Here is a 57,671-nt window from a genome sequence, read left to right on the forward strand (position 1 = left end):
GGATGGCGCCCTCGTCGATGAGGGAGCGGACGAAGTCGAAGTCGGTCTGCGACGCGCTCGGGAACCCGACCTCGATCTCCTTGTAGCCCATGCGGACGAGGAGGTCGAACATCGCGCGCTTGCGCTCGGAGTCCATCGGGTCGATGAGGGCCTGGTTGCCGTCACGCAGGTCGACGGCGCACCAGCGCGGTGCGCGCTCGATGCGCTTCGTCGGCCAGGTGCGGTCGGGCAGCTCGACGCTGATCTGATCGTGGAAGGGCACGTACTTGTGGATCGGCATCCCGGAGGGGCGCTGCGTGTTCTGCATGGTGTCGCACTTTCGTCGTGTGGTGGGGTGAGCGGCCACGACGGACTCCGCGACGAGGTGGGCCGGTGTGTCAGGCCTCGTCGCGGCAGCGAAGGAGGAGCAGCGCAGAGTACATGTTCCGACCACCGTAGCACTGGCCCGCGCTCGTGTGACAGGGGTCCTGGTCGTGACCCGGGGACGGACTGGAGGCGCGGGGCGGGCGGGCACCGTGCCTCCAGTCCGGCTGTGGTCGCGACCAGGGCACGACGTCAATCGACCGCGAGGGCCTCGGTTGGCGGCACGCGCATCGCGCGCCGCACCGGCGCGATCGTCGCGGCGACCGCCAGCACCAGTGCGCCGACCACCACGATCCCGATGGTCATCGGCGGCAGCACCGGTGTGACCGGGGTGCCGAGCGAGCCGAGCAGCGTCTGCCCGCCGATCCACCCGTACACGATGCCGAGCACGAGCCCGGTGACCACGGCGGCGACGACCATCTGCACGGCCTCGGTCACGATCATCCGGCGGACCTGCGCCCCGGTGAGCCCGAGGACGCGCAGGAGTCCGAGCTCGCGCCGACGCTGCAGGACCCCGAGGGCGAGGGCGTTGACGACCCCGACCGCGGCGATCACGGCGGAGAACCCGACGATGACGCTGACCACGGCGTTGACCTGCACGAAGAAGTCCCGCATGGCCTGCAGCTGCTCCGGGCTGCCGCCTTCGAGCTGCCCGCGCAGCTGCGCCTCGAGCACGTGCTGCATGATCCCGAGCGCCACCGCGAACGTGACGAGCAGGGTCACGCCGATGACGAGCCCGATCGTGGCGCGCGAGGACCGGCCCGGCGCGCGCATCGCGTTGCGGCCGGCGAGCAGCACGACCGGGTCCCGCGAACCGATCCGGCCGATCAGCTGGAGGACCGGCGGCATCACGATCGTGGCGCCGACGGCGACCCCGGCGAAGGACACGAACCCACCCAGCGCAGCCGGCAGGACCGCCATCGGCGAGGCCGCACTGGCGAGGAGTCCGACGAGCATGAGGAGCGCGCCACCGCCGATGAGCAGGATCGCCCAGACCTTCCGCGCCGTGCCGGAACGGATGTCCTCGTGGCTCGGTTCGACGCTCGACGACAGCGCCTGCAGGGGCGTGACGGTGAGGACCCGGCGGGACCCGACACCGAACGCACCCCACGTGGTGAGGACCACGGCGACGATCGGCAGCACGAGTTCCCAGGGCAGGAGCGTGTACGAGGTGTCGGGCAGGAAGCCGTCACGCCGCAGGATCATCACGAACAGTGCCGTCAGTGCGGTGCCGGCGACCGCTCCGATCAGGCCGCCGAGCACACCGACGGCCAGACCCGTCCGGGTGATCCGGGCGCGGAGCGTCGCGCCGGTGGCCCCGACGAGCCGCTGGAGCGCGATGATGCGTGTCTGCCCGGCGATGAGCGTCGCGCAGGTGTTGGCGGTGACGATCGAGCCGACGTACAACGCGATGCCGAGGAACAGCCACCCGACGACGGACAGGATCGCCTTGACCGGTCCGAGGTCGGCGAAGCCGGTGGCGGAGAGCGCGTCGGCCACGATGCCGGGCGCGATGACGAGCGCCGACCCGAACGTGGTGCCGAGGGCGGCGACGAGGATCGTCGGGGCGAAGGCACGGACGCCGTTCACGCTGCCGCCTCCATCCCGAGCATCGTGGTCGAGATCTCGGCGGCGTCCATCGCGGGACGGTCCCCCACGACCCGGCCGTCCGCCAGGAACAGGATGCGGTCGGCGTTCGCCGCGGCCACCGGATCGTGCGTCACCATCACGACGCTCTGCCCCCACTCCGTCACCGCGTTCCGGAGGATCTGGAGGACGTCGCGGCCCGTCCGGGAGTCGAGCGCGCCCGTCGGCTCGTCCGCCACGACGACGGCCGGGCGCGAGGCGAGCGCCCGGGCGATCGCGACCCGCTGCTGCTGCCCGCCGGACAGCTGGTGGGGTCGGTGCGTCAGGCGGTTCCCGAGCCCGAGCATGTCGACGAGGCGGTCGATCCACGCGGATTCCTCGCGCGAGGGCCTGTGGCCGCCGAGCAGGAACGGCAACCGGATGTTCTCGCTGACGTCGAGCGTCGGGACGAGGTTGAACGACTGGAAGACGAAGCCCAGTCGGCGGCGTCGCAGTTCGGTGAGGTCCTTGTCGCCGAGGCCGGTGATGTCGACCCCGTCGATGTGGATCCGCCCGGCGGACACCGCGTCGAGCCCGGCGGCGACGTGCATGAGCGTCGACTTGCCGGAGCCGGAGGGTCCCATCACGGCAGTGAACTCCCCCGCGCCGATGTCGACGCTGACGTCGTCCAGCGCCGTCACCCGCCGGGCGGCGTCGCCGTAGTGCTTGGACACGTGGTCGAGTCGGATGATCGGTGCGTGGCTGGTGGTCATGACACCACCATGACGGCCGGGAGGCACGTCCCGCGTCGGTCCGTCGGCTCCTGTGGATGGTCCGCTCGGTTGGGTTCCCTGTGGGGAAGTCATCCGAGCGGATGACCCTCACTCCGCGCGGGTGACGAGCCCGTGCTGGTGCGCGAACACGACGAGGCGCACGCGGTCGCGCAGTTCGAGCTTCGTGAGGACACGGGAGATGTGGGTCTTCACCGTCGCCTCGCTGACGTACTCGTGCTGGGCGATCTCGCTGTTGCTGAACCCCCGCGCGGCCAGGTCGAAGATCTCGCGCTCCCGCGGCGTGAGGTCGGCGAAGGCCGGCGGCACGGGGACGGCCTGGTCGTTCGTGTCGTCGTACCGTCGGAGGAGCTCGCGGGTGGCCGAGGCGGCGAACACCGCGGTGCCGGCGTGCACGGTGCGGATGGCGGCGAGGAGGAACTCCGGGTCGGCGTCCTTCAGCACGAAGCCGCTCGCGCCGGCACGGATCGCCTTCGCCGCGGCCTCGTCGAAGTCGAAGGTGGTGAGCACGAGCACCTTCGCGCCGTCGGTCCCGCTGTCCTCGACGATCCGGGCCGTGGCGGTGATGCCGTCCATCACCGGCATCCGGACGTCCATCAGCACGACGTCGGGCCGGCCGCGGCGGACGAGCTCGACGCCCTCGGCGCCGTCCCCGGCCTCGCCCACGAACTGCAGGTCGGACTGCGAGTCGATGAGCATCCGGATGCCGGTGCGGAAGAGTGCCTGGTCGTCGACGAGCGCGACGCGGATCGGGGTGTCGTTCATCGGCCGGTGCGCTCCTGACGGTTCGTGGCGGTGGTCGTGCTGGGCGTGGTGGCGGTCGTCGTGCCGCTCGGGACGAGCCCGCGCGGCATCTGCCCGCTCGCCGGGACGGACGGCATCCGGACGGCGACCGCGAAGTCGTCGCCGCGGGGTCCCGCCGTCATCGTGCCGCCCGTCATCGTGGCGCGTTCCCGCATCCCGACGAGGCCGTGGCCGGTGCCGGGACCGCGGGTGCCGTCGTCGGCGCGGCGGTTCACCACGCTGATCTCGACGGTGTCCGGGCGGTAGGTCAGTGCCGCGTGGACGGGCGTGCCGGGTTCGCCGTGCTTCCACGCGTTCGTCAGGCTCTCCTGGACGATCCGGTAGACCGCGAGCTGGGTCGTCGTCGGGAGCCCGTCCGGTTCGCCCTCGCGCTCGACCCGGACGTCGAGCCCGACCTCGCGCATCTCGCGGACGAGCCGGTCGATGTCGTCGATCTCCGGGGTGGGTGCGGTGCCCTGCTCGTGCCGGAGCGCACCGAGGAGTTCACGGACGTCGCCGAGCGCGCGGCGGGCGGTCGTCGAGATCGTGCCGAGCGCCTCGTCGGCGATCGCCGGGTCGGCCTTCAACGCGTACCGGGCACCGTCCGCCTGCGCGATGACGACGGCGAGCGAGTGGGCGACGATGTCGTGCATGTCCCGGGCGATCCGGACACGCTCCTGCTCGACGGCGACGGCACGGTCGGCACGCGCGGCGTCGCGCTCGGCGAGCAGCTGCGCCTCTCTGCTCATGCTCGCGGAGCGCCGGGTGCGGCCGATGAGCCCGGCGAGCCACGGCAGCAGCAGCAGGAGGAGGACCACCGCGAAGTACGCGATCGCGACCTTGAACGACTCCTGCGCGGGGGTGGTCGCAGTGACCTCGGCTTCACGCTGGCGGAGGTCGTCGAACCCGAGGTAGAGCGCAGCCGTCACCGGGCCGACGATCGCCGAGACCAGACCGGCCAGGCGGACGCGACGGCTGCCGTACCGGCTCGTGGTGTACACGATCCCGGCGATGAAGAGGTTCGAGAGGTCCGGGACCTGGCCGGTGACCATCTGGAAGACGGCGAACACCCAGGCGGTCGCGAGGGCGAGACCGGGCGAGAGTCGGCGGAGGGCGAGCGCCGCGGTCAGCCCCACGACGGTCACGTACGAGAGCGGGGAGTCGATGCCGCGACCGGTCGCGACGAGCACGAGCGCGCCGAGCACGACGGCGATCACGACGTCGGTGATGACCTGCGCGCGCAGCATGGGACGGAACACCACCCCACGGTACGGCCCGGAACCCGGAAGCGCGTCCGTCCCGCGGATGACCCGGGAGCCACACACATACGAAGTGTTTGGCACTCGGCATCGCCGACTGGTCCCATCGGCTCATGAGCGAGCGACTCCGGATCCGGTCAGACGTCCAAGGGCTCCGCGCGCTGGCGGTGCTCGCGGTGGTGTCGGACCACGTGCTCGGTGCCCCGCGCGGTGGGTTCCTCGGCGTCGACGTCTTCTTCGTCGTCTCCGGCTTCGTCATCACGGCGCAGCTGCTCCGCGAGCACGAGGAGCGCGGACGAGTGTCGCTGCCGCGGTTCTGGGGACGTCGCGTGACGCGTCTGCTGCCGTCGCTCCTGACGGTCGTCCTCGTCACCGTCGCCGTCGTCGCCGCGACCGTCCCGGGGCGACTCCGAGGAGTCCTCCTCGACTCGGCCGCAGCCGTCACCTCGCTCGCGAACTGGCGGTTCATGGCGAACGGGACGGACTACTTCGCCTCCTTCGAGTCCGCGTCGCCGCTGCAGCACACCTGGTCGCTCTCGGTCGAGGAGCAGTTCTACGTCGTCTGGCCGATGCTGCTGGCCGCCTGTCTCTGGTTCGGGGCACTGCGCCTCGGTCGCCGACGGCGGCCACTCGGTCCGGCGGTCACCCTCACGGCCGTGGCGATCGGCGTGATGGGCGTCTCGATCGCCGCCGCGGTCCTGGCGTCCCCGGTTCCCTCCACCGCGTACTTCTCGACGGTGACCCGCGTCTGGGAGCTCCTGGCCGGCGCCCTCGTCGCGGTCCTGCTCCAGCGACGGCCCGCGACCGATCGCTCGCGAGCAGCGGCGATCACCGCACCGGCCGGCCTCGCACTCATCGTGGTCTCGTTCGTCGTCGTGGACGGCACCGTGTCGGCCCCGCTCCCCGCCGCGCTCGGAGCGGTGCTCGGCACCTGTCTCGTGCTGTCCCACGGGGCTGCGTCGCCGCTCGGCCACGTCCTCGGCGTGCGTCCCCTGGTGACGATCGGCAACGCCAGCTACCCCCTCTACCTGTGGCACATGCCCGTCCTGGTGCTGCTGACCGCCGTCCTGCCGACGAGCCGCTGGCTGGTGATCCCGCTCACCGTGGTGCTGGCGGTCCTCACGCACCTGCTCGTCGAGGAGCCGATCCGCGTCTGGGGCAGGAGGGACCGGCGTTCCCCCCACCGGCAGCCCCGGGCGTCGCGGCGGCAGCGACTCGTCGTGTGCGCCACGGCTTCGGTCACCCTGTTCGCACTGACCGGGACGGCCATCGCGACGCACGAACCCGCGCGACCCGTTCCGGTGGCCGCGCCGACCGACGCGGCGGGCCCGGCCGCCGCGGCGCTGCAGGAGGACCTCGCAGTCGCGATCGGTTCGTCCGACTGGCCCGTCGGCGACCTCCGGTCGGGCGACGCCGTCCTCGACGGCGTCCGACGGTGCGGAGACTGGGAACGCCCCGCGCCGCCGTCGCACTGCACCTTCGGACCGTCGGACGCAGCCCGGACCGCAGTCCTCGTCGGGGACTCCATCGCCGGCGCATGGCTCGAGGCGCTCGTCCCACTGTTCGGACCGACGTCCGGATGGAGGCTCGTCGCGCTCCCCCGCAACGGCTGTCCCTTCGTCGACCTCGAACTGGCGGGCACCCCCGGCCGTGACTGCTCGACCGAACGGTCGCGGGTCCTCGATGCGATCCGCTCGATGCACCCCGACCTCGTGATCACCTCCTCGCGAGACGGAGCACAGTTCGCAGCCCCATCGGGGACGGGCACGGCCGATGACGACGAGGTCGCGCACGCCGCAGCGAGGATGCTCCTGCGCGTCGGGGATCTCGCCGACCGTGTCGTCGTCGTGACCGCGCCGCCGCCCGGAGCGGATCTCCGGGCGTGCCGGACCACGATCGGCGGACCCGCTGACTGCGTCGCGACCGTCCGCCGCGGACCGCGCGAGCGAGTCCTCGCCGGAGCGGCGCGCGGGGCTGGAGCGTCTGTGGTCGACGCCACACGACTCGTCGCAGTGGCCGAACGGACGCCGGCGTTCGTCGGCACCCTCGCCCTCCGCGACGACCGGGTCCACCTGTCGCCGGCCTTCAGCCGCTCGATCGGTCCGGCGCTCGCCGAGCTCCTCGCCGAGGTCGGGGTCCGCTTCGACTGATCGTGCGGGTCAGAACCCGAGGCGCCCGAGCTGCTTCGGGTCGCGCTGCCACTCCTTCGCGACCTTCACCCGGATGTCCAGGTAGACGTGGCGGCCGCCGAGCAGCGACTCGATCTCGACACGGGCGCGTGACCCGACGTCCTTCAGCCGCTCGCCCCGGTGGCCGATCACGATGGCCTTCTGGCTGTCGCGCTCGACGAACAGGTTGGCGAAGATGCGCAGCGGGCCGTTCGGGTCCTCGTCCGCGTCCGGCTCGACCATGTCCTCGATGACGACCGCGAGCGAGTGCGGGAGCTCGTCGCGGACGCCCTCGAGCGCGGCCTCGCGGATGAGCTCCCCGATGCGCTCCTCGTCGGTCTCCTCGGTGACGGTCGACGCGTCGTACAGCTGCGGCGACTCCGGCAGCAGCTTCGTGATCTCCTCGAGCAGGACCTCGAGCTGGATCCCCTTCGTGCCCGACGTCGGGATGATCGCGTCCCATTCGCGGAGCTTCGACACCGCCAGCAGCTGCTCGCCGACGGCGTCCTTCGACGTGCGGTCGAGCTTCGTCACGATCGCGACCTTCTTCGCCCGCGGGTACTGGTCGAGCGTGTCGTTGATGAACCGGTCGCCCGGGCCGATCGGTTCGTTCGCCGGGACGCAGAACCCGATGACGTCGACGTCCCCGAGCGTGGACTGCACGAGGTCGTTGAGCCGTTCGCCGAGCAGCGTGCGGGGGCGGTGCACACCGGGGGTGTCGACGATGATGACCTGCCCGTTCGGCCGGTGCACGACGCCACGGATCGCGCGGCGGGTGGTCTGCGGCTTCGAGGAGGTGATGGCGACCTTCTCGCCGACGAGCGCGTTCGTGAGGGTCGACTTGCCCACGTTCGGACGGCCGACGAAGGAGACGAAGCCGGCGCGGTAGGGCTCGCCGGAGGGGGTGGTGGTGTCGGTCATGCGTGCGTGGTTCCCGTCGTGGTGGGGGCGGTGTCGTCGAAGGCGTCCCGGGCGTCGGCCAGTTCCGGGGTGCGCTCGGCGAGCACGGTGATGAGGTGGCGGCGCTTGCCCTCGACCCGGTCGGCCGTCAGCACGACGCCGGAGACCGTGACGGTGTCGCCGCTGATCGCCAGGTGCCCGAGCTCCTTGGTGAGCAGGCCGCCGGCGGTGTCGACGTCGTCGTCCTCGAGCTCGATGCCGAACAGGTCGCCGAGCTCGTCGATGGGCAGTCGAGCCGAGATCCGCCAGCGGCCCGGCTCGACCTCGACCCGGTCGACGACGGCGCGGTCGTACTCGTCGGAGATGTCGCCGACGAGCTCCTCGATGAGGTCCTCCATCGTGACGAGTCCGGCGACCCCGCCGTACTCGTCGACGACGAGCACGAGGTGGTTCTTGGCGGCCTGCATGTGCCGGAGCGTCTCGTCGGCTGCCTTGGACTCCGGCACGAACTCGGCCGGACGCAGGAGCGTGGTGACGCGCTGCGAGCCGGAGCCCGGACGCTCGTACAGGGCACGGGCGACGTCGCGGAGGTACAGGACCCCGAGCACGTCGTCGCTGTCCTTGCCCGTGACCGGCATGCGCGAGACGCCGGCTGCGAGGAACTGCTCCATGCCGGCGGACAGCGTGTCCGAGCCGTCGACGGTGAGCATGTCGGTGCGCGGGACCATGACCTCGCGGATGAGCGTGTCGCTGAACTCGAACACCGAGTGGATGAGCTCCCGGTCGTCCTGCTCGAGGACGTTGCTCTCGGTGGCCTCGTCGACGAGCGAGAGCAGCTGCTCCTCGCTCGAGACCGTCGAGGCGCTGCGACCGCGGCCCGGGGTCACCCGATCGCCGATCGCGACGAGCAGCCCGGCCAGCGGACCGAGCACGATCCGGACCCCGCGGACGATGCCGCCCGTCCGTCCGATCAGCCGCTCCGCGTGGGCACGCCCGACGCTGCGGGGGCTCGAGCCGACGAGCACGAACGACACCGCGGTCATGATCGCCGCGGCGACGATGAGGGCGACCCACCAGGTGTCGAACACCATGACGAGCGCGATCGTCACGAGGACCGCCGCGGCGGTCTCGGCGAGGACCCGGAAGAAGTTGAGCGCGTTGACGTGCGCGCCGACGTCGTCCCCGATCGCCTCGATCGCACGGCGGTGCTTGCTGCCCCGGGCGATCTCGTCGAGGTCGGCGCGGGACACGACGGAGAGTGCGGCGTCGGAGGCGGCGAGCAGACCGCCCAGGACGACCAGCACGAACGCCACCGCGAGCATGCCGGCGACGAGCAGCATCAGGTCACCGTCCTCGGCGCTGGGCGGCGAACGCGGTGAGGATCTCGCCCTGCAGCCCGAACATCTCCGCCTTCTCGTCCGGCTCCGCGTGGTCGAACCCGAGCAGGTGCAGGATGCCGTGGCAGGTCAGCAGGAGCATCTCGTCGGTGCTCGAGTGCCCCGCGGTCTTCGCCTGTTCCTCGGCGACCTGCGGGCAGAGCACGATGTCGCCGAGGAGTCCGGCGGGCGTCGGCTCGTCCTCGGTGCCGGGGCGGAGCTCGTCCATCGGGAAGCTCAGGACGTCGGTCGGACCCGGCTCGTCCATCCACCGGACGTGCAGCTGCTCCATCGCCCCCTCGTCGACGAGCACGATGGCGAGCTCCGCGTCGGCGTGGACGTGCAGCGCGTCGAGCGCGAAGGCGGCGAGGCGCTGGATGGCGGCCTCGTCGACCTCGACGCCGGACTCGTTGTTGAGCTCGATGCTCACCGGTTCCCTCCTCGGGAGTCGTTCTGGGGGTACGTGGAGCGCTGGCGGTCCTCCGGCGGACGACCCCGTCGCTCGGCACGGTTGGCGCCGGCAGGGTTCGGCGCGGGGGCGGTGCCGCGGCCGCCCGGGCGGTACCCGGACTGCTCGGCGAGCCGCTCCTCGTCGTAGACGGTGTACGCGTCCACGATGCGACCGACGAGGGTGTGGCGCACCACGTCCTCGCTGCCCAGCCGCGAGAAGTGGATGTCCTCGACCCGGTCGAGGATCCGCGTCACGAGCCGGAGCCCGGACAGGTTGCCCGGCAGGTCGACCTGGGTGATGTCCCCCGTGACGACCATCTTCGAGCCGAAGCCGAGGCGCGTCAGGAACATCTTCATCTGCTCGGGCGTGGTGTTCTGCGCCTCGTCGAGGATGACGAACGAGTCGTTCAGCGTCCGGCCGCGCATGTACGCCAGAGGGGCCACCTCGACCGTGCCGGCGGCCAAGAGCTTCGGGACCAGCTCGGGGTCCATCATCTCGTTGAGCGCGTCGTAGAGCGGGCGGAGGTACGGGTCGATCTTGTCCGTCAGCGTGCCGGGCAGGAACCCGAGCCGCTCGCCGGCCTCGACCGCGGGGCGGGTCAGGATGATGCGGCTCACCTCGCGCCGCTGCAGCGCCTGCACGGCCTTCGCCATCGCGAGGTACGTCTTGCCGGTACCGGCGGGGCCGATGCCGAACGTGATGGTGTGCTCGTCGATGGCGTCGACGTAGGCGCGCTGCCCGTCGGTCTTCGGCCGCACGGACTTGCCGCGACTCGACACGATCGGGGTGCCGAACGTGTCGGAGGGCTTGCGGTCCTCGTCGAGCAGGCGTGCGGACACCGGGATGTCGGACTGGCCGATGTCCTGGCCGCGCTTCACCATGCCGACGAGCTCGTCGACGAGTGCGTGCGCGCGGGCGACGTCGCGCTCGGGTCCGGACAGCGAGACCTCGTTGCCGCGCACGAGCACGCGGACGCCGGGGTACTGCCGTTCGACGGTCTTGAGCAGGCGGTCCTGGGGGCCGAGCAACTGCACCATGGCGATGCCGTCGACCTGGATCTCGACGGAGACGTCCGTCGGCTCGGCTGGGGAGGGAGCTGGTTCGTTAACCGGCAAGGGTGCCTTCCTGCAGTTCACCTGCGAGTACGTGCGCGTGCACGTGGAACACGGTCTGACCGGCGGCTTCGCCGGTGTTGAAGACGAGACGGAACTGACCGTCGGAGCGCTCGTCGGCGATGCGCTGCGCGGTGGCGATCAGGTGGGCGAGGAGGTCCGGGTCGCCGGCGGCGAGCTCGGAGACGTTCGCGTACTCCTCGGTCTTGGGGATGACGAGCACGTGGACGGGGGCCTTGGGTGCGATGTCCTCGATCGCGATCACGCGGTCGTCCTCGGCGACGACGGTCGCCGGGATCTCGCGCGCGATGATCTTGGAGAAGACGCTGGGCGTGCTGGTGCTCATGACTCCATCGTAGAACGCGGCGCCTCGGCACCGTCTTCCCGATCGGCTACCAGCGGCCGAGTCGCGTCTGGAGGACTGCGAGGGCGGCCGGTCCGGCGGTGGAGGTACGGAGGACGGTGTCGCCGAGTCGGACCCGGACGGCACCCGCCGCGACGAGCCGGTCGAACTCCGAGCCGTCGATGCCGCCCTCGGGACCGACGACCAGCACGATCTCGTCGACGGGCGAGTCACCGGACGCGTCTCCGGACGGCGGCTCCCACGCGGACAGCCGCACGGCACCGACCGGGTCGAGCACGAGCACCACCCGCGAATCCCCGGGGAAGCCCGCCAGCTGCGCCGTGGTCACCGGCGCGTCGACGGCAGGGACCCGGGACCGGATCGCCTGCTTCGACGCCTCGTGCGCGATGGCCGCCCAGCGCGCACGGCCCTTCTCGACCTTCGCGCCGTCCCACCGCGAGACGCTGCGGGCGGCGGACCACGGCACGATGCGGTCGACGCCGATCTCCGTCGCCGCCTGCACCGCCATCTCGTCGCGGCCGCCCTTCGCGAGTGCCTGCACGAGCGTCAGGGACGGACGCTGCGGCGCGTCGAACGCCACCGTGTCCACCTCGAGCTCGAGCGAGTCCCGCGCGGTGGACAGGACCGCACCGGTCACCACGGCCCCGCGCCCGTCGGACAGGCGCAGGGTCTCGCCCGTCCGGACGCGTGCGACGGACACCGCGTGTCGGCCCTCGGCCCCGTCGAGCGTCACCGAGTCGCCGACCGCGACGCCGTCGAGCGTCTCGACGAGGTAGAGCGACGCCATCAGTGGCTGAAGAACCGGTCGCGGAGCTTGCCGAACATGCCCTGCTGGAACCGCGCGAGCTGCGGCTTGGCCGGCTTCTGCGACTTCGCGAGCTGCTCGACGAGCTGCCGCTCCTTGTGCGAGAGCTTCGTCGGCGTCACCACCTGCACGCCGACGCGGAGGTCACCGCGACCGTTGCCGCGGAGCTTGGTGATCCCGCGGTCCTTGATGACGAGGACGTCGGCGCTCTGCACGCCGGGACGGACCTCGAGCTCGACCGGCCCGTCCAGACCGTCGATCGTCGTCGTGGTGCCGAGGACCGCGTCGGTCATCGCCACCTCGAGCGTGGCGAGGAGGTCGTCGCCGTCGCGGCTGAAGACGTCGTGGTGGCGGACGCGGATCTCGAGGTACAGGTCGCCGGAGGGACCGCCGGCAGGACCGACCTCGCCCTGGCCGGGCATCTGCAGCCGCAGGCCGGAGTCGACGCCGGCGGGGACGTCGACCGGCACGGTGCGGCGGGCGCGCACGCGGCCCTGCCCCTGGCACGTCGGGCACGGGTTCGGGATGACGGTGCCGTAGCCGCGGCAGGTGCCGCACGGCGCGCTCGTCACCACGTTGCCGAGGAGCGAACGGACCTGGCGCTGGATGTGCCCGGTGCCGCCGCAGATGTCGCAGGTCTGCGGGTGCGTGCCCGGCGCCGCGCAGGAGCCGCCGCAGGTCTCGCACAGCACGGCCGTGTCGACCTCGACGTCCTTGTGGGTGCCGAAGACGACCTCGTCGAGGTCGACGTCGATGCGGAGCAGGGCGTCCTGCCCACGCTCGGCGCGGCTGCGTGGTCCGTTGCCACGGCCTCCGCCGCCACCGCCGCCGAAGAACGCGTCGAAGATGTCGCTGAAGCCGCCGGCGCCGCCGCCGAACGGGCTGTCGGCCTGCGGTCCGGCGTCGTACCGACGCCGCTGCTCCGGGTCGCTCAGCACGTCGTACGCGTGCGTCACGTCCTTGAAGCGCTCGGCGGCGTCCGGGCTCGGGTTCACGTCCGGGTGCAGCTCGCGCGCCAGGCGGCGGTACGCCTTCTTGATGTCGGCATCGGAGGCGTCCGGCTGGACGCCGAGGACGTCGTAGTGGTCTGCCACGTATCCCTCAGTCGGTTTCGGTCGGTTCGGTTCGGTGCGGCGGTCGCCGCGGGTCGTACTGGAGGCACGGATCGCCCCCGCCGGTCGCTCCGGTCAGGAGCGTGGTCGGTCTGGCAGTGGCCGGCCCGGAGTGTGCCGGCCGGTCAATGTTCGCCCAGGAGTTTGGACAGGTACCGTGCGACGGCGCGGACGGCGGCCATGTTCGTGCCGTAGTCCATCCGGGTGGGCCCGAGCACACCGAGCCGCGCCACTTCGCCGCGGGCCAGGTAGCCGCCCGCCACGATGCTCGTCGCGTCGAGCCCGTACTCGGCGTTCTCGACGCCGATCCGTGCCGCGACGGCGACGTCGTCGATCTGCATCTCCCCGAACAACCGGAGCAAGGTCACCTGTTCCTCGATCGCTTCGAGCACGGGGAAGAGGCCGCCGGAGAAGTCCTGTTCGCTCTTGGCGAGGTTCGCCGCGCCCGCCATCACCAGACGATCCTGCCGGTTCGCGGCGACCTGCTCGATGAGGGTCGCGACGACGACACCCGCGAGCGGCTGGGCGTCCGGCCGGATCTGCTGGGGCACCGCGCGGAGCGCCGCCGAGACGTCCTGCAGCAGGAGCCCGACGGTCGCGCCGTTGACGACGGTGCGGAGTTCGGTGAGCGCCACCTCGTCGAGGACGACGTCGGTCTCGACCACGCGCTGCTCGACCCGGGCGGTGTCGGTGATCAGGACGACCATGAGCCGGGCGTCGCCGAGGCGGACCAGCTCGATGTGCTGCACCCGCGCCCGCACCATCGACGGGTACTGCACGAGGGCGACCTGGTTGGTGAGCTGGCTGAGGAGACGGACGGTCCGGCCAAGGACCTCGTCGAGGTCGTTCGGGGCGCCGAGGAACGTCTCGATCGCGTGCCGCTGAGCGCTGGAGAGCGGCCGGGCACCGGCGAGGTGGTCGACGAACACGCGGTAGCCCTTGTCCGTCGGGACGCGGCCGGACGAGGTGTGCGGCGCCGCGATGAGCTGCTCGTCCTCGAGCTGGGCCATGTCGTTCCGGATCGTGGCGGCGCTGACCCCGAAGGCGTGCCGCTCGACGATCGTCTTCGAACCCACCGGTTCGCGCGAGGCGACGTAGTCCCGCACGATGGCCTTGAGGACCTCGAGGGAGCGTTCGCTGACCAACCCGGACCCCTTCCACTCGTTCTGGCACTCGGACGTGTCGACTGCTGATCCTACGCCCGACCACCGACGGACCGGGACTTCTCCACAGCCTCCCGATACGCTCTGGGCATGAGCTACGGACAGCAGCCCGGCGGACCCTACGGACAGCAGCCGGGCGGACCCCAGGGCCCCGGCGGCCCGCAGTACCCCGGCGGCTACACGCCGCCGCAGCCGATGTCCCCCGAGGACCAGCGGCTCTGGGCGACCCTGACGCACATCGGCGGGATCTTCTTCAACTTCATCGTGCCGCTCGTGGCCTACCTGGTGCTCCGGGACCGGGGCGGGTTCATCCGCGAGCACACGCGTGCGGCCCTGAACTTCCACATCACGATGGCCATCGCGTACGTCGTCGCGGGCATCCTGACGATCGTGCTGATCGGCGCGCTCCTGGTGCCGGTGATCGGCATCATCACGATCATCTTCGGCATCATGGCGGCGGTTGCTGCGAACCGCGGCGAGTTCTACCGATACCCGCTCTCGATCGAGTTCATCAAGCAGTAGGAAGCGCGCTCAGTCGAGCAGCTCCCGCACCACCGCGTCCGCGAGGAGGCGACCCTGCAGCGTCAACTCGATCCGCCCCCGCACCGCGGCCGACCCGTCCACCAGCCCACGGGCGATGAGCCCCGCGACGCGGCCACGGGCCTCCTGGCGGAGTTCCGCGGTGGCGAGCTCGCCACGGACGCGCGCCGCCAGCAGCACGCGCTCGACGTACCGGGTCTCGTCGTCGAGGGTCTCGCGACCGGCGGCCGGCGACTCCCCCGACAGCACCCGGTTCGCGTACGCGGCCGGGTGCTTCACGTTCCACCAGCGCGTGCCGGCGACCGCGGAGTGCGCGCCCGGACCGACGCCCCACCAGTCGTACCCCTTCCAGTAGGACAGGTTGTGCCGGCTCGCGTGGGCGGCGCCGCGGGCCCAGTTCGAGACCTCGTACCAGGAGTACCCGGCGTCGCCGAGGACCTGGTCGGCCAGCTCGTACATGTCCGCAGCCAGGTCGTCGTCCGGGGCCGGCAACTCACCGCGGGCGACCATCCGGCCCATCGCGGTGCCGTCCTCGACGATGAGCGAGTAGGCCGACACGTGGTCCGGCTCGCACGCCAGCGCCGCGTCGAGCGAGGTGCGCCAGTCGTCGAGGGACTCCCCCGGCGTCGAGTAGATGAGGTCGAGCGACACGTCGAGGCCCTGCTGCTTCGCGAGGTCCACCACGAGCGGCACCCGCTCGGGGTCGTGCGTCCGGTCGAGCGTGCCGAGCACCTGCGGCACCGCCGACTGCATCCCGTAGCTGACGCGGTTGAAGCCGCCCGCGCGGAGGGTCTCCAGCGAGGACGCGTCGACCGAGTCCGGGTTGGCCTCGGTCGTGACCTCGGCCCCGGGCAGGATCCCCCAGGTGTCGTCGATCGCGCGGAGGATCATCACCAGGTCGGACGCCGGGAGCATCGTCGGGGTGCCGCCGCCGAAGAACACCGTCGACACCGGTCGCCGCGGCACGCCCGAGCGGTCCATCACCGTGGCCGCCCACTCGATCTCGCGGACGGCGTGTCCGGCGTAGTCGTCACGGCGTACGCCGCGGAGCTCGGACGCCGTGTACGTGTTGAAGTCGCAGTAGCCGCAGCGCACCCGGCAGAAGGGCACGTGCACGTACACGCCGAACGGCACCTGCCCCACATCGGACGCCGGGACGATCAGCCCGTCCGAGGGAGCGGGATCGGCGATCGGGAGGGCACTCGGCATGGACTCCATTGTCCGTCATGATGGAGGCATGGAGCACCACCCCGTCCCCACCACGGTGCTGTGGGACATCGACGGCACCCTCGTGATGAACGCCTCCTCGCCGGGCAACCTGTACCACCTCGCGCTCGAGCGGGCGGTCGGCCGCGACCTCGTCCTGCGCGTCGGCCACCAGCACGGTCGGACCGACGCCGGGCTCATCGCCGAGCACGTCCGCGCCCACGACCTCGACGACGCCCTGATCCCCGCGGTCGGCCGCCACCTGCACGACCTCACCGAGGAGCGGTACCGCTCCGGCGACCACCGCAGTCCGGCGCCCGGCGCGATCGCCCTCGTGGCGCGGTTCGCCGAGCTCGGCTGGCGGAACGGCCTGCTCACGGGCAACTCCAGGTACCGCGCCCGGGTGAAGCTGCAGGGCGCCGGGTTCGACGTCGACGCGTTCGACTGGGAGCACTCCTACTTCGGTGACGCCGAGGTGGAGCGCACCGGGGTGACCGCCCGGGCCGCCGCTGCGCTCGCGGGCACGCGCGCCGTCATCGTCGGGGACACCCCGCGCGACGGCGAGGCAGCCGACGCCGTGGGCATCCCGTTCCTGGCGGTCGCCACGGGCGTCTACGACGTGGACGAGCTCCGCGCCACCGGTGCCGTGACGATCGCCCGGAACTGCGTGGACGACGCACGCCTCATCGAGGACGCCATCGCGGCACTCCCTCCGCTGCGCCCGGTCGGCTGAGGCAGCTGCGCGACCCACGGTCGCTGCGCGAGCTGCGCGCTAGTCGCCCCGCAGCGCGGCCAGGTACTTCTCGGCCATCACCTTCTGCTGCCGACGCAGCAGCGGCGCGACGAACTGCCACTTCCGCGAGGACGGGTGCGAGAACTGGCGGATCTGCAACCACACCGAACCGTCCGGGGTGCGCTCGACCACGAACGACTCCTCGCCGGACAGCGGGTGCCCCTCGAGCGTGCCGTACGCGAAGCCCTTGCGGTCGTGCTCGTCGATGATCGACACGACCCGCACCGGTGCCTGCACGGTCTGCCCGAACGCGTGCATCGTCAGCGTCGCACTCGTCCCCGCCGTCACCAGCGGGGTGCCGTCCGGTGCGAACTTCTCGACCCGGGGCGTCCCGATCGAGGCCGGCGCGATCGGCACACCGTCGTCGTCGAACGTCACCGGGTTGTAGCGGACCTCGTCATCGTCGGGCTGCTCCTCGACACGGACGCGGATGCCGCTGCGCTCCTGGATCTGCCACGTGAGCGCCTGCGTGACCGCGGTCTCGAAGCGCTGGTCGCCGTGGCCGATGCGGGCCCGGGACTCGGAGGGGGTGAACCCCTCCGGCGGGTACGTCATGAGGTCCGGTGCCTGGGTCGCGCCCACGGCTCCGTACGTCAGGGCGGTCCGGTAGCTCCCGCGGGTACTCATGCGCCCAATCGTACGGGGCGGTGCGGCCGGACACGAACCGGCTCCGGAGGAGCGCGGGTTCCGCACCCCTCCGCTTTCCGCGCGCCCCGAACTGGAGGCCCGACACCCGCCCGCCACGCCCCTATCGTTGGGTCCGTGCCCCGCTCCACCCCCGCCCGCACCCGGTCCGTCGACCGCACGACGGCCGCGTTCGCCGTCCTGACCCTCGCGGCGTTCGGGCTGGCCGCGTCCGCGCGCGCCGCGGTCGAGTGGGCCACCGCCGGCACCGGCGCCCCGGCCCGGTACTCGGCCGGAGCGCCGAGCGGCCTCGACGGGTTCGACTCCGCCAACGCCATCGCCGTGTTCGGGGCGTGTGCCGCCGGAGCAGGCGTGCTCCTGTTCGGGGCGACCCTGGTGCTCGCCGTGCGCCGGCACCGGGTGCGCCGGCTGCCGTACGTCCTCGGTCTCAGCACGCTGGCGATGGTGATCGGCGCCGTGGTCGCGGGGTTCGCCGCGGCGACCCAGGCGGACTACGACGCGTTCGCCGGGCTGGTCATCCTGCGGACCGCACTGGCGGGACTGGCCGCCGCGAGCCTCCCGGCCCTCGCCCTGGCTGCACTGCAGACGCGCGCCCGCCGCACGTCCTGACCCGTCGACGAGCCCGCGGACCCGAGACTCGCGCTGAGCGACGTTCCTCGTGCCCGCGGGCCCGGATCCTGTCGCTCAGGCCGAGTCTCGGGCCCGTCGACGAGCCCGCGGACCCGACCCTCGCGCTACTTCTTCTTCTCTTCGACGTCACCCGACAGCGCCGCGATGAACGCCTCTTGCGGGACCTCGACGCGACCGACCATCTTCATGCGCTTCTTGCCCTCCTTCTGCTTCTCGAGGAGCTTGCGCTTGCGGGTGATGTCACCGCCGTAGCACTTCGCGAGGACGTCCTTGCGCATCGCCCGGATGCTCTCGCGGGCGATGATGCGGGCACCGATGGCGGCCTGGATCGGAACCTCGAACTGCTGGCGCGGGATGAGCTTCCGGAGCCGCTCGGTCATCAGCGTGCCGTACGCGTAGGCCTTGTCGCGGTGCACGATCGCGCTGAAAGCGTCGACCTGCTCGCCCTGCAGCAGGATGTCGACCTTCACCAGGTCGGCCGCCTGGTCGCCCGTGGGCTCGTAGTCGAGCGAGGCGTAGCCCTGCGTCTTGCTCTTCAGCTGGTCGAAGAAGTCGAAGACGATCTCGCCGAGGGGCATCTCGTAGCGGATCTCGACCCGGTCCTCGCCGAGGTACTCCATGCCGAGCAGCGACCCGCGCCGCGACTGGCACAGCTCCATGATCGCGCCGACGTAGTCCTTCGGCGCGAGGATGGCCGCGCGGACCATCGGCTCGCGGACCTCGACGATGCGGCCACCGGGGAACTCCGACGGGTTCGTGACCTCGGTCGTGGTGTTGTCCTCGTTGGTGACCTCGTAGATGACGCTCGGCGCCGTGGTGATGAGGTCGAGCCCGAACTCGCGCGAGAGCCGCTCGGTGATGATCTCGAGGTGCAGCAGACCGAGGAAGCCGCAGCGGAAGCCGAAGCCGAGCGCGACCGACGTCTCCGGCTCGTAGACCAGCGCGGCGTCGGAGAGCTTCAGCTTGTCGAGCGCCTCGCGGAGGTCCGGGTAGTCCGAACCGTCGATCGGGTACAGGCCCGAGAAGACCATCGGCTTCGGGTCGGTGTAGCCCGGGAGCGCCTCGGTCGCGGGCTTCTGCGCCGTCGTGACCGTGTCGCCGACCTTCGACTGCCGGACGTCCTTCACACCGGTGATGAGGTACCCGACCTCGCCGACGGAGAGCCCCTTCGTGGGCTTCGGCTCCGGGCTCGACACCCCGATCTCGAGGATCTCGTGCGTCGACTTGGTCGACATCATCTGGACCTTCTCGCGCGGCTTGATCGACCCGTCGATCATGCGCACGTAGGTCACGACACCGCGGTAGCTGTCGTAGACGGAGTCGAAGATCATCGCGCGGGGCGAGGCGTCGACGTCGCCGACGGGGGCCGGGACGGTGCGCACCACGCGGTCGAGGAGCTCGGCCACGCCGACACCGGTCTTGCCCGAGACGCGCAGGACGTCCTCCGGCTTGCCGCCGATCAGCTGCGCCAGCTCGGCCGCGTACTTGTCCGGCTCGGCCGCGGGCAGGTCGATCTTGTTGAGCACCGGGATGATCTCGAGGTCGTTCTCGAGCGCCAGGTACAGGTTCGCGAGGGTCTGCGCCTCGATGCCCTGCGCTGCGTCGACGAGGAGGATCGCGCCCTCGCACGCGGCGAGGCTCCGCGACACCTCGTACGAGAAGTCGACGTGCCCCGGCGTGTCGATCATGTTCAGCGCGAAGGTCTCACCGTCGAGCTCCCACGGCATGCGCACGGCCTGCGACTTGATCGTGATGCCGCGCTCACGCTCGATGTCCATCCGGTCGAGGTACTGGGCACGCATCGCGCGGTCCTCGACGATGCCGGTGATCTGCAGCATGCGGTCGGCCAGCGTCGACTTGCCGTGGTCGATGTGCGCGATGATGCAGAAGTTGCGGATCGCCTCGGCCGGAGTCGCGGCGGGCTCGAGCGGAGTGGCTGCTTGTGGGCTCACGGTTCCTCAGGTGGGTCGGACGGTCGAACGATTCTCCCACGGTTGCGTGCCGACGGCGCGCAGCGCCTCTCGCACGGTTGCGTGCCGACGGCGCGCAGCGTCTCTCGCACGGGTGCGTGCCGACGGCACGCAGCGCCCCTCGCACCGTGCGTCGCGTGGCGGACGCGGGTCGCGCCTCCAGGCCTGGAGGAACGTGCCGCGTCGACGACGCGAGCCGCGCGATCGGCCGGTCGCGTCCAGAGCGGGGCAGTCGCCGCTCAGACGACGGCGTGAGCGGGTGCGGGCAGCGCGCCCAGGCCGCGGCGGAGGTCCGCCGCCGTCGCCGCGAGGCACACCCGGATCCAGCCCTCCCCGGAACGGCCGAAGGCGCTCCCCGGCGCGACGGCGACCCGCTCACGGTGCAGGAAGGCCAGCGCCCACTCCGCGACGTCGCCCTGCGCGGCATGCGACACGTCGATCCAGAGGTAGAACGCACCACGCGGGTCGAGGTAGCGGATGCCGGCGGCGTCGAGCACCTCCTTCGCGACCTCGAGGTTGGCGCGGTAGTGCTCGCGGGCGTCCTGCACGGCGGAGTGGTCCCCGACGATCGCCGCCACCGCTGCCCACTGGTCCGGCTCGGCGACGCAGCTGATCATCGCCTCCTGCGTGGTCCGCATCGTCGGACCGAGGCCCTTCGGCGTCACCAGGTACCCGACGCGGACGCCCGTCATCGCGTACGTCTTGCTCAGCGAGAACGCGGTGAACACCCGGTCGTCCTCGTCGAGGCTCGCCAGGCTGACGTGGCGGGTGCCGTAGGTGAAGTACTCGTAGACCTCGTCGCTGATCACCCAGAGGTCGTGCCGCTTCGCCAGCGCCAGCAGGTCGCGGAGGGTCTGCTCCCCGAACACCGAGCCGAGCGGGTTCGACGGCGAGTTCACCACGATCGCGCGGGTCCGCTCGGTGATGCTGGCCTCGAGCGCCTCGAGGTCCGGCTCGAAGTCCTGCTGCGGCGTCAGCTGGTACGGCACCGGCGTCGCACCGATGATGTGGGCGTTCATCGTGAAGGTCGTGTAGCCGGGGTCCGGCACGAGCACCTCGTCCCCCGGGCTCAGCGTCAGGGTCATCGCCTGGAAGAGGGCCTGCGTCGCGCCGATCGTCGTCCAGATCTGCTCGAGGTCGGCCTCGATGCGGTTCTCCCGGCGGAGCTTCGAACGGATCGCTTCCCGGAGCGGGGCGATGCCGCCGTTCGGCGTGTAGTCCGTCCGGTCCTCCGACCACGCGCGCCGCGCTGCCTCCCCGATGTGCGGGGCGACCGGGACATCGGGTTCGCCGATGACGAGCATCGCGACGTCGGTGCCGTCCTGGCGCAGCAGCGCGGCCTGTTCGAAGACCCGCCGGATGCCGGAGGCGGGCACGGTGTCGATCCGGGGTGCGAGGGATGGCATGCTCGTCACGGTAGCGAACGCGTGTTGCCGGGCGGTTTCGGTGTTTCGGTGCTGGGCTTCCGGCGTTTCGGTGCTTTGGTCCAGCGGCGTGGTCCTGGTAACGTAGATGGCTGGACTTCCGCGTTCCGTCGCCCACGGGTGGAACGCGATGCGACCAAGGGCCCCTCTACCCAGCGGTTGCGACCACCCGTCAGAGACAACAGGAGCACCACATGGCGAACATCAAGTCGCAGATCAAGCGCATCAAGACCAACCTCAAGGCCCAGGAGCGCAACAAGGCGTACCGGTCCGAGCTCAAGACGGTCATCCGTCGCACCAACGAGGCCGTCGTCGCCGGCGACAAGGACAAGGCCGTCGCGGCCCTGAACCTCGCCTCGAAGAAGCTCGACAAGGCCGTGAGCAAGGGCGTCATCCACAAGAACCAGGCCGCGAACCGCAAGTCGGCCATCGCGAAGAAGGTCGCGTCGCTCTGACGAACTGACCTCGGCTCGAAGGCCCCGCACCGGATGGTGCGGGGCCTTCGTCGTTCCGGGCGCGCCGCGGGCGCGCGCGGGCGCCGGCGGTGAGATCGCACTATGACCACCGTTCGAGGCGCCTGATCGCCACTTTGTGCGATCTCGGCGGACGTGAGCGCGCGGGCGGGCGGCGGGCACGCGCGCCGGGCGCGGGCGGGAGCGGGCACCGGGCGCGGGCGCCCATCAGACGGCCAGATCGCACTATGACCACCATTCGAGGCGCCTGAGCGCCACTTTGTGCGATCTCGGCAGACGTGAGCGGCCAGGCGCCGGGCGGGCGGGCGGGAGCGCCCGAGGGAGCGCGGAGCGGCCGCGCCCGTTCGTTCGGGTTCGAGTCGGTCAGCGGGGTTCGCCGCGGCGGGCGATCGTCCGGACCATGACCTCGAGCGCGTAGTGGGCGTCGCGCGAACCGCCCTTCACCGCGGTGTCCGCCTCGGCGATGCTGATGATGGCGTTCGCGAGCCCGGCCTCGGTCCACGAGGCGACGTCGCGCTGCGCCCGCTGCACCTGCCACGGTGCCATGCCGAGCGCGGAAGCGGCCTGACCGCTCGGCCCGCGGAACGCGCTGACCTTCGCCATCGTGCGGATCTTGCTCGCGAACGCGGCGACGATCGGCACCGGAGCCTCGCCCGTCGAGAGCGCGTGCCGCAGTTCGACGATCGCCGGAGCCGACCGCCCCGCGAGTGCGATGTCCGCGACCTTGAACGCGTTCGTCTCGACCCGGCCGCCGTAGTACTTGTCGACGACCTTGTCGGTGATCTCCTGCGCTTCATCGGCGAGGAGCTGCCGGCACGCCGCCGCGAGTTCGGCGAGGTCGTCCGCGAAGGCCGCCACGAGCGTGCGCACGGCCGACGGAGCGATCTTCCGGCGGGCAGCGCGGAACTCGGCCTGCACGAAGTCGATGCGGTCGGTCTCGCGCTTGAGCTCGTCGCACTGCACCTCGATGCCACCGCCGACTCCGCTGCGGATCGTGTCGAGGAGTTTCTTCCCGCGCACCCCACCGCCGTGCCGGAGGATGAGTGTGACGTCGTCCGCCGGGGCTCCGAGGTACGAGATCGTCTCGGTGATGAAGGCGTCGGTGCACTTCTCGACGTTGGTGACCCGGACCAGTCGGGGCTCGCCGAACAGCGACGGACTCGCGAGCGTCGCCAGGAGTCCCGGCGCGTACTGGTCGGCTTCGAGGTCGTGCACCTCGAGCGCGGGGTCTTCGCCGACGAGGAGGTCGCGGAGGACACTGCTGGCCCGCTCGGCCAGGAACGACTCGGGGCCGGTGACGAGCACGACCGGCGCGGGACGGATCCCCGACCAGGGCACCTGATCGATCTTCGCCGCAGCGCGGACGGGCTTCTTGGCGGCCATGCATCGATCCTACGGGCGACCGCCGACGCCGAACGCTCTGTCCACACCCGCAGCCCGTCGGTCCCGTCGCGACCGACCACGACGGTGCCGGAGCGGTCGGTGCGGTACGGCGTGGTCCCCGCGGCCTCGAGCATCGCGAGCGCGGACGCGGTCGGGTGCCCGTACGTGTTGTCCGCCCCGACCCCGATCAGGCCGACCTGCGCCGCAGCCCGCCGGTACGTCAGCGGGTCCTGGTCGGCCGAGCCGTGGTGCGACACCTTGACGATGTCGACCGGTTCGAGCCCGCTCCCCCGGAGCCGCCGCTGCGCCGTCTCACCGAGGTCCCCGAGGAACAGGCCGGAGAGACACGCTGCGCAGTCCGGACCGGGCGTCGTCCGGAGCACGAGGCTGGCGTCGTTGCCGTCGTCCCGTGAGCCGGCTCGGGGCCAGAGGATCTGCCAGCGAAGCGGTCCGAGTGTCCCCGACGTGCTGTCGTCGGCCGGACGGACGTCGACTCCGGCACGAGCCAGCGCGTGCACGACCCGTTCGTCTGCTGGACGCCCGACCGGGCCGACGAGCGCGGTCTCCACCCGGTCGGCCACGGCGTCCACCGCTCCGACGTGGTCACGGTCGAAGTGCGTGAGGACGAGCAGGTCGATGCGGTCGATGCCGAGCAGGTCGAGGCACGCCCCGAGCCGTTCGGGGTCGTCCCCGGTGTCCACCATGGCGACTCCCGATCCGGGCGCCCCGCGCACCAGAACGGCGTCCCCCTGACCGACGTCGCACGCCGCCACTGCCCAGTCCGGCGGCAGACCGGCGCGCACGACGATCCGGGGCACGGCGACCACGACCATCCCGACGACGAGGACGGCGCCCGCCAGCAGCAGGAGACGGAAGCGGACCCGTCGCGGCACGAGGACGGCGACGGCGAGGCTCACGCTGACGACCGCAGCCGCGACGACGCCGCCGACGCCGGCCGGCCACGGAGCGGACGCGTAGGGCAGGGCAGCCGCCCCGTGGGCGATCCCGCCGATCGCGCTGGCGGGGACCCAGGCGACCGCGGCCAGCATCCCTCCGCCCCAGGGCCAGACCGGTGCCGCGACGCAGGCCGCGAGTCCCACGACGGTGACGACCGGCGCGAGCGGTTCGGTCAGGAGGTTCGCCGGCACCGCGTACGTCGGGAGCGCCGCGGACAGCGGGATCGTCACCGGCCAGCACGCCAGCTGCGCCGCCACGGGGACCGCCAGCGCGGCTGCGAGCGGTGTCCACACGCGCCGCGCGAGCAGTGCGGTCAGCGGTGGACCGAGCACGACGATCCCGGTCGTCGCCAGCACGGACAGCGCGAAGGCGAAGGACCGCGCGAACCAGGGGTCGGCCACCAGCATCCCGATCACGGCGAGGGCGATCAGCGGCACGCCCCGCACCGGACGCCCGGTCAGGTGGACGGCCAGCACCACGACGGCCATCACCGTGGCCCGGACGATCGACGGGTCCGGTCGCACGAGCACGACGAACGCGAGGAGGAACGCCACGGCGAGAGCGGCACGGACGCCTCGCGGGAGTCCCACCACACCACCGAGCACCATCACCAGGCCGACGATCACCGCGCAGTTCGCGCCCGAGACGGCGGTGAGGTGCGTCAGCGCCGAGGTCTCCATCGCGGCCTCGGTGGTGGCGTCGAGCCCGCTCCGGTCGCCGATCGCCAACCCCCGCAGCAGGGAGCCGCCCGGCTCGGGCAGCGTGGTGGTGACCTCGACGAACGCCCGCCGCGCGCGGTCGGTCGCGGCGAGCAGCCCGGTCGGCGCTTCGGCCTCCCGCGACGCGCGCAGGAACGCGACGAACGACGAGGCACCGCCGGGCTCGTCCGGCTGCAGCGTGGCCGACGTCCGCAGCCGTGTCCCCGCTGCGAAGGGAGCGCTGCTGCCGTCGGCCGCCGGGACGGCACGGACCGGGACCCGGAGCCCGGTGACGTCCCCGGCCCGCTCGAGCGTCCCGAGGACGGACCGATCCGTGGGGCCGAGGTCACGAGCGAGGACGATCTCCACCTCGACCGTCCGGGGGCCCGGACCGTCGGCTCCGAGCGCCGCCGGACTCCGCCGCGCCTCGCCCACGATCACCGCGACCGCCAGCAGCGCGCAGAACACCGCGGTCGTCACGACGAGCCCGAGGACCACACGTCCGTGGAAGCGGCGGACACGCATCATCACGACGGTGCAGCCCCCGGCGACGATCGCGCTCGCGACGACCGCCCAGATCGCGACGCCCGGCGCGCCGATCAGCACCGCGACCAGGATCCACGCCGCCGCGACCGGGACCGCCACGCGGAGGTCGGCCGCGCGGGAGGTCAGGTCCACCGCCACGGGCCGCTCAGACCCGGACGCGGTCGCGGAGGTCGGCGAACCGGCCGTCACCGATCCCGCTGACGTCGAGCAGGTCCTCGACGGCGGCGAACCGACCGTGCTCGTCGCGCCACGCGATGATCCGCCCGGCGAGCCCGGGACCGATGCCGGGCAGGGTCTCGAGGGTCGCCTGGTCCGCGGTGTTGAGGTCGACCACGGCCTCGGCAGCAGGAGAGCCGCCGTCGCCGCCCCCAGCGGCACCTCCGGGACCGCTGTCGACGCCGAGCGCGGCCGGGATGTCCGTCTCCCCCACCCGCGGCACGTACAACCGCTCGCCGTCCTGCACGAGGCGGGCGAGGTTCAGACGCGCCAGGTCGGCCTCCGCCGTCGCGCCGCCCGCCCGCTCGAGCGCGACGGAGACCCGGCTGCCGCTGCCCAGCGTCACGACACCGGGCCGCTCGACGGCCCCGACGACGTGCACCACCAGCGCGGTCACGGACGCCGACGGCGAACTGCCGGCCGTCGACCCAGACGCAGACGCGGGGGCGGTCGCAGGCCCGCCGGGAGACGGCCCGCCGGGAGACGGCCCACCCGTCATGGTGACCGAACCACCACCACCGACCCCGGGTTCGGCCCCGGAGCGGGACCCGAGCAGCACGACGACCACCGCCACCACGACGACGACGACCGCCAGCACGACCGCAGCTCGCGGCGACAGCGCGAGAGCAGCGAGGCGGGTTCGCGCGCCGTCGGGACCATCTGGCGAGGAGGACATGTCCGAACGCTACGGAGCCCGGCCACACGGCCGGGCTCCGCAACGAGCATCAGTGGACGAGCCGCCCGGACCGCCCTCTGTGGAGGAACGACCGCCGGAACCGACCAGGCAGCACCCCCGGAAGCGCGCTACCCCTTGATCGCGATGTTCACGAGCTTCGGCGCCCGCACGATCACCTTCACGATCTCCCGCTCCCCGATGTACCGCTGCACCGACGCCGACGACCGCGCGAGCTGCTCGAGCTCGTCCGCCTCGATCGACTTCGACACCTCGAACGAGTCCCGCACCTTCCCGTTGACCTGCACGACGGCGGTAAGGGTGTCCTGCACGAGGAGGGTCGGGTCGGCCTTCCGCCAGCCGTACGTGGCGACGGTGGCCTCGTAGCCCAGCTTCTCCCACATCTCCTCGCCGGTGTACGGCGCGAAGACGCTGAGCCCGAGGGCGATGGTCTCGACGGCCTCGCGGACGGCGGGGTCGCCGGCGCCGGGGCCGCTGTCGATCGCCTTGCGGGTGACGTTCACGAGGTCCATGAGCCGCGCGATCACGACGTTGAACTTGAACGACTCCATCATCCCGGGGGCGTCGGCGAGGAACCGGTGGGTGACCTGGCGGAGTGCCCGGTCGCCGTCCGCCCAGACGACGTCCTTCGAGGACGTGACGTCGAGTGCGAGCCGGTAGGCGCGGGCGAGGAACCGTGCGGAGGCGGACGGGGAGACGTCCTCCCAGTTGATGTCGTCCTCGGGCGGGCCGGCGAAGCCCATCACCAGGCGGATCGCGTCGACGCCGTTCGCGTCGAGCTCGTCGCCGAGGGAGACGCCGCCCTTCGACTTCGACATCTTCGACCCGCCGGACAGCACCATGCCCTGGTTGAGCAGCGCCGAGAACGGTTCGGTGAAGTCGAGGTAGCCGAGGTCGAACAGCACCTTGGTGACGAACCGTGCGTAGAGCAGGTGCAGGATCGCGTGCTCGATGCCGCCGATGTACTGGTCGACCGGTGCCCAGCGGCGCGCGGCCACGGGGTCGAACGCCTGGGTGTCGTCGGTGGCGGACAGGAACCGCAGGAAGTACCACGACGAGTCGACGAAGGTGTCCATCGTGTCGGTGTCGCGCAGCGCGGGGCTGCCGTCGACCGGGTTCGGGACGTTCACCCAGTCCGTCGCACCGCCGAGGGGCGAGGTGCCCTTCGGCTTGAGGTCGAGCCCCTCGGTCTCCGGCAGGCGGACCGGCAGCTGGTCGAGCGGCACCGGGTGCTCGGTGCCGTCGGCGCCGTGGATGATCGGGATCGGGGTGCCCCAGAAGCGCTGGCGGGAGATGAGCCAGTCGCGCAGCCGGTAGGTCTTGGCGGCACGGCCGGTGCCGCGCTCGTCGAGGAGCTTGATCGCGGCGGTGATGGCGTGCTGCTTCGACATGCCGTCGAGCGGACCGGAGTTGATCATCCGACCCTGCCCCGTCAGCGCCTCTCCGGTGGCGACCGGGTCGAGGGTGGGGACGTCGAAGTCGTCGAGCGTGGCACCTTCCGGGATCACCGGGATCGCCCCGGTGACGGCGGCGTTCGTGTCCACGACGACCTTCACCGGCAGGTCGAACGCCCTTGCGAAGTCGAGGTCTCGCTGGTCGTGTGCGGGCACGGCCATGACGGCGCCGTGGCCGTAGTCGGCGAGCACGTAGTCCGCTGCCCAGATCGGCAGTCGCTCTTCGGTGAGCGGGTGGATCGCGAATCGGCCGAGCGGCACGCCCGTCTTCGGACGGTCGGCGTTCTGCCGATCGATCTCGGAGGTCTTCTGCGTCGCCGTCAGGTAGTCCGAGAACGCTGCACGCACGGAGTCGTCAGCCGATGCCACCAGCTCCGCTGCCAGGTCGGAGTCCGGCGCCACCACGAGGAACGTCACACCGTGGATCGTGTCCGGGCGCGTGGTGAACACCGTGACCGGCTCGTCGCGGCCCTCGATCACGAAGTCGACGTCCGCACCGACCGACCGGCCGATCCAGTTCCGCTGCTGCGCGATGACCTTGGCCGGCCAGCGCCCCTCGAGCTGGTTGAGGTCGTCAAGCAGCCGGTCGGCGTACTCGGTGATCTTGAAGTACCACTGCGTCAGCTTCTTCTTGACGACGACGGCGCCCGAGCGGTCCGAGGTGCCGTCGGGCAGGACCTGCTCGTTGGCGAGCACGGTCTGGTCCACCGGGTCCCAGTTGACCCAGCTGTCCTTCCGGTACGCCAGCCCCTTCTCGTACATCTTGAGGAACAGCCACTGGTTCCACTTGTAGTACTCGGGGTCCGAGGTGTGGATCTCGGTGGTCCAGTCGAACGACGGCGCGTAGCGCTTGAAGGACGCCTTCTGCTGCTCGATGTTCGCGTAGGTCCAGTCCTTCGGATCCACCCCGCGCTTGATGGCCGCGTTCTCGGCGGGCAGGCCGAACGAGTCCCAGCCGATCGGGTGCAGGACGTTGAAGCCCTGCTGCCGCCAGTACCGCGCCACGAAGTCTCCGAGTGCCCAGTTCTCGGCGTGCCCCATGTGCAGGTCGCCGGAGGGGTACGGGAACATCTCGAGGATGTACTTCCGCGGACGCGTGTCGTCGAGGTCGGTCGTGAAGAGCCCGAGCTCCTCCCAGCGGGGCTGCCACTTCTCCTGGATGCGACGGAAGTCGTAGGCGTTCGGGTCCTCGGGGTACGGCTCGGTGGTCACGGAACTCTCATTCAGTCTGGAGGGGTGGATCACGTCCGTCGGACGCACTCCGGTCACCAAGGTTACAAGGCCTGGAGGGACGGATCACGCGGGCCGTCCGGCCCACCGCCGACAGGTGGTCGCGCCGCAGGGCGCGGGGCCGGTTCAGGCGGCCAGCAGGCGTCCGTCCCGCATCCGCAGGGTCCGGTCGACGAGGTCCGGGGCGACCGGCACGTGGGACACGATGACGACGGTCCGGCCCTGCTGCCGGGCGGCGCCGACGAGGTCCCGCAGCACGGTGTCGCCGAGGTCGGGGTCGATGTCGGCGGTGGGTTCGTCGAGGAGGAGCACCGGGAACCGGTGCAGGAGCGCCCGCGCGAGGGCGAGCCGGTGCGCCTGGCCGCCGGAGACCAGGGCGCCGCGCTCCCCCACCGGGGCGCCGAGGCCACCGCGGCCCTCGGCCCAGGCGCCGAGCCCGACGCGGTCGAGCACGGCGAGCAGGTCGTCGTCGGTGGCGGAGTCGCGGGCGAAGAGCAGGTTCTGGCGGATGGACTGGTCGAACACGAAGGGGTCCTGCTCGATGAGCCCGATCCGTGCGCGGACCGCGTCGGGGTGCATGGCCTTCGCGTCGACGCCGTCGAGCGTGTAGGACCCCTCGTGGTCGACGAACCGCACCAGGGCGTCCACCAGCGTCGACTTGCCGGCGCCGCTCGGGCCCTCGAGCACGACGACCTCGCCGGGCTGCAGGTCGAGCGAGACCCCGTCCACCGCCGCGGACGACGACCCGGGCCACCGGACCGTGACGTCCCGCAACGACACGGTCACGGGGCCGTCCACCACGAGCGACGCGGGGTCGGCCTCGGCGTCGGGTTCGGGCACGATGCCGGCCGGCACCTCGGCCGGGACGACCTGTTCGACCCGGTCGGCCGCGGCCCGCACCCGGCGGAACGTGAGGACGGCGAGCGGCACACTGCCGACGACCTCGAAGAGGGCGAGCGGGACGAACACGGCGAGGGCCCAGAGCGGCCCGTCGAGCGCGCCGGACACCACCGCGGGCGTGCCGACGGCGAGGATCCCGACGACCGCTCCCCCGCCGACGAGTCCGACGAGCGCGCCGACGAGCGACTCGACCGCGCCGCGCCGCCGGACGGCCGCGGTCACCCCGGCGTCGAGCCGGGCGATGTGGGCGAGCCGCTCGTCGAGGGTGCCGTACGCGGCGAAGACGTCGAGCGTCCGGACGGTGTCGAGCACGAGGTCGGCGACGTGCCCGCGCTCCCGCGCCGTCGACTCGTCGGAGCGTTTCGCGATGGAGAGGGTCACGACGGACCCGAGCAGGGCGGCGACGCCGAGGGCGAGGAGGAGCACCAGCGCCGCGGGCACCGACACCAGTGCGACGGCGACGACGGACAGCAGCGCCGCGACGCCGGCGGAGACGAGCGGCCCGACGACCCGGATCGGCAGGTCCTGCAGTCGGTCGGTGTCGGTGACCAGCCGGGTGAGGAGGTCCCCGCGGCCCGTCGAGCCGAGGCCCGCCGGTGCGACCGAGGACAGCCGTCGGTACATCTCCGTCCGCACGACCGCGAGCTGCCGGAACGAGGCGTCGTGTCCGGCGAGCCGGTCGACGTAGCGCAGCGCCGCACGCCCGAGCGCGAACGCCCGCACGCCGACCATCACGAGCGTCAGGTAGAGGATCGGCGGGTGCTCCGCGGCCCGCGTGATGAGGTAGCCGCTCGCGGCGAGGAGCGCGACCGCGCAGACGGCGCTGAGCGCGCCGGCGACCACCGCCTTGCCCCAACCGGCCCCGCGCGGCATGGCGAGCCGCAGGACGGAGCCGCCACGTGCCTCCAGGCTCATGCTCGTGCTCCGTTCGTCCGGGTGACCCGGACCGCGCCACCCGTGCGGACGTCGACGCGGACGTCGGCGGCGGCGACCACGGCCGGTCGGTGACTGGCGACGACGACCACGGCGCCGTCGTTGGCGAGGCGACGGATCGCGTCGATGACGCGCGCTTCGGCCTCGGCGTCGAGCGCGGACGTCGGCTCGTCGAGCAGGACGAGCGGCGTGCCGGCACGGTGCGCGCGGTACAGGGCGCGCGCGACGGCGACGCGTTGTGCCTGGCCGCCGGACATGCCGGTACCGCCGGATCCGACCTGGAGGCCCGGGTCGAGTCCCAGCCCCGCGTCGGCCAGGGCGGTCCGCACGTCGGTGTCGTCGGGGGTCGCGCTGAGCGCGACGTTCTCGGCGATCGTGCCGCGCACGAGACGGGGACGCTGGTCGGACCACGTGGTGCGCGCGGTGCGCGTCGTGCCGGCCGGACCGGGCACGGTGACCGTGCCGTCGTGCGGCAGGACACCGCGGATCGCGGCGATCAGGCTCGACTTACCGGAACCGCTCGGACCGGCGAGGACGACCACGGTGCCCGGCGCGGCACGGAGGTCCACCGGGCCGATGACGACGTCCGGACGCCGCACGGTGAGGCCGTCGAGGACGAGCGCGTCGGACGCGGGCGCGGCGACCCGGGCGGCGGCCGGGGTGCCGGCGGCACCGGCCACGTCGTCGTCGAGGACGTCCAGCACGGCAGCCGACGCCTCGACGCCGTCCTGGGCGGCGTGGAAATCGGCTCCGACCTGGCGGATCGGGGCGAACGCCTCGGGCGCGAGGACCAGCACGAACATCGCGGCACCGAGACCGAGCGAGCCGTCCACCAGGCGGATGCCGATCGTCACCGCCACGAGGGCGACGGACAGGCTGGCGGCGAGCTCGAGGGCGAAGCCGCTGACGAACGACAGCCGGAGCACGCCGAGCGTGCCGCGACGGTACTCGTCGGTCACCGTCCCGATGCGCCCGACCTGGCGACGCGCACGCCCGAACACCTTGAGGGTCGACAGTCCCTCGACCGCCTCGGTGAACGCCCCGCCGAGCTTCGCCAGGGCGTCGGACTGCTTCCGCTGCAGGGCCTGGGTCGCCAGGCCGATCAGGATCATGAAGACCGGGATCACCGGCAGCGCACAGAGGACGATGATCCCGCTCGTGCGGTCGCCGAGCCCGATCGCGACGAGGAGGACCGGCGTCGCGATCGCCGTCAGCGCCAGCTGCGGCAGGTAGCGCCCGAAGTAGGCGTCGAGCGCGTCGAGCCCGGGCCCGAGCGTCGTGGCGAACCCGGCGCTCGAGCGCTCGGCGAGCCAGGCCGGACCGCGCTCGGCCGCGCGGGCGAGCACCGTCGCCCGGAGCTCGCTCTTCACCGTCGCCGCGGCACGGGACGCGAGGTCGTCGGTCGCCCACGCGGCGACCGCCCGCAGGACGAACGCCCCACCGAGGAGCGCGAGGGTCGGTGCGGACGCGGCCGGGACACTGCCCCCGTGGACCGCGTCCACCCCGAGCGTCACGGCCGCGGCGATCCCCCACGCGATGGCGATGGTGGCGAGCGTGCGGAGGACGCCGGTGCCGGCGGCCGCGACGATGAAGCCGCGCGCCGTGCGCGACAGGCGCAGGAGTCGCGGGTCGAGCGGCTTCATCGTCGTCGCCCCTAGTGCGCGGCCTGCAGGACCTGGGCCCGCGAGACGCGCTTCCGGAACACCCAGTAGGTCCAGGCCTGGTAGGCGAACACGAGCGGCACGAAGATCAGGGCCACCCAGCTCATCACGGTGAGCGTGTACGACCCGCTCGACGCGTTGTACACGGTGAGGCTGTTCGCTGCGTTCACCGAGTCCGGCATCACGTCCGGGAAGATCGCGGTGAACATCGCCACGACGATCGCGGCGATCGTGACGGCCATGAGCGTGAACGCACGGCCCTCCTTGCCCCAGGCGTTGCAGAGCACCGCGAGCACGAGCGCCAGCGCGGCGACGGCCGACAGCACGAGCGACGCCGGGGTCGCCCGGACGAACGCCATCGACACCAGGAACGCGGCACCGACGACGATCGTCACGATGCCCGCCCGGGTGGCGAGTCGCTTGGCCCGCTCGCGGATCTCACCCTCGGTCTTGAGCGCGACGAACACCACGCCGTGGGTGAAGAAGACGAGGAGCGTCGCAGCGCCGGTCAGCAGCGCGAACGGGTTGAGCAGGTCGAACAGCGTGCCCGTGAAGTTGTGCCCCGAGTCCATCGGGATCCCGCGCACGACGTTGCCGAACGCGACACCCCAGAGGAACGACGGGACCGCGCTGCCGACGATGATCATCAGGTCGAAGCGGCGCTTCCACTCGAGGTGCTTGTTCTGGTGCCGGTACTCGAACGAGACACCGCGGGCGATGAGGGCCGCGAGGATGAGCAGCAGCGCCAGGTAGAACCCGGAGAACATCGTGGCGTACCACTCCGGGAACGCCGCGAACAGGCAGGCGCCGGCGACGATGACCCACGTCTCGTTGAGGTCCCAGACCGGACCGATGGTGTTGATGAGCACCCGGCGGTCGGTGTCGTCCCTGCCGAGGAAGGGCAGGGACATACCGACGCCGAAGTCGAACCCGTCGAGGACGAAGTAGCCGACGAAGAAGACGCCGACGATCGCGAACCAGAGAACCGGGAGATCCATCTCAGTACACCGTCACTTCGTGCTTGACCTCGCCGGTCTCCTCGTCGACCTCGGCCGGGGCGGCCGGGCCCTCCTGGGCGACCTTCTTGATGAGCCGGAACTCGACCACCGCCAGCGAGCCGTAGATGAGCGTGAACACGACCAGTGAGATGAGGACCTCGAGCCCGGTCACGTTGGGCGAGACGCCGTCCGCCGTCTTGAGCAACCCGAACACGAGCCACGGCTGGCGCCCCATCTCGGTGAAGATCCAGCCCATGATCATCGCGGCCATCGGGAGCGGAGCCGCCCAGGTGGCGATCCGCCAGACCCACCGCTGCTGGGGGAACCGACCCTTGCGCGTCAGCCAGAGGCCGACGAGCGAGACCGCGACCGCACCGACGCCGAGGGCGATCATCCAGCGGAACGACCAGTAGGTGACCCAGATGATGGGCTTGTAGTCCCCGGGGCCGTAGACCTGCGAGTACTGCGCCTGCAGGTCGTTGATGCCCTCGACGGTGCCGTTGAAGGTGTGCGTCGACAGGAACGACAACAGGTAGGGCACCCGGATCGAGAACAACTCGTGCACGCCGTCCGGGGTGCCGAGCGTGAAGATCGAGAACGAGGCGTCCTTGCCGGTGGCGGTGTTGTACAGCGCCTCGGCCGCGGCCATCTTCATCGGCTGGGTGTCGACCATCGTCAGCCCGAGCTGGTCACCGGTCAGCACCGTGAGGGCGCCGGCGGCGAGCATCGTCCACATGCCGAACTTCAGGGCCGGCAGCATCGTCTCGAGGTTCTGGTTGCGCGCCAGGTGGTACGCGGCGACCGAGATGATCACCGCGGCGGCCACCATGAAGCAGGCGAACAGCGTGTGCGGGAACGCGGCCAGCGCCACCTTGTTCGTCAGGACGGCCCAGATGTCGGTGAGCTCCGCCCGGCCCTTCGCCTCGTTGATGGTGTAACCGACGGGGTGCTGCATGAACGCGTTCGCCGCGAGGATGAAGTAGGCGGACAGCATCGTGCCGACGCTCACGCACCAGATCGTCGCGAGGTGGACCTTCTTCGGCAGACGGTCCCAGCCGAAGATCCACAATCCGATGAACGCCGCCTCGAAGAAGAAGGCGAGGATGCCCTCGAGCGCGAGCGGCGCGCCGAACACGTCACCGACGAAGCGGGAGTAGTTCGACCAGTTCATGCCGAACTGGAACTCCTGCACGATCCCCGTCACGACGCCCATCGCGAAGTTGATGAGGAAGATGCGCCCGAAGAACCGGGTCAGCTGGAGGTAGTGCGCCCGGCCGGTCCGGACCCAGGCGGTCTGGAACACGGCGACGACGACGGCCATGCCGATCGTCAGCGGGACGAAGAGGAAGTGGTAGATCGTCGTCAGACCGAACTGCCACCGCGACAGGATGAGCGGATCGAGGATGTCGTTCATGCGGCGTGTCCATGAGAGGTCGCCGCGCGCTGTTGGTGCACGTCAGTTGCTTCCTGTGGAAGGGGGAACTTCGGGTGTCACAGGCCGTTGGGACACCTCCACGCTACCGCCCGGACACCTCGCTCGACAAGTTGTAGAACCCTCGTCTGCACGAACGTGCAGGGGCAGTGCACGGCACAACCGTGCGGAACACCTGTGCCGGATGTCCGCTCCACGAACGACGACAGGTGCCGGGCTGTTGCCCGACACCTGTCGTCTTACTTCCGAGTTGTGAACGCTGTCGCTACAGCAGGTCGTTCTTCTGCAGGAACGACTTCGCCACCGAGGACGCCGACTTCTGGTCGACCGAGTTCTGACGGTTGAGCTCGATGAGCACGTCGGTCGTGAGGAGCTTGTTCACCTTCTCGATGGCGTCGGCCGCCTTCGAGGAGAGGTCCTTCGACACGATCGGCGTCACGTTGTTCGCCGGCACGAGGTGCTTCGGGTCCTCGAGCGTGACGAGCTTCTCGGTCTTGATGGAGGCACTGGCCGAGTAGATGTCCGCGACCTGCGAGTCACCGTCCTGGATCGCCTTGATCGTGAGCGGGCCACCGGAGTCGTTCTGCTGGTTGACCTCGCCGGTGATGCCGTACTTCTCCTTGAGCCCCTTCGGACCGTAGGCGGCCGTGGCGAACTCCGGGTTGGCGGCGATCGAGATGGTGCCACCGATCTTCGACAGGTCGGCGATCGACTTGAGGTCGTACTTGTCGGCCGTCGCCTGGGTCACCGTGTAGGTGTCGGCGTCGGACGCATCGGCCGAGGGGAGCGCCTTGACGTCGGACGGCAGCGCGCTCTTCAGCGCGGAGTTGATGCCGTCGGTGGTCGTCTCGGTGGTCGTGTCCTTGCCGTCCTCCTGCAGGAGGTAGTTCAGCAGGTTGCCGTTGTACTCCGGGAACACGGTGATGCTGCCCTTGGCGACCTCGGGCCAGTAGGCCTTCCGCTGACCGATGTTGAGCTGCTTCTTCACCGTGAAGCCCTCGTGCTCGAGCTCCTGCGCGTAGAGCTCGGCGATGATCTCGTTCGACGGGTAGGCCTGCGAACCGACCGTGATGGTCTTGGAGTCGCCGTTGCCGGAGCCGGAGGAGAGCGGGTCGCCCGAGGAGCAGCCCGCCAGGGCGATGGCGGCCGCGGACGCGACGGCGATCGTCGCGGCGAGACGCCGGGTCGTTGCTGTGATCACGAGTGGGTTCCTTCCACAGGGGTTGATGCTCGGGGTGCTGAGCGAGGGGTGCTCCGCCGGGACTGACGCGCCGACCCCGTGGAGACACCCGCGGGGACGGCGAGCCGCTGCAGTGCGGCGAAGACGATCTCGAACGCGATGGCGAGGGCGATCACCAGGATGGAACCGCCGAGCACCTCCACGTAGTCCGAGTTGGCGAGTCCGGAGAAGGCGTAGCCACCGAGCCCACCGGCGTTGATGTACGCGGCGAGCGTCACGGTGGCGACGACCTGCAGGACCGCTGCACGGATGCCGCCGACGATGAGCGGGAGGGCGAGCGGGATCTCGACCTTGCCGAGAACCTGCCACGGGGTCATGCCCTGCGCCCGTGCCGAGTCGATCGTGACGCGGTCGATCGCCTCGACTCCGGAGTAGGTGCCGGCGAGGATCGAGGGGATCGCGAGGATCACGAACGAGATGACCGGTGCCTCGAGTCCCAGGCCGAGCCACAGGGCGAGGAGCGTCAGGAGGCCGAGCGTCGGGAGGGCACGGACCCCGCCCGACAGCCCGACAGCGAGGCTGCGCCCCCGGCCGGTGTGCCCGATGAGGAGGCCGAGCGGCACGGCGATCACGACGGCGATCGCCACCGTGAGCAAGGTGATGCCGACGTGCTCGCCGAGGCGCACGAGGATCGCGTTGCTGCCGGTGTTGTTCGCGGGGTCGAAGATCCAGGCGAAGCCCTGGGCAAAGAGGTTCATGCGGAGACCTCCCCGGCGCGGACGTCGGTCGCGGCACGACGGCGCACGGAGCGGGCGGCGCGGCCGCTCCCCCGGGTCCACGGCATGATCAATCTGCCGATGAGCACGAGCAGCCCGTCGATCACGAGCGCCAGCACGATCGTCAGGACGATGCCGGTGAGGATCTCGACGCTGATGCCACGCTTCAGCCCGTCCGTCAGCAGGAAACCGAGGTTCGGGATGCCGAGCAGGGCACCGACCGTGACCAGGCTCACCGTGGAGACTGCCACCACCCGGATCCCGGCGAGGAGCACGGGCCCGGCCAGGGGCAGCTCCACCCGGAAGAAGCGCTGCGCGGGCGAGTACCCGAGGGCCTCGGCAGCGTTCACCACGTCGGCGTCGACGGAGTCGATCGCGTCCGCCGCGGACCGGGCCATGAGCGCGATGCCGTAGACGGTGAGCGCGATCACCACGTTGACCGGGTCGAGGATGCTCGTCCCGAGGATCGCCGGCAACGCGAGGAAGAACGGGAACGACGGGATCGCGTAGAGCAGGCTCGACACGACGACGATGGTCGAGCCGGTCGCACGTGCGGCGCCACGCCGCTTCCGGAGTCGGGACACGAGCAACCCGATCGGCACCGACAGCAGGAAGCTGATGACGATCGGCGGGATCGACAGCCAGACGTGTGCGATCAGGTTGTCGCTGATCGTGTCCGTGTTGCCGAGGACCCAGTTCACGCGTCGTCCCGTGTCTCCTGCGGCACTGCCTCAGCGGCGTCGACCACCTGGACCGGCCCGGTCAGCACACCGGCGGCACGTCCTTCACCGTCGACCACGATCGGCCCGGTCGGGGTCTGCTCGACCCGGAGCGCTCGACGACCACGGCCGGCGCCGATGAAGTTGGCGACGAAGTCGTCGGCCGGCTCGGCGAGGATCTCGGCCGGCGTCCCGAGCTGCGCGATCTCGCCGCCCTTCTTGAGGATGACGACCTGGTCGCCGAGCTTGAAGGCCTCGTCGATGTCGTGCGTGACGAAGACGACCGTCTTGCCGAGGTCGCGCTGGAGCCGGATGAGCTCGCCCTGCAGGTCGTTGCGGACCAGCGGGTCGACGGCGCCGAACGGCTCGTCCATCAGGAGGATGTTCGGGTCGACGGCCAGGCCGCGGGCGACCCCGACGCGCTGCTGCTGGCCGCCCGAGAGCTGCGACGGGTAGCGGTTCGCGAAGGCCCGGTCGAGCCCGACGGTGTCCATGAGCTCGAGGGCGCGTTCACGGGCCTCGGCCTTGGGGACCCCGGTCAGGAGCGGCACGGTCGCGATGTTGTCGACGACCTTGCGGTGCGGCAGCAGCCCGGCACTCTGCATGACGTACCCGATGCGGCGACGCAGCTGCACGGGGTCGACCCCGGCGACGTCCTCGCCGTCGATCTCGACGGTGCCCGCGCTCGGGTCCACCATCCGGTTGATCATGCGGAGCAACGTGGTCTTGCCGCAGCCACTCGACCCCACGAAGACCGTGGTGGTCCGGGAGGGGATGACGAGGCTGAAGTCGTCGACCGCGTTGGTGCCGTCCGGGTACGTCTTGCGCACGGAGCGGAACTCGATCATGGGTGCCCTTCTGTTCGGAGGTAGCCCGACTCCGAGTGAGAGTACCCGTCGGGTCCGACAACGGTTCGTTGTGACGGTGCGTGACACGACAGGCAGAGTGGTCCGGGGGTCTGGAACGCGGTGTCCGGATGACGCGGGCCGCGCGCACAAAGACGCCCGCGCCTCCAGTTCGGAGGGCGGGCGTCGTCGGATTGGTCGGCGGCGGGCCGTCGGCGAGTCGCCGACGGCGTCCGGGTCAGGAGGCGGCGATCACCGTCTCGAGGTGGGTCCGGCTCATCGCGCGGTACTCCTCGACCAGACCCTGGTCGGGGTGGGACGGGTCGCGGTGCGCCCGAGCGAGCACGGCGTGCGACGCCTCGGCGAGGACCACCCAGGTCCGCTCCATGCGCTCGCCCGTCGGCACGTCGAACCGGTCGTGCATGATCGTGGCGACGGTGCTGCCGAGCGCGGCCATCCGGTCCTCGGCGTCGCCGGTACCGGTGTCCGCCGCGTCGCCGAAGCGGATCGCACGGAAGCCCGGCTCGGTCCGGTACATCTCGGCGGTGACGTCGATCAGCGCGTCGCAGGCGTCCTGCCAGGTCGCGGCGTCGCTCGCGTCGAGCGCGGTGACGAAGCGCTCGGCGAGCCGCTGGGTGCTGCGGATCGCCAGGGCTTCGACGACGGCGATGCGGTCCGGGAAGTAGCGGTAGACCGTGCCGATGGACGCGCCGGCGCGCTCGGCCACCATCGCGGTGGTCAGACGCTCGAACCCGATCTCGTCGATGACCGCGGCAGCGGCGTCGAGGAGGCCGGCGAGGCGCGCCGAACTGCGGGCTTGGACCGGCTCGTTCCTGAGCAGTGATGATCCCCCCGGCAGTGCGTTCGATACCTCGGTGACGAGCACGTGTTCTCCTCTTGCGCCGAAAGCGCGGTCTCGTGGGTGTGCGACGGACCAACTGTCGCAGAGACCGGCTGGAATATCGCTGCGACTCTCCCAAAGCAGCTGCGAGGTCATAGGTGTGGGAGTCGCACCGTGGAATGATGGGACGATGCCCGACCCGACGCACCACGAGCCGTCGCTGGCCGAGCCGATCCTCCACCGAGCAGCTCGCATCGAGGACTCCATCCAGGAGTTCCGCGAACAGCGCGCCCGCCGGCGGGGCCTCGTGCCGACCGTGATCCCGTACACCGGGTACGGCGCGCCCGGGTGGGTGCGGGTCCTCTGCCGGGTCCTCCTCACGCGTCGCGGTCTGGCGTCGGACGCGTCGTTCTACGGCGTGCGCGGCTGGAAGAGCTTCATGAGCGTGGCGGTCGACGACGCCGAGGTCACGATCACCGCCGGCGGCACGAGCCACGTCGTGCAGTCCGACCGGGGCGGGGTCGTGGACACCATCGTCCCGATCGACCTCGAGCCGGGCTGGCGCACGATCAAGCTCTCGGCCGGGGGCATGCGCGACGTCGAGGCCGACGTCTTCATCGTCCACCCGGACACGCGGTTCGGACTGCTCTCCGACATCGACGACACCGTGATGGTGACGTCGCTCCCCCGCCCGATGCTCGCGGCGTGGAACTCCTTCGTCCTCACCGAGCACGCCCGCCGTCCGGTGCCGGGCATGTCGGTGCTCTACGAACGCGTGCTCGCGCAGCACCCGGGCGCGCCGACGGTGTACCTCTCCACCGGCGCCTGGAACGTCGCGCCGACGCTGCAGCGCTTCCTGAGCCGCAACCTCTACCCCTCCGGCACGCTGCTCCTCACCGACTGGGGCCCCACGCACGACCGGTTCTTCCGCAGCGGGCAGCTCCACAAGCAGGAGAACCTGCAGCGGCTCGCGAAGGACTTCCCGGACGTGCAGTGGCTCCTCGTGGGCGACGACGGGCAGCACGACGAGACGCTGTACGGCGACTTCGCGCGCGAGCACCCCGAGAACGTCGCCGGCGTCGCGATCCGCCAGCTGTCCACGAGCGAGGCCGTCCTCGCCGGTGGGCGCTCGCGCGCGCAGGAGCGGTCCCGCGAGTCCTCCGCGCCGTGGGTGTACGCCCCGGACGGCGCCGGCATCTGGTCCGAGCTCGCCCGCGTCGGGCTGGCCGACGCCGACCCGTCCGACCCCAACTGACGCCACTCCGCAGCCGCGAGCTGACGCCACCCCGCACCCCGAACTGACGTCACCCCACAGCCGCGGTCTGTGCTCTCCCTCATGCCACCGCACCGCGCCGAACCGCGGCGGGCGGCGTCCCGCACGGCGGGCGGTGGTTGGATCGGCCCATGAGCACGCCGAGCACGCCGACCCCGCCGAGCAACCGCATCGAGGACCACGCGCTGATCGGTGACACGTACACCGCTGCGCTCGTCGGGCGGGACGGCACCATCGACTGGGCCTGCCTGCCGCGGTTCGACAGCCCGTCCACCTTCGCGTCCGTCCTCGGCACCGAGGACCACGGGCACTGGACCCTCCGCCCCACCGACCCCGACGCGACCGCCACCCGCCGGTACGACCACGACACGCTCGTGCTCTCCACGGTGTGGACGACGAGCACCGGCATCGTCGAGGTCACCGAGTTCATGCCGATCGGGGCGCACCGGGCGACGATCGTCCGCCGGGTCCGCGGGCTCCGGGGCACGGTGGAGGTCCAGCAGGTCCTCCGCATCCGGTTCGACTACGCCCGGGCGCTCCCCTGGGTCCGGCAGGTCGGCGGGGACGAGGACCCCGCGCTCCTCGCGACCGCCGGCCCCGGCTCGGTCATCGTGCGCGGGGTGCGCTTCCGCGCTGACGACCACCGCCACGTCGCGACGAGCGCCGTGCACGACGGCGACGTCGTCGACACCGTCCTCACCTGGTACCCGTCGCACCGCGAGCCGCCGGTACCGCTCGACGTCCACGACGCGCTCGAGCGGACGAAGGACTGGTGGCGTGCCTGGATGGCCCCGATCCGCACCGAGGGCCGCTACGTCGACGCCACCCGCCAGTCGCTCATGTTCCTCCGCGCGATGACGCACGCCGAGACCGGCGGGGTCGTCGCCGCCGTGACCACATCGCTGCCGGAGGACCCGGGCGGCGAACGCAACTGGGACTACCGGTACGTCTGGCTGCGCGACGCCTCACTCGCCCTCGCCTCGCTGATCGCGCACGGCTACCGCGACGAAGCCGCACACTGGCGCGGGTGGCTGCTCCGCGCGATCGCCGGTGACCCCGCCGATGTGCAGATCATGTACGGGATCGCCGGCGAGCGGGAACTCCCCGAGAGCGAACTCGCGAACCTGCCCGGGTACGCCGGTTCGACACCCGTCCGGATCGGGAACGGCGCCTACACGCAGTACCAGGGCGACGTCTTCGGCGAGGTGCTCGCCGCCCTGCACGACGCGCGCGAGCTCGGCGTCGAGGAGAACGCCGACTCGTGGGCCCTGCAGCGTGCCCTGCTCGGCTACGTCGAGGAGCACTGGCAAGAACCGGACAACGGCATCTGGGAGATGCGCGGGCCCCGTCGTCACTTCACGCACTCGCGCGCGATGATCTGGGCGGCCTTCGACCGCGGGGTCGCCGCGTGCGAGGAGTTCGGGCTCGAGGGCCCCGTCGAGAAGTGGCGCACCCTCCGCGCCGCCGTGCGCGCCGAGATCGAGGAGCACGGCTGGAACGCCGACCGGGGCTCCTACCGCCAGCACTACGACACCGACGAGGTGGACGCCAGCCTCCTCGTGCTCCCCCAGATCGGCTACGTCAAGGCCGACGACCCGCGGATGACCGGCACCGTCGCCGCCATCGAGGAAGACCTGCGCACCGGCTCGGACGGCCTCGTCCTCCGGTACCGCACGTCCTCCGGGTTCGACGGGCTCTCCGGCAGTGAGCACCCGTTCCTGGCGTGCTCGTTCTGGCTCGTCGAGCAGTACGCCGCCTCCGGCCGTGTCGAGGACGCCGAGCGCCTGATGGACGTGCTCGTCGGGTACGCGAACGACGTCGGCATCCTGTCCGAGGAGATCGACGTCGCGACGGGCCACCACATCGGCAACACCCCGCAGGCTCTGTCGCACCTGACGCTCGTGTCGGCGGCCGACGCGATCGCCAGGGCGCGCGGGGCTGCCGCGGGGCACCGCACGCGCCTGCCCGTGCACGACGGGGGCACCCGCTCGTGGACCGGCGAGGGCGAGCGCGCCGGCAATCCCGCCTGAGGCCGGAGCCGTTCCGCGCGTAGGGCGCCGTTCCGCGCGTAGGGCGCCGTTCCGCGCGTAGGGCGCCGTTCCGCGCGTAGGGGGCCGTTTCGCGCGTAGGGAGCGGTTCTTTCCTGCCTCCTCAGCGCGGAACAGCATCCCAGGACACGTGCGATGGGTCGGAACGCACGCCGAGACGGACGGGAGGCGCGGTGCCAGCTGGCACCGCGCCTCCCGTCCGTCACATGGGGGCGTCCGTCAGGAACTCAGGACGAGGACTCCCAGTCCGCCGGGCCACGCGAACCCGCGCGGTACTCCTCGAGCGGGACCTCGTTCGCCTTCCAGGCCGCGACGACCGGCTCGACGATCTCCCAGCAGCGCTCGGCCACGTCACCGCGGATCGAGAGCAGCGGGTCGTCGTGGAAGATGCCGTTCAGGACCTCGCCGTACGGCGTGAGCTCGCCGTCCGCGAAGGAGGACGACAGCGTGACCTGGCCCATCTCGAACGGGTTGCCACCGCCGTTCGCCGACACGGTCAGCTCGATCTCGTCCGGGTTCAGGACGATGCGGAGCGTGTCCGTCTTCGGGCGACCGGTCAGACCGGAGGGCAGACGCGTCACCGGCTTGAACGTGATGAGCACCTCCTTGCGGCTGGCGCCGAGCGCCTTGCCGGAGCGGAGGGTGAACGGGACGCCCTTCCAGCGGGCGGTGTCCACCTCGACCGAGATCTCGGCGAGCGTCTCCGTCTGGCGCGACGGGTCGACGCCGTTCTCCTCCTGGTACGAGGGCAGGTCCTTGCCGTCGATCGTGCCGGCCGTGTACACCGCGCGACGCGACGCGACCGTGGCGTCGTCGCCCTTCAGGCGGGTCGAACGGAGCACACGGGCCAGCGACGAGCGGAACTCGACCGCGTCGATCGCGGACGGTGCGTCCATCGTGACCAGGCCGAGGATCTGGAGCAGGTGCGACTGGATCATGTCGACCAACGCGCCGGCCTCGTCGTAGTACTGCGCGCGGTTCTCGAGGCCGAGGGTCTCGTCGTAGAAGACGTCGACCTTCTCGATGTTGTCCGCGTTCCAGATGGGCTCGAACAGACGGTTCGCGAAGCGCAGACCGATGATGTTGAGGACCGTGGTGCGACCGAGGAAGTGGTCGGTGCGGTGGACGCGCTCCTCGGGGACGAGCTTGAGGACGGTCTCGTTGAGGGCCTCGGCGCTGGCGACGTCGGTGCCGAACGGCTTCTCGAACGCGAGCGTCGTGCCCTCGGGGAGCTCGACCTGCTGCAGCGCCTCGCAGATGTCCGAAGCGATCTGCGGCGGGAGGGCGAAGTACAGGACCGGCTCGAACTCGGCCGCCGCGAACAGCGCCTTGAGGTGCTCCGGGTCGGTCGGGTCACCCTGGATGAACTGGGTCGACGCGAGGGTCTCGTCGACCTCGGACCCCTTCACGTCCTGCGACGCGAAGGACTTCGTGACGATGTCCTTCCACTGCTCCTCGCTGCGGGCGCTGCGGCCCGTGCCGATGAGCTGGACGGGAACCGCTCGACCGCTCTGCAGGAACGTGCCGAGGCCCGGCAGCAGCAGGCGGGAGGCGAGGTCGCCCGTCGCGCCGAAGATGATGAGAGTGCGCTTGTCGGTCACCGGAGGTGACTCCTTTCGCTGTGGTGGAGGAAGTCCGCTTGCGACCGTAGGCCGCGGGCCTGGAGGTCCGTGGGGGCCAAGTCGCTGGCGGACCGGTTTGTTCCCGGTCTGGCCGAGGAGTTCTGTGAGCGTTCGCTCTGCTCGCGCCGCACTGCCGGAGGCAGTCCCGTGTCTTGCTGAGGATGCTCCGGACGCACTTCGGGCGGCACCAGGTGGTGCCGCCCGAAGGTGTCAGGTGTGCTGCAACGTCAGGTGCTGCGACGTCGGGTGCTGCACCTTGTCAGTGACCGAAGTTGCCGCGGTAGTACTCGTAGACCCAGCCGACGAGGGTGACCGCCACGAGGGCGAGACCGATCGGCACGATCCAGAGGCCGGCTGCGACACCGAGGAACACGACTGCGGTGGAGGCCGCCAGCAGGATCGGCCACCACGACCACGGGCTGAAGTGCCCGAGCTCGGCGTCGCCGTCCTCGATGTTGGCGTCCGGACGGTCCTCGGGGAGGACGCCGCCCTGCGAGGACATGACCTTGCCGAGGTAGAACGCGATGAACGCGGACATGATCCCGGTGAGGCCGATGGCGAGGGTGCCGACCCACTCCGGACGCCCGTAGTAGATGAGCGACCAGATCGTGTACGCGGCGTCCGCGAGGATGAAGAACCCGAAGAGGATCCAGAACAGGTTGGTGTTGGCGCGCATCGCCTTACTTCACCTCGCCCTTCGCGGCGTCGTAGGTCGGGGCATCGGGAGCGTCCTTCGCAGGACCCACACCGATCGGCACACCCGCTTCGGGGTGGTTCAGGTCGAACGCCGGGGACTCGGAACGGATCCGCGGGATCGACGTGAAGTTGTGCCGGGGCGGCGGGCAGCTGGTCGCCCACTCGAGCGAGCGGCCGTAGCCCCACGGGTCGTTCACGGCGACCTTCGGTGCGTTCCGGGCGGTCACGTAGACGTTGAAGATGAACGGCAGGAACGAGATCGCGAGGATCATCGACCCGATCGTCGACAGCTGGTTCATCCAGGTGAACCCGTCGTTCGGCAGGTACGTCGCGTAGCGACGCGGCATGCCGATGACGCCCAACCAGTGCTGGATGAGGAACGTCGTGTGGAAGCCGATGAACAGCAGCCAGAAGTGGATCTTGCCGAGGCGCTCGTTGAGCATCTTGCCGGTCCACTTCGGCCACCAGAAGTAGAAGCCGGAGAACATCGCGAAGACGACGGTTCCGAAGACCACGTAGTGGAAGTGCGCGACGACGAAGTACGAGTCGGACACGTGGAAGTCGAGCGGCGGCGACGCCAGGATCACGCCGGTGAGACCACCGAAGGTGAAGGTGATGAGGAAGCCGACGGCCCAGAGCAGCGGCGTCTCGAACGTGACCGAACCGCGCCACATCGTGCCGACCCAGTTGAAGATCTTCACGCCGGTCGGGACCGCGATGAGCATCGTCATGAGCGAGAACCACGGGAGCAGGACGCCACCGGTGACGTACATGTGGTGCGCCCACACCGTGACCGAGAGGGCCGCGATGGCGATGGTCGCGTAGACGAGGGTCTTGTACCCGAAGATCGGCTTGCGGCTGAAGACCGGGAAGACCTCGGAGACGATGCCGAAGAACGGCAGCGCGATGATGTACACCTCGGGGTGCCCGAAGAACCAGAACAGGTGCTGCCAGAGCAGCGCCCCGCCGTTGGCCGGGTTGAAGATCTGCGCGTCGAACACGCGGTCGAGCCCGAGGCCGAACAGGGCCGCGGCGAGGACCGGGAAGGCCATCAGCACGAGGAGCGCCGTCACGAGGGTGTTCCACGTGAAGATCGACATGCGGAACATCGTCATGCCGGGGGCGCGCATCGTGATGATCGTGGTGATGAAGTTCACCGCGCCGAGGATGGTCGAGAAGCCCGTCAGACCGAGGCCGAAGACCCAGAGTGTTCCGCCGAGCCCTGGTGTGAACGTCGTGTCACTCAGTGGCGCGTACGCGAACCAGCCGAAGGACGCAGCGCCCTGCGGGGTGAGGAAGCCTCCGACGGCGATGAGCGCGCCGAAGACGTACAGCCAGAAGGCGAAGCCGTTCAGACGCGGGAAGGCGACGTCCGGCGCACCGATCTGCAGCGGCATGATCGCGTTGGCGAAGCCCGAGAAGAGCGGCGTCGCGAACAGCAGCAGCATGATCGTGCCGTGCATCGTGAACAGCTGGTTGTACTGCTCCTTCGTCGCGACCACGTGCAGGCCGGGTTCGAAGAGCTGGGCACGGATCACCAGGGCCATCACACCTGCGAGCAGGAAGAAGATGAACGAGGCGATCAGGTACATGTACCCGATGGTCTTGTGGTCGGTGGAGGTGATCCACCGGACGATGATGTTGCCCTTCCGACCGACCTTCGACGCCTGGAAGTCCGGCGTCGAGGGCCTGGTCGGCTGGCCGACGAGTGACGTTGTCATCAGACGAGCCCCTACTTGTTCTCGCTCGACGCCGTGACGGGCGCCTTGTCGTTCGGTTCGTTCGTGTTGGTGTTGTACTCGTTGCCGAGCAGACCGACCTTGCCCTGGTCCTTGAGGTCACCGAGGTACTGCTGGTACTCGGCCGGCGTCACGACCTTCACCTGGAAGAGCATGAGCGAGTGGTACTCACCGCAGAGTTCGGCACACTTGCCCTGGTACGTGCCGAGCTTCTCCGGGATGAAGTACTCGTAGTTCGTCTTGCCCGGGAGCATGTCCTTCTTGTACAGGAAGTCGATGACCCAGAAGGAGTGGTCGACGTCGCGCGAGGACAGCTCGATCTTGACCTTCTTGCCCTGCGGCAGGTAGAGGGTCGGGAGCTGCGACTCGTCGATGGCCCCGTTGGCGTTCTCTTCTTCCTGGGCCTGGATGCCCTGGTAGTAGACGCTCTCGTCGGGGTTCTTCTGGTCGATGTAGTTGAAGTCCCACGCCCAGCGCTTGCCGTAGACGTGGATCGTCGCATCGGGGCTGGTGAAGGGCTTCTCGATCGCGGCCTGGTCCTTGGCGGTGAAGGCGAAGAAGCCGAGCACCAGGATCAGCGGGACGATCGTGTAGAAGATCTCGAGCGGCATGTTGTACCGCATCTGCACGGGGAGGCCGGTCTGGCCCTTCCGGCGGCGGTAGACGATGGCGGCCCAGATGATGAGTCCCCACACGATGAGACCGACGGCGAGCAGGACGACCCAGCTGGTGGTCCACAGGCCGACGATGCGGCTCGTGTGGTTCGTGACGTCCTTCGTCTGCTCCGTGCCCGGGAGCCATCCGTTCATCTGCTGCTGCGTGCAACCTGCCAGTGCGATGACCAGACCGACGGCCACCGGCACGGCCGCCCAACGTATACGGCGATTCGAACGCACTGTTACCTCTCGGAAGACGGGAAAGCGGAACAGCCTGCGACGCGGAGGTCGCTCATGGCTGGCTTCCAGCTTGGTTGGAACACTCCTAGCTTACTCGCAGCTGGTGACCGCTCGCGCACACCCGACACGCCTTCGGCCGCGATCAGCAGGGTGCCCCGGAGCGTTTTCCCTGGTCGTGGCGCGTGCCGTGCTCGGGGAAACGAACGAGCGGGGAGCGACCGTGTCGGTCGCTCCCCGCTCGTGTGTCCGATCGGCGTGCTCAGTGGAAGCTGTCGCCACACGCGCAGCTGCCCTGCGCGTTCGGGTTGTCGATGGTGAACCCCTGCTTCTGGATGGTGTCCTCGAAGTCGATCGAGGCACCGTCGAGGTACGGGACGCTCATCTTGTCGACGACGACCTCGACGCCGTCACCGAACTCGACGGTGGCGTCACCGTCGAGCAGGCGCTCGTCGAAGTAGAGCTGGTAGATCAGGCCCGAGCAGCCCCCGGGCTGCACGGCGAGACGCAGGCGGAGGTCGTCGCGGCCCTCCTGTTCGAGGAGGCTCGCCACCTTCGCCGCTGCCGCGTCGCTGAGCAGGACGCCGTGCGACGGCGCCTCGGTCGTCGGTGCGTTGTCGGTGATGGTGTCGCTCATCCGCGCGTCTCCCTCCGGGCGGTGCAGGTCACCGCGCCTCGGTCGATTGTAAGCACCGTCGACCGACAGTCGCGAGACACGGGCCGGATCGTCAGCCGCGAGTCGCGAGCCGCGCGGGCCGGACCGTCAGCCGCGAGTCGCGAGCCGCGCGGGCCGGATCGTCAGCCGCGAGTCGCGAGCCGCGCGAGCAGGATCGTCTCGGAGGCGATGGCGCGGTGCAGAACGCCGAGGTGCTGCGACTCGTTCGGGCTGTGCGCACGGGTGTCCGGGTCCTCGACACCCGTCACCAAGATCTGCGCCTCCGGGAACTCGGCGGCGAGGTCCGACACGAACGGGATCGAGCCGCCGATGCCCTGCTCGACGGCCTGGTTGCCCCAGCCCTCGGCCATGGCCGTCCGCGCCTCCTGCACGGCCCAGCCGGCGGTGTCGACCAGGAACCCGTCGCCGGCGTCCGGCTCGGAGATCTCGAGCTTCGCACCGAACGGCACGTGGGCGCGCAGGTGCCGCTCGACCGCGGCGTACGCCTCCGTCGCGGGCTGTCCGGGCGCGACGCGGACCGAGACCCGCGCGGAGACCGTCGGCAGGAGCGTGTTCGACGCGTTCGCGACGCTCGGCACGTTCATGCCCGTCACGGTGATCGACGGCTGGAACCACATCCGGGACAGCACCGGACCGCGGCCGACCGGTCGCACGCCCTCGAGCAGGGCCGCGTCCTTCGCGAGCTCGTCGTCGGAGCGGTCCGGGACGTCCGCCTCGTACGAGGTCAGCCCCTCCACCGCGACCGAGCCGTCGTCGTCGTGCAGCGACGAGAGCAGCTTCACCATCGGGATCATCGCGTCGGGGGCCGCTCCCCCGAACATGCCGCTGTGCGAGGCGTGCTCGAGCGTGGTCAGCGTCAGCTTGAAGGTGACGTTGCCGCGGAGGGACACCGTGATCGAGGGGACCTCGGTCGACCAGTTGTCACTGTCCGCCACCACGATGACGTCCGCCGCCAGGTGCTCCTTCTGCTCGCGCAGGAAGGTGCGGAACGACCGGGAGCCGAACTCCTCCTCGCCCTCGACGAAGAGCACGACACCGAGGTCGAGGTCGTCGCCGAACTGGGCGTGGACCGCGCGCAGCGAGGCGATGTGGGTCATCACGCCGGCCTTGTCGTCGGAGGCACCGCGCCCGTAGAGCCGGTCGCCACGGAGCGTCGGCTCGAACGGCGGCGTCTCCCAGAGCGCGTCGTCGCCCTGCGGCTGCACGTCGTGGTGGGCGTAGAGCATGACGGTCGGCTTGCCGTTCCGCGCGGGCCGGACGGCGAGCACCGCCGGCTGCCCGAGCTCGCCGTCCGAGCCGTCGACGACGTCGGCCGTCGCGCCCGACACGGCCGACCGCACGATGCGCACGTCGTCCGCTCCGAACACGCCCGTCGACCGTGCGAGGTCCGCGACGGCCTCGGCGCTGGCCCGCACGTTCGCGGGGTCGAAGGCCGACCAGGACACCGACGGCAGCCGCACCAGCGCGGACAGATCGGCGATCGTGGTGGGCAGCGCGCCCTGCACGTGTTCGCGCAGGGCGTCGAGGAGCGCGGGGTCGGTCGCGGGGCTGTGCTGTTCGGTGTCGGTCATGCCCGGTAATCTAGAGGACGATCCAGCACGCACACCGCCGTTAGGAACGCACCGTGGCGAAGGCAGCCCCCAAGACCAACACGACCGTGAACCCCACCGAGGAAGAACTCCTCGAGCAGGGCAAGGGCCGTCCGACGCCGACCCGTCGCGAGCGAGAGGCCGCCAACCGTCGTCCCATCGTCGGTGGCTCGACCGAGGACAAGAAGGCCGCGCGCGCCCGCCTCACGAACGAGCGCGAGAAGGCTCGCGTGGGCATGGCCAACGGTGAGGAGCGCTACCTCCCCGCGAAGGACAAGGGCGAGCAGCGCAAGTTCGTGCGCGACTGGATCGACGCCCGCTGGAACGTCGGCGAGATCATGATGCCCGTGCTGGTGCTGTTCCTCATCGTCGGGTTCGCGGCCTCGCAGACGGTCATCGCCTCGTACGCGCTGCTCCTCGTCTGGGCGTTCGTCGCCCTGTTCGTGATCGACTGCGTCGTCCTCTGGCTGTCGTTCCGCAAGAAGCTGACGGCCAAGTTCGGCTCGATGCAGCGCGGCACGTTCCTCTACATCCTCACTCGCGCATGGCAGCTGCGCTTCCTGCGCCTGCCGAAGCCGCAGGTCAAGCGCGGCCAGTACCCCACGCGCTGACCCTCCTCGAAGCGCCGTCCGGTTCGCCGGGCGGCGCTTCGTCGTTCCCGGTCCGGGCGTACGCCGCGCCGCGCCGAGATCGCAGAAAGTGCCGCTCCGCGGCGTCCGAAGCGGCACAAAATGCGATCTCGGCGAGGCACGCGCGGCGCGTCCTGCGGTCTCGCGTCCGGTGGCGACCCGCCGACGGCCTGGAGGCGCGGCTCGGACCCGCCACGCGCCTCCAGGCCGTCAGGTCGCACCCCGCGCCGGCGGCGCCCCGCCGCACCGCCCACCGGACCCCCGAGATCGCAGAAAGTGCCGCTGCGAGGCGCGCGAAGCGGCACAAAGTGCGATCTCGGCGACTCGCGGGCGGCGCGTCCTGCGGTCTCGCGTCCGGTGCCGACCCGCCGACGGCCTGGAGGCGCGGCTCGGACCCGCCACGCGCCTCCAGGCCGTCAGGTGGCACCCCGCGCCGGGGGCGCCCCGCCGCCCCGCCCACCGGACCCCCGAGATCGCAGAAAGTGCCGCTTCGCGGCGTCCGAAGCGGCACAAAATGCGATCTCGGCGACCCGCGCGCTCCCGGCGCCGCGCGCGGGCCCGGCGGCCACGGCGCCGCGCACGGCCACGCGGCCCGCGCGGCGCCCCGGCGTCAGCGCGCGGCGCGCCGCAACCGCCGGCGCCGCAGCCGGTTGATCCGCGTCGCCCAGCTCGGCCCCTCGTAGAGGAACGCCGTGTAGCCCTGCACGAGCGTTGCCCCGGCCTCGATCCGGTCCTGCACGTCCTGCTCGGTGGTGACGCCGCCGACCGCGATGACGCAGAAGTCCTCGGGGACGGCGGCCCGGACCCGGCGCAGCACCTCGAGGGAGCGCGCTGCCACGGGTGCTCCGGAGAGCCCCCCGGCACCCATCGCCGCGACCTCGGCGGCGGGCGTGGTGAGCCCCTCCCGCGAGATGGTGGTGTTGTTCGCGATGACGCCGTCGAGCCCGAGGTCCACCGCGAGTCCGGCGATGGCGTCGATCTGCTCGTCGTCGAGGTCCGGCGCGATCTTCACGAGCACCGGGACCTTGCCGGCCGCGTCTCGGACGGCGGAGAGCAGCGGGCGGAGCTGGTCGAGCTCCTGCAGCCCGCGGAGGCCCGGCGTGTTCGGCGAGCTGACGTTCACGGCGAGGTAGTCCGCGAACGGGGCGAGGCGCCGCGTGGACTCGAGGTAGTCCTCGACCGCGTCGGCGACGTCGACGACCCGACTCTTGCCGATGTTGACGCCGATGACCGGGCGGCCGGGGTGTCGGCGGGCCCGTTCGAGCCGGCGTGCGGCGGCGGCGGCTCCGTGGTTGTTGAAGCCCATCCGGTTGATGAGCGCGCGGTCCGGGATGAGCCGGAAGAGCCGCGGTCGTTCGTTGCCGGGCTGCGCCTTCGCGGTGATGGTGCCGACCTCGACGTGTCCGAACCCGAGGACGCCGAGTCCGGCGATGCCCTTCGCGTCCTTGTCGAAGCCCGCTGCCAGGCCGAAGCGCGACGGGAAGTGGATGCCCATGGTGGTGACGCCATCGAGGGCGGACGGGCGGGAGTACCGCTCGACGATGCCGCTGACGATCGGCACGTGCGGCAGCACCTTGATGACGGCGAAGGCCAGGTGGTGGGCGCGCTCGGGGTCCATGTTCGCGAACACGGAGCGGAAGACGACGGCGTACCCGCCGCGGACGATGCGTTCCGCGATGCCGCTCACGCGCCGGCCCCGGCGGGCGCAGCAGCACCCGCGGCACCAGCAGCGCCCGAACCCCCGGCGGCACCCGCGGCACCAGCAGCGCCCGAACCTCCGGCAGCACCCGCGGCACCCGCGGCACCGGAACTCCCGGCGGCACCCGCCGCTGCCGCGCCGCCCGACCCGTGGTGGTCGATCCGCAGCTGCGTGATGGCGTCCTCGAAGTCGTCGAGCGAGTCGAACGCCTGGTAGACGCTGGCGAACCGCAGGTAGGCGACCTCGTCGAGTTCGCGGAGCGGCGCGAGGATCGCGAGCCCGATGTCGTTCGCGTCGATCTGGCTGGAGCCCGAGGCGCGCACGGTCTCCTCCACCCGCTGCGCGAGGACGGCGAGGTCCCCGTCGGTCACCGGGCGGCCCTGGCACGCCTTGCGCACGCCGGACACGATCTTGTCGCGGCTGAACGGCTCGGTGACGCCGTTGCGCTTCACCACGTTCAGCGACGCGGTCTCGGTGGTGGAGAAGCGGCGCCCGCAGTTCGGGCACTGGCGACGGCGACGGATGGAGGTTCCGTCGTCGCTGGTCCGTGAGTCGACGACGCGGGAGTCCGGATGGCGGCAGAAGGGGCAGAACATGGCGGTCCCCAGGCTACCGGTTCGTGCGTTCCGTCACGGCGGCGCCGTGCGCGGGCAGCTGTTCCTCGGTGGCGAGGGCGACGATGTGCGGCGCGACCTCGGCGAGCGCCGACGCCGAGTAGCGGATGACCTGCTGCGGCCGCAGGAACGTTGACGCGGACAGTCCCGAGCCGAAGCGTGCCTGCCCGCCGGTCGGCAGGACGTGGTTCGACCCGGCCAGGTAGTCGCCGAGGCTGACGGGCGTGCTCGGCCCGACGAACACGGCGCCCGCGGCGTCGATGTCGGCGAGGACCGCGTCGTCGTCGGCGGTCTGGATCTCGAGGTGCTCCGGCCCGTAGGCGTTGCTGACGGTCGCGGCGTCGGCGAGTGAGTCCACGAGCACGACGGCCGACTGCGGTCCGTCGAGTGCGGCCTGGAGGCGCGCAGCCGTCCCCAGGGACGCCACCCGCGACGGGATGGCGGCTTCCACCGCGTCGGCGAACGTCGCCGACGTCGTCACCAGCACGCTGCCGGCCTGCTCGTCGTGCTCGGCCTGGCTGATGAGGTCGGCTGCGACGTACCCGGCGTCCGCGGTGTCGTCGGCGATCACGAGGATCTCGGTGGCCCCGGCCTCGGAGTCGATGCCGACGGTGCCGCGCACGATGCGCTTCGCCGCGGCGACGTAGTTGTTGCCCGGACCGGTGACGAGGTCGACCGGCTCGAGACCGATCTCGCTGACCCCGTACGCCAGCGCGCCGATCGCCCCGGCGCCGCCCATCGCGTAGACCTCGTCGATGCCGAGGAGTCCGGCGGCGGCGAGGATCGTCGGGTGCACCGCTCCCCCGTGGTCGCGCTGCGGCGGTGAGACGAGGGCGATCGACCCGACGCCGGCGACCTGCGCGGGGACGACGTTCATGACGACGCTCGACGGGTACACGGCCTTCCCGCCGGGGACGTACAGCCCGACGCGGCGCATCGGCTGCCAGCGCTGGTGCACCTCGGCGCCGTCGGCCAGGGTCGTGACGGACCCGGCGGGCACCTGGGCGGCGCTGGCGGCCCGGACGCGGCGGATGGCCTCGTCGAGCGCCGTGCGGAGCTCCGGCGTCAGCCCGGCCACGGCGGCGGCGATCTCGGCGGCGGGGACCCGGACGTGTGCCGGTGCTCCCCCGTCGAAGCGTTCGGCCTGCTCGCGGAGCGCATCCGCGCCGTGGTGCCGGACCGCCTCGACGAGCTCGCGGGCCGCGTCGACGGCGTGCGACACGTCGCCGGCCGCGCGCGGCATGAGTCGGAGGAGGTCAGCACGGGCGGGGAGGCCTCCGCGGAGGTCGATTCGCTGCATCATCAGGCCGCAAGCCTACCGAGCGGAGCCGTGCACCCCAGTAACGTGAGGGTCGATGAACTTCGAGAAGGCCCGGCGCCTCGTCAGCGACCTCATCCGCGTCAACGAGCGGTACGCGCGCGACGGCCACTACCGGAACGACGTCCGCGAACGTCTCGGCCGCACGGTGTCCCGCGTGGACGTCGGAGTGGCCCGGCGGGAGCGCGACCGAGCACCACTGGCCGCCCGTCCGTTCGAGGGCCTGGTCGAGACGAGCCTCGCGATCGCCGGCATCCGCACGGTCGACCGCGAGCCCGAGGTCGTCCTGGTCGTCGACGAGCTCCGCGAGGGTGCCGCCTTCGCAGGCGTGCAGACCGCCCTCGCCGTGGCGCTCGCGCTCGGGGAACGCCTCGGCCGCCGGGTGCGGGTCGTCATGGTGCGCTGGACGACGCCGGGCAACAGCGCCGCCGCCGCCGAGGCCCTCGTCGCCGACCGGTTCCCGGAGTCCCGCGTCGACGGCCGTCCCGGTGTCCGGGTGGTGCGGCGCGAGGACGTGCTCGACACCGAGTTCGGCCGGGACGACGTGTGGATCGCCACGCACTGGAAGACGGCGCACCCGATCGACGTCGCCGTCACCGCCGGGGTCGTCCTCCGCGACCGGGTGGTGTACCTGGTGCAGGACTACGAACCCGGCTTCAGTCCGTGGTCGACGGAGTACGCCGTCGCCGCGTCCACCTACCGCGCCGGCTTCCGGATGCTCGTGAACTCGGAGCCGCTCCGGAAGTACCTGTCCGACGTCGAGGCGCTCGACGTCCCCACGGAGCGGACCTTCGCGCCGCACCTCGATGTCGAGCTGCTCGAGCGCGTCGCCGGCGCACGGCAGCACGAGACGACCGTCCGGGTCCTCTTCTACGGGCGCCCGAGCAAGCACCGGAACCTCTTCCGGCTCGGCGTCGCGTCGCTGCGGGTGGCCGTGCAGGAGCTGGCGGCGGACGGCATCCGGGTGGAGTTCCACTCCGCGGGCGAGCAGCACGGCGACGTGGAACTCGACGGTGGCCGCGGCGACGTGAAGCTCGTGTCGCACGGCACGATGCCGTGGGACGACTACTTCCGGTTCATCGCCTCGACGAACGTCGTGCTGTCCCTGCAGCACAGCCCGCACCCGAGCCACCCGCCGTTCGACGGTGCGATCTCCGGCGCGCGTGTCGTCACGAACGAGTTCCGTGACACCCGGGCGCACCTGCACCCGAACCTCACCGCGGTCCCCGCCGACGCACGCTCCCTCGGGCTCGCCGTCGCCGACGCCGTCCGGACGGCCGCCGCCGACGGCCCGACCGGCTACGTCCCGCTCGCGGACGGCGCGCTCGGCGGCCCGCTCGAGACCGCCGTCGATGCCGTCGCCCGCGCACTCGAAGCAGAGGAGTCCACCCGATGACCCGCTCCACCCTCGTCGTCGTCCCCGTGTACGGCGACCTCGAGTCCCTGCTCCGCTGCGCCGACGGGCTGCTCGAGCACCTCGACGCCGACCGGCACCGCGCGCTGTTCGTCAACGACTGCGGGCCCGACGCCGACACGATCGAGCGTGCCCTGCTCGAGCGCATCGGGGACCGTCCCGGCTTCCGGTACGAGCGCAACGAGAGCAACCTCGGGTTCGTCGGCACGTGCAACCGCGCCGTGACCGAGCTCGACACCGGCGCCGAGGGCACCGGCGCCGAAGCCGTCCTCCTCCTCAACAGCGACGCCGTCCCCACCGCCGGGTTCCTCGACGCCATGCTCGCCGTCCTCGACGAGGAGCGCACGGGCGTCGTCACCGCGCGGAGCGACAACGCCACGATCGCGAGCATCCCCTACCGCCTGACGAACCGGGGCGCAGCCCGCACCGAGGCGCGCACCCGGCAGGTCTGGGGCGAGATCGCGCCGCTGCTGCCGGTGTCGCAGGTCATGCCCGTCGCGATGGGCTTCTGCTTCCTGACCCGCCGCGAGCTCATCACCGAGCACGGGCTCTTCGACGAGGCCTTCGCCCCCGGCTACGGCGAGGAGAACGACTACTGCCTCCGGATCGCCGCCCACGGCTGGCTCGCCAAGATCGCCAACCGCGCGCTGGTCCTGCACGCCGGCGGCAAGAGCTTCTCCGGCAACCGCAACGCCCTGCGCGCCGCGCACCAGCGCGAGCTCGAGCGCCGCTACCCGTTCCTGCCGGACGCGGTCGCCGCCTACCAGCGGCACGGCATGACGGCGACGGAGCGGTTCGCCGACGTCCTCGTCCCGGCGGGCCCGGCAGCGCGGCTGGCGGTCGACCTGCGGCACGCACCGGATGCAGACGGCCTGGTCCGCGAGATCGACGCGGCCTTCGGGGACGGATTCGCCCTGGAGGCGCGGCTCCCCTCCGGCACGTCGGCCCCCGCCGCGTGGACGGTCACCACCGACGATCCCGACCCGGACGACCTCGTCACGGCCACGATCCTGGTGGACCCGACCCCGGCCGACCTCGTGCTCGCGAACCGCCGCGCCGCCCACTGGGTGATCGTCCGCACCGAACCGACGACGGGCCCCTGGTCGTCGGCCGCGCACCGCGCCGGCGCCGACCGGGTCGCCGAACTCGCTCGTCCGTTCGCCGAGCAGGTCACGGCCGACGAACTCGAGAGTGCCCGCGAGGTGGTCGAGAACAGCATGCTCGCCGGCCCGTCGGGCAACGCCGCGGCCCTCGAGCGGCGGTGGGCCGCGATCCTGCCACTCGACCTGGCGGCGGCCGAGGCCGGATCGACGGCGTCCTCCGGCGAGGTCACCCGGCTCCGACGCGAGCTCGACGACCTCCGCGCCAGCCGCTCCTTCCGCACCGGTCAGGCGATCGCCAAGGTCGCCTCGCGCCTGCCGGGGCGCCGCTGATGGCCGACCGCACCGGGCTCGGCCGGGTCGCCCGCCGGCTCGCCCGCCAGCTGCGCGGCCCCGAGAAGCCGCTGACCGTCACCGACCGGCTCGACCGCTGGGCACGCCGGATCGCCGAGTTCGGGGTGCTCGACCGCGCGTACCTCCAGGCCCAGACCGGCAGGACCTTCGCCACCGACGACGAGGCGATCGCGTTCTACGTGCACAACGACGGGCAGCGAGGGCTCTCCCTCAGCCCGCTCATCGAGCACGAGTGGATGCGGGAGCACCAGCCCGTCCCGGCGATGTCCTGGTACGACGCCCTGCACCAGGAGGGACCGGAGCTCTTCCAGACCGGACCGCTCTTCGATGCCGGCGTGTACGCAGCCTCGGTGCCGTCCGCCGAGCGGCCGACGTCCACCCTCGACGCGCTGCGCCACTTCCTGCGGAACGCGACGGACGCGACCGCGCTCCCCGTGCCTCCAGGCCGTCGTGGCACTGCACCCACCTGGGGCGCCGCGCGCGAGGCGGCCGTGCTGGCGGCCCGCGCCTTCGCCGAGGCGCAGCACCGGACCCGGCGACGCTACCGCCAGACGTGGGACGGGCCGGAGGCCGCCGAGGCGCTCGCCCGCTACCCGCGCGGGACGGCACGGCGTGACGCCGAGCAGCCGCTCGTCTCGATCGTGATGCCC

At 71.3% G+C, this 57,671-nt stretch carries 48 protein-coding genes and 2 pseudogenes (2 of these 50 cut by a window edge); 11 read left to right on the top strand and 39 right to left on the bottom strand.

The genetic code is table 11. The features are described from left to right. From leuA to BLT36_RS17060, 5 genes are all read right to left on the bottom strand, one after another. Positions 1 to 307 carry the start of a 2-isopropylmalate synthase gene (gene leuA, locus BLT36_RS17040; protein ID WP_092096950.1) on the bottom strand. Its footprint begins 1,469 nt before the window's first position, so the window shows 307 of its 1,776 coding nt (coding positions 1-307); its start codon is at positions 305 to 307; its stop codon lies beyond the left edge, outside the window. Between the two features lie 248 nt (positions 308 to 555). Then, positions 556 to 1,953: an ABC transporter permease gene (locus BLT36_RS17045; RefSeq protein WP_092096952.1), complete on the bottom strand. Its 1,398-nt coding sequence runs from the start codon at positions 1,951 to 1,953 to the stop codon at positions 556 to 558. Then, the gene (locus tag BLT36_RS17050) at positions 1,950 to 2,702 is read right to left on the bottom strand and encodes an ABC transporter ATP-binding protein (RefSeq protein ID WP_092096953.1); all 753 of its coding nucleotides are present in this window, start codon (positions 2,700 to 2,702) and stop codon (positions 1,950 to 1,952) included. The genes BLT36_RS17045 and BLT36_RS17050 overlap by 4 nt, the downstream gene beginning before the upstream one ends. A gap of 108 nt (positions 2,703 to 2,810) precedes the next feature. Then, positions 2,811 to 3,485, bottom strand: a complete 675-nt coding sequence (locus tag BLT36_RS17055; RefSeq protein ID WP_092096954.1) for a response regulator — start codon at positions 3,483 to 3,485, stop codon at positions 2,811 to 2,813. Next, positions 3,482 to 4,762, bottom strand: a complete 1,281-nt coding sequence (locus BLT36_RS17060) for a sensor histidine kinase (protein WP_254787716.1) — start codon at positions 4,760 to 4,762, stop codon at positions 3,482 to 3,484. The genes BLT36_RS17055 and BLT36_RS17060 overlap by 4 nt, the downstream gene beginning before the upstream one ends. 113 nt (positions 4,763 to 4,875) lie before the next feature. Between BLT36_RS17060 and BLT36_RS17065 the strand changes: the two genes are divergently transcribed. Beyond that, the gene (locus BLT36_RS17065; protein WP_139166509.1) at positions 4,876 to 6,912 is read left to right on the top strand and encodes an acyltransferase family protein; all 2,037 of its coding nucleotides are present in this window, start codon (positions 4,876 to 4,878) and stop codon (positions 6,910 to 6,912) included. 9 nt (positions 6,913 to 6,921) lie between these two features. On the opposite strand, the gene era is transcribed toward BLT36_RS17065, so the two are convergent. The 8 genes from era to hrcA all read right to left on the bottom strand — a co-directional run bounded on the left by era (position 6,922) and on the right by hrcA (position 14,195). Next, positions 6,922 to 7,851, bottom strand: a complete 930-nt coding sequence (era, locus tag BLT36_RS17070) for a GTPase Era (RefSeq protein WP_092096957.1) — start codon at positions 7,849 to 7,851, stop codon at positions 6,922 to 6,924. Next, on the bottom strand, positions 7,848 to 9,170 hold the full coding sequence (locus BLT36_RS17075; RefSeq protein WP_092096958.1) for a hemolysin family protein: 1,323 nt from the start codon (positions 9,168 to 9,170) through the stop codon (positions 7,848 to 7,850). Before BLT36_RS17075 ends, era begins: the two co-directional genes overlap by 4 nt. 4 nt (positions 9,171 to 9,174) lie before the next feature. Continuing rightward, the gene (ybeY, locus tag BLT36_RS17080; RefSeq protein ID WP_079235757.1) at positions 9,175 to 9,636 is read right to left on the bottom strand and encodes an rRNA maturation RNase YbeY; all 462 of its coding nucleotides are present in this window, start codon (positions 9,634 to 9,636) and stop codon (positions 9,175 to 9,177) included. Further along, on the bottom strand, positions 9,633 to 10,694 hold the full coding sequence (locus BLT36_RS17085) for a PhoH family protein (protein ID WP_254787739.1): 1,062 nt from the start codon (positions 10,692 to 10,694) through the stop codon (positions 9,633 to 9,635). The genes ybeY and BLT36_RS17085 overlap by 4 nt, the downstream gene beginning before the upstream one ends. Before the next feature lie 67 nt (positions 10,695 to 10,761). After that, positions 10,762 to 11,115, bottom strand: coding sequence for a histidine triad nucleotide-binding protein (locus BLT36_RS17090; RefSeq protein ID WP_092096961.1), 354 nt, complete (start codon positions 11,113 to 11,115; stop codon positions 10,762 to 10,764). A 46-nt stretch (positions 11,116 to 11,161) separates the two neighbouring features. Beyond that, on the bottom strand, positions 11,162 to 11,920 hold the full coding sequence (locus tag BLT36_RS17095) for a 16S rRNA (uracil(1498)-N(3))-methyltransferase (RefSeq protein WP_092096963.1): 759 nt from the start codon (positions 11,918 to 11,920) through the stop codon (positions 11,162 to 11,164). Continuing rightward, complete coding sequence (gene dnaJ / locus BLT36_RS17100; RefSeq protein WP_092096964.1) at positions 11,920 to 13,032, bottom strand: molecular chaperone DnaJ; 1,113 nt, start codon at positions 13,030 to 13,032, stop codon at positions 11,920 to 11,922. The genes BLT36_RS17095 and dnaJ overlap by 1 nt, the downstream gene beginning before the upstream one ends. Positions 13,033 to 13,175: 143 nt before the next feature. Beyond that, the gene (hrcA, locus tag BLT36_RS17105; RefSeq protein ID WP_092096966.1) at positions 13,176 to 14,195 is read right to left on the bottom strand and encodes a heat-inducible transcriptional repressor HrcA; all 1,020 of its coding nucleotides are present in this window, start codon (positions 14,193 to 14,195) and stop codon (positions 13,176 to 13,178) included. Between the two features lie 108 nt (positions 14,196 to 14,303). Between hrcA and BLT36_RS17110 the strand changes: the two genes are divergently transcribed. Further along, positions 14,304 to 14,735, top strand: a complete 432-nt coding sequence (locus BLT36_RS17110) for a DUF4870 domain-containing protein (protein ID WP_254787717.1) — start codon at positions 14,304 to 14,306, stop codon at positions 14,733 to 14,735. 9 nt (positions 14,736 to 14,744) lie between these two features. Here the strand turns inward: BLT36_RS17110 and hemW are convergent, their stop codons facing one another. Next, the gene (gene hemW, locus BLT36_RS17115) at positions 14,745 to 15,962 is read right to left on the bottom strand and encodes a radical SAM family heme chaperone HemW (RefSeq protein WP_092097308.1); all 1,218 of its coding nucleotides are present in this window, start codon (positions 15,960 to 15,962) and stop codon (positions 14,745 to 14,747) included. A 28-nt stretch (positions 15,963 to 15,990) separates the two neighbouring features. On the opposite strand from hemW, the gene BLT36_RS17120 reads away from it, so the two are divergent. Next, positions 15,991 to 16,692: an HAD family hydrolase gene (locus BLT36_RS17120; RefSeq protein ID WP_092096967.1), complete on the top strand. Its 702-nt coding sequence runs from the start codon at positions 15,991 to 15,993 to the stop codon at positions 16,690 to 16,692. Between the two features lie 39 nt (positions 16,693 to 16,731). On the opposite strand, the gene BLT36_RS17125 is transcribed toward BLT36_RS17120, so the two are convergent. After that, positions 16,732 to 17,379 (bottom strand): DUF1990 family protein, encoded by a 648-nt coding sequence (locus BLT36_RS17125; protein ID WP_092096969.1) that lies wholly within the window; start codon positions 17,377 to 17,379, stop codon positions 16,732 to 16,734. Positions 17,380 to 17,514: 135 nt separating this feature from the next. On the opposite strand from BLT36_RS17125, the gene BLT36_RS17130 reads away from it, so the two are divergent. Beyond that, positions 17,515 to 18,006 carry a hypothetical protein gene (locus tag BLT36_RS17130; protein WP_092096970.1) on the top strand — a complete coding sequence of 164 codons (492 nt, stop codon included), beginning with the start codon at positions 17,515 to 17,517 and terminating at the stop codon, positions 18,004 to 18,006. Positions 18,007 to 18,131: 125 nt separating this feature from the next. Here the strand turns inward: BLT36_RS17130 and lepA are convergent, their stop codons facing one another. Then, positions 18,132 to 19,979 (bottom strand): translation elongation factor 4, encoded by a 1,848-nt coding sequence (gene lepA, locus BLT36_RS17135; protein WP_092096972.1) that lies wholly within the window; start codon positions 19,977 to 19,979, stop codon positions 18,132 to 18,134. 257 nt (positions 19,980 to 20,236) lie between these two features. Then, on the bottom strand, positions 20,237 to 21,403 hold the full coding sequence (locus BLT36_RS17140; RefSeq protein ID WP_092097310.1) for a pyridoxal phosphate-dependent aminotransferase: 1,167 nt from the start codon (positions 21,401 to 21,403) through the stop codon (positions 20,237 to 20,239). Positions 21,404 to 21,615: 212 nt separating this feature from the next. On the opposite strand from BLT36_RS17140, the gene rpsT reads away from it, so the two are divergent. Continuing rightward, the gene (rpsT, locus tag BLT36_RS17145) at positions 21,616 to 21,876 is read left to right on the top strand and encodes a 30S ribosomal protein S20 (RefSeq protein ID WP_092096973.1); all 261 of its coding nucleotides are present in this window, start codon (positions 21,616 to 21,618) and stop codon (positions 21,874 to 21,876) included. 381 nt (positions 21,877 to 22,257) lie between these two features. Here rpsT and holA read toward each other — a convergent pair whose 3' ends face one another. The 13 genes and pseudogenes from holA to BLT36_RS17215 form a co-directional block, all read right to left on the bottom strand. Next, complete coding sequence (gene holA, locus BLT36_RS17150; protein WP_092096975.1) at positions 22,258 to 23,277, bottom strand: DNA polymerase III subunit delta; 1,020 nt, start codon at positions 23,275 to 23,277, stop codon at positions 22,258 to 22,260. Between the two features lie 563 nt (positions 23,278 to 23,840). Then, positions 23,841 to 25,460, bottom strand: a pseudogene (locus BLT36_RS19205) (ComEC/Rec2 family competence protein); the annotation flags it as partial. A 163-nt stretch (positions 25,461 to 25,623) separates the two neighbouring features. Next, positions 25,624 to 26,370 (bottom strand): ComEA family DNA-binding protein, encoded by a 747-nt coding sequence (locus tag BLT36_RS17165; protein WP_092096977.1) that lies wholly within the window; start codon positions 26,368 to 26,370, stop codon positions 25,624 to 25,626. Positions 26,371 to 26,498: 128 nt separating this feature from the next. Continuing rightward, positions 26,499 to 29,054 (bottom strand): leucine--tRNA ligase, encoded by a 2,556-nt coding sequence (gene leuS / locus BLT36_RS17170; RefSeq protein WP_092096978.1) that lies wholly within the window; start codon positions 29,052 to 29,054, stop codon positions 26,499 to 26,501. A 144-nt stretch (positions 29,055 to 29,198) separates the two neighbouring features. Beyond that, positions 29,199 to 30,887 carry a thiol reductant ABC exporter subunit CydC gene (gene cydC, locus BLT36_RS17175; protein ID WP_092096980.1) on the bottom strand — a complete coding sequence of 563 codons (1,689 nt, stop codon included), beginning with the start codon at positions 30,885 to 30,887 and terminating at the stop codon, positions 29,199 to 29,201. Next, complete coding sequence (gene cydD / locus BLT36_RS17180; RefSeq protein ID WP_092096981.1) at positions 30,884 to 32,548, bottom strand: thiol reductant ABC exporter subunit CydD; 1,665 nt, start codon at positions 32,546 to 32,548, stop codon at positions 30,884 to 30,886. The genes cydC and cydD overlap by 4 nt, the downstream gene beginning before the upstream one ends. An 11-nt stretch (positions 32,549 to 32,559) precedes the next feature. Next, the gene (gene cydB / locus BLT36_RS17185) at positions 32,560 to 33,564 is read right to left on the bottom strand and encodes a cytochrome d ubiquinol oxidase subunit II (RefSeq protein WP_092096983.1); all 1,005 of its coding nucleotides are present in this window, start codon (positions 33,562 to 33,564) and stop codon (positions 32,560 to 32,562) included. A gap of 1 nt (position 33,565) precedes the next feature. Continuing rightward, entirely contained in the window at positions 33,566 to 34,978 is a 1,413-nt protein-coding gene (locus tag BLT36_RS17190) for a cytochrome ubiquinol oxidase subunit I (protein WP_092096985.1), read from the bottom strand. 283 nt (positions 34,979 to 35,261) lie between these two features. Further along, entirely contained in the window at positions 35,262 to 36,197 is a 936-nt protein-coding gene (locus BLT36_RS17195; protein WP_254787718.1) for an ABC transporter substrate-binding protein, read from the bottom strand. After that, on the bottom strand, positions 36,194 to 36,934 hold the full coding sequence (locus tag BLT36_RS17200) for an ABC transporter permease (protein WP_092096986.1): 741 nt from the start codon (positions 36,932 to 36,934) through the stop codon (positions 36,194 to 36,196). Before BLT36_RS17200 ends, BLT36_RS17195 begins: the two co-directional genes overlap by 4 nt. After that, entirely contained in the window at positions 36,931 to 37,653 is a 723-nt protein-coding gene (locus BLT36_RS17205) for an ABC transporter permease (RefSeq protein ID WP_092096988.1), read from the bottom strand. The genes BLT36_RS17200 and BLT36_RS17205 overlap by 4 nt, the downstream gene beginning before the upstream one ends. Beyond that, entirely contained in the window at positions 37,650 to 38,519 is an 870-nt protein-coding gene (locus BLT36_RS17210) for an ABC transporter ATP-binding protein (RefSeq protein ID WP_092096989.1), read from the bottom strand. The genes BLT36_RS17205 and BLT36_RS17210 overlap by 4 nt, the downstream gene beginning before the upstream one ends. Positions 38,520 to 38,754: 235 nt before the next feature. Further along, positions 38,755 to 39,402: a TetR/AcrR family transcriptional regulator gene (locus BLT36_RS17215; protein WP_175529705.1), complete on the bottom strand. Its 648-nt coding sequence runs from the start codon at positions 39,400 to 39,402 to the stop codon at positions 38,755 to 38,757. Between the two features lie 145 nt (positions 39,403 to 39,547). Here BLT36_RS17215 and BLT36_RS17220 point away from each other — a divergent pair, with 145 nt between their 5' ends. Beyond that, complete coding sequence (locus BLT36_RS17220) at positions 39,548 to 40,612, top strand: App1 family protein (protein ID WP_092096991.1); 1,065 nt, start codon at positions 39,548 to 39,550, stop codon at positions 40,610 to 40,612. Positions 40,613 to 40,761: 149 nt separating this feature from the next. Further along, positions 40,762 to 42,660: a glycoside hydrolase family 15 protein gene (locus BLT36_RS17225; RefSeq protein WP_092096992.1), complete on the top strand. Its 1,899-nt coding sequence runs from the start codon at positions 40,762 to 40,764 to the stop codon at positions 42,658 to 42,660. Positions 42,661 to 42,905: 245 nt separating this feature from the next. Here BLT36_RS17225 and BLT36_RS17230 read toward each other — a convergent pair whose 3' ends face one another. From BLT36_RS17230 to BLT36_RS17255, 6 genes are all read right to left on the bottom strand, one after another. Further along, positions 42,906 to 44,279: a glucose-6-phosphate dehydrogenase gene (locus BLT36_RS17230; RefSeq protein WP_092096994.1), complete on the bottom strand. Its 1,374-nt coding sequence runs from the start codon at positions 44,277 to 44,279 to the stop codon at positions 42,906 to 42,908. Positions 44,280 to 44,559: 280 nt separating this feature from the next. After that, positions 44,560 to 44,976, bottom strand: coding sequence for a cytochrome c oxidase subunit 4 (locus tag BLT36_RS17235; RefSeq protein ID WP_092096995.1), 417 nt, complete (start codon positions 44,974 to 44,976; stop codon positions 44,560 to 44,562). A 4-nt stretch (positions 44,977 to 44,980) separates the two neighbouring features. Then, positions 44,981 to 46,717 carry an aa3-type cytochrome oxidase subunit I gene (ctaD, locus tag BLT36_RS17240; RefSeq protein ID WP_175529706.1) on the bottom strand — a complete coding sequence of 579 codons (1,737 nt, stop codon included), beginning with the start codon at positions 46,715 to 46,717 and terminating at the stop codon, positions 44,981 to 44,983. Between the two features lie 11 nt (positions 46,718 to 46,728). Beyond that, positions 46,729 to 47,631 carry an aa3-type cytochrome oxidase subunit II gene (gene coxB / locus BLT36_RS17245; protein WP_092096997.1) on the bottom strand — a complete coding sequence of 301 codons (903 nt, stop codon included), beginning with the start codon at positions 47,629 to 47,631 and terminating at the stop codon, positions 46,729 to 46,731. Between the two features lie 259 nt (positions 47,632 to 47,890). Further along, complete coding sequence (locus tag BLT36_RS17250; protein WP_092096998.1) at positions 47,891 to 48,265, bottom strand: HesB/IscA family protein; 375 nt, start codon at positions 48,263 to 48,265, stop codon at positions 47,891 to 47,893. 161 nt (positions 48,266 to 48,426) lie between these two features. Further along, positions 48,427 to 49,875, bottom strand: coding sequence for a dipeptidase (locus BLT36_RS17255; protein WP_092097000.1), 1,449 nt, complete (start codon positions 49,873 to 49,875; stop codon positions 48,427 to 48,429). A 53-nt stretch (positions 49,876 to 49,928) separates the two neighbouring features. On the opposite strand from BLT36_RS17255, the gene BLT36_RS17260 reads away from it, so the two are divergent. Beyond that, positions 49,929 to 50,504, top strand: coding sequence for a DUF3043 domain-containing protein (locus BLT36_RS17260; protein ID WP_092097001.1), 576 nt, complete (start codon positions 49,929 to 49,931; stop codon positions 50,502 to 50,504). 628 nt (positions 50,505 to 51,132) lie between these two features. On the opposite strand, the gene BLT36_RS17265 is transcribed toward BLT36_RS17260, so the two are convergent. The 3 genes and pseudogenes from BLT36_RS17265 to hisD all read right to left on the bottom strand — a co-directional run bounded on the left by BLT36_RS17265 (position 51,133) and on the right by hisD (position 54,138). Then, complete coding sequence (locus BLT36_RS17265) at positions 51,133 to 52,209, bottom strand: quinone-dependent dihydroorotate dehydrogenase (RefSeq protein WP_092097003.1); 1,077 nt, start codon at positions 52,207 to 52,209, stop codon at positions 51,133 to 51,135. A gap of 170 nt (positions 52,210 to 52,379) precedes the next feature. Then, a pseudogene (nrdR, locus tag BLT36_RS17270) lies at positions 52,380 to 52,817 on the bottom strand (transcriptional regulator NrdR); the annotation flags it as partial. 13 nt (positions 52,818 to 52,830) lie between these two features. Next, on the bottom strand, positions 52,831 to 54,138 hold the full coding sequence (hisD, locus tag BLT36_RS17275; RefSeq protein ID WP_092097006.1) for a histidinol dehydrogenase: 1,308 nt from the start codon (positions 54,136 to 54,138) through the stop codon (positions 52,831 to 52,833). Positions 54,139 to 54,190: 52 nt separating this feature from the next. Between hisD and BLT36_RS17280 the strand changes: the two genes are divergently transcribed. The 3 genes in view from BLT36_RS17280 to BLT36_RS17290 are tightly spaced (each overlapping or abutting the next) and all read left to right on the top strand, a layout consistent with a single transcriptional unit that may run on beyond the window. Continuing rightward, entirely contained in the window at positions 54,191 to 55,549 is a 1,359-nt protein-coding gene (locus BLT36_RS17280; RefSeq protein ID WP_092097007.1) for a rhamnosyltransferase WsaF family glycosyltransferase, read from the top strand. Continuing rightward, complete coding sequence (locus BLT36_RS17285) at positions 55,546 to 57,000, top strand: glycosyltransferase family 2 protein (RefSeq protein ID WP_092097009.1); 1,455 nt, start codon at positions 55,546 to 55,548, stop codon at positions 56,998 to 57,000. Before BLT36_RS17280 ends, BLT36_RS17285 begins: the two co-directional genes overlap by 4 nt. After that, positions 57,000 to 57,671, top strand: the 5' end (the start) of a protein-coding gene (locus BLT36_RS17290; RefSeq protein ID WP_092097011.1) for a glycosyltransferase family 2 protein. It continues 1,920 nt past the right edge of the window; 672 of the gene's 2,592 nt are visible here — the first part of the coding sequence; the start codon lies at positions 57,000 to 57,002; the stop codon falls past the right edge of the window. Before BLT36_RS17285 ends, BLT36_RS17290 begins: the two co-directional genes overlap by 1 nt.

The organism is Curtobacterium sp. UNCCL20 (genome assembly GCF_900101675.1).
Classification (GTDB): Bacteria; Actinomycetota; Actinomycetes; order Actinomycetales; family Microbacteriaceae; genus Curtobacterium.

Bases quoted from the DNA above. Each gene is read 5' to 3' on its own strand.
- cydB (WP_092096983.1), bottom strand. From the start codon at position 33,564: ATGGATCTCCCGGTTCTCTGGTTCGCGATCGTCGGCGTCTTCTTCGTC.
- BLT36_RS17075 (WP_092096958.1), bottom strand. From the start codon at position 9,170: ATGCTGCTCGTCGCCGGCATGCTCGCGGTGGCGTTCGTGCTGGTCGTC.
- BLT36_RS17190 (WP_092096985.1), bottom strand. From the start codon at position 34,978: ATGAACGACATCCTCGATCCGCTCATCCTGTCGCGGTGGCAGTTCGGT.
- hemW (WP_092097308.1), bottom strand. From the start codon at position 15,962: ATGCCGAGTGCCCTCCCGATCGCCGATCCCGCTCCCTCGGACGGGCTG.
- era (WP_092096957.1), bottom strand. From the start codon at position 7,851: ATGACCGACACCACCACCCCCTCCGGCGAGCCCTACCGCGCCGGCTTC.
- BLT36_RS17095 (WP_092096963.1), bottom strand. From the start codon at position 11,920: ATGGCGTCGCTCTACCTCGTCGAGACGCTCGACGGCGTCGCGGTCGGC.
- BLT36_RS17255 (WP_092097000.1), bottom strand. From the start codon at position 49,875: ATGACCGACACCGAACAGCACAGCCCCGCGACCGACCCCGCGCTCCTC.
- rpsT (WP_092096973.1), top strand. From the start codon at position 21,616: ATGGCGAACATCAAGTCGCAGATCAAGCGCATCAAGACCAACCTCAAG.
- BLT36_RS17225 (WP_092096992.1), top strand. From the start codon at position 40,762: ATGAGCACGCCGAGCACGCCGACCCCGCCGAGCAACCGCATCGAGGAC.
- BLT36_RS17280 (WP_092097007.1), top strand. From the start codon at position 54,191: ATGAACTTCGAGAAGGCCCGGCGCCTCGTCAGCGACCTCATCCGCGTC.
- BLT36_RS17165 (WP_092096977.1), bottom strand. From the start codon at position 26,370: ATGTCCTCCTCGCCAGATGGTCCCGACGGCGCGCGAACCCGCCTCGCT.
- cydD (WP_092096981.1), bottom strand. From the start codon at position 32,548: ATGAAGCCGCTCGACCCGCGACTCCTGCGCCTGTCGCGCACGGCGCGC.
- BLT36_RS17250 (WP_092096998.1), bottom strand. From the start codon at position 48,265: ATGAGCGACACCATCACCGACAACGCACCGACGACCGAGGCGCCGTCG.
- holA (WP_092096975.1), bottom strand. From the start codon at position 23,277: ATGGCCGCCAAGAAGCCCGTCCGCGCTGCGGCGAAGATCGATCAGGTG.
- ctaD (WP_175529706.1), bottom strand. From the start codon at position 46,717: ATGACAACGTCACTCGTCGGCCAGCCGACCAGGCCCTCGACGCCGGAC.
- BLT36_RS17140 (WP_092097310.1), bottom strand. From the start codon at position 21,403: ATGCCATCCCTCGCACCCCGGATCGACACCGTGCCCGCCTCCGGCATC.
- BLT36_RS17220 (WP_092096991.1), top strand. From the start codon at position 39,548: ATGCCCGACCCGACGCACCACGAGCCGTCGCTGGCCGAGCCGATCCTC.
- BLT36_RS17210 (WP_092096989.1), bottom strand. From the start codon at position 38,519: ATGATCGAGTTCCGCTCCGTGCGCAAGACGTACCCGGACGGCACCAAC.
- BLT36_RS17110 (WP_254787717.1), top strand. From the start codon at position 14,304: ATGAGCTACGGACAGCAGCCCGGCGGACCCTACGGACAGCAGCCGGGC.
- BLT36_RS17065 (WP_139166509.1), top strand. From the start codon at position 4,876: ATGAGCGAGCGACTCCGGATCCGGTCAGACGTCCAAGGGCTCCGCGCG.
- BLT36_RS17120 (WP_092096967.1), top strand. From the start codon at position 15,991: ATGGAGCACCACCCCGTCCCCACCACGGTGCTGTGGGACATCGACGGC.
- hisD (WP_092097006.1), bottom strand. From the start codon at position 54,138: ATGATGCAGCGAATCGACCTCCGCGGAGGCCTCCCCGCCCGTGCTGAC.
- BLT36_RS17125 (WP_092096969.1), bottom strand. From the start codon at position 17,379: ATGAGTACCCGCGGGAGCTACCGGACCGCCCTGACGTACGGAGCCGTG.
- BLT36_RS17050 (WP_092096953.1), bottom strand. From the start codon at position 2,702: ATGACCACCAGCCACGCACCGATCATCCGACTCGACCACGTGTCCAAG.
- BLT36_RS17090 (WP_092096961.1), bottom strand. From the start codon at position 11,115: ATGAGCACCAGCACGCCCAGCGTCTTCTCCAAGATCATCGCGCGCGAG.
- cydC (WP_092096980.1), bottom strand. From the start codon at position 30,887: ATGAGCCTGGAGGCACGTGGCGGCTCCGTCCTGCGGCTCGCCATGCCG.
- BLT36_RS17085 (WP_254787739.1), bottom strand. From the start codon at position 10,694: ATGGTGCAGTTGCTCGGCCCCCAGGACCGCCTGCTCAAGACCGTCGAA.
- BLT36_RS17285 (WP_092097009.1), top strand. From the start codon at position 55,546: ATGACCCGCTCCACCCTCGTCGTCGTCCCCGTGTACGGCGACCTCGAG.
- BLT36_RS17055 (WP_092096954.1), bottom strand. From the start codon at position 3,485: ATGAACGACACCCCGATCCGCGTCGCGCTCGTCGACGACCAGGCACTC.
- BLT36_RS17235 (WP_092096995.1), bottom strand. From the start codon at position 44,976: ATGCGCGCCAACACCAACCTGTTCTGGATCCTCTTCGGGTTCTTCATC.
- BLT36_RS17200 (WP_092096986.1), bottom strand. From the start codon at position 36,934: ATGAACCTCTTTGCCCAGGGCTTCGCCTGGATCTTCGACCCCGCGAAC.